Origin of the sequence: Mangrovibacter plantisponsor, assembly GCF_003182475.1 — a bacterium.
In the GTDB taxonomy this organism is placed as follows: Bacteria; Pseudomonadota; Gammaproteobacteria; order Enterobacterales; family Enterobacteriaceae; genus Mangrovibacter; species Mangrovibacter plantisponsor.
On record NZ_QGTS01000011.1, the window covers coordinates 1 to 57,120 of the forward strand.

A 57,120-nucleotide genomic window follows, 5' to 3' on the forward strand; every position below is an offset into this window, starting at 1 on the left:
ATTATATCGAGTGCGATTACAATCGGTGGCGTCGTCACAGTGCCTGTGGCGGTCTCAGCCCGGAACAATTTGAAAACGAAAACCTCGCTTAGGGCTGTGTCCACATTTCATGGGTAGGATCATTACACCCTGTTCGGCATGTTGTTCTTCATGATTTTCTATGCACTTTCCTGGGGGGTTGGCGCCTGGGTATTGATTTCCGAAATCTTCCCTAACCACATGCGTTCACAGGGGATGAGTATTTCGGTTGCCTTTATGTGGATGGCAAACTTTGCCGTGTCACAGTCATTCCCAATGATTAATGAAAACCCCTACCTGCTGTCACATTTCCACGGTGCATTCCCCATGTGGATATTCGCCGGATGCTGCCTCTTAAGCTACTTCTTTATCTGCCGCTATTTGCCAGAAACCAAAGGTGTTTCACTGGAAAAAATGGAAGCAGTGGTTCTGGCGAAACGAGGTGGGAAAGACGCCAGTATTCAGGCTGAAAGCTACTCGAAATAAGCAACACTGGTGGTCAGTAACATCTGGCCATCTTGCACATCTGCTTGCCAATAAAGGGAAAATAACGATACTCCATTTTTCCCTTTATTTATTTTTCTCTGTCGACTGTGTTTTCCCTTCTGAATAAAGCTCAGAACCGGACGGGAAAACATACGCGCCTGAACAAGCTATAAAAAAAGGAAAACCATTGTTTTCCTTTTTTGTCTGCCATAAAACCATGGAGATGCCAGCAGGCTTCAGTCAGAAGATAAAGCCAGGGACACAGCCAACGTTTGTGCCAGACACATTGATGCAACCTGAGAACGAAAACCATCAACCTGCGCCTCGCGCACAACAAAGCAGACATCACTGAACGCAGCCAGGGGGCTTACCTGACTATCAGTAATCGCAATATGATGGGCACCACGCCTGGCCCCCAACTCCACCAATTCTACAACTTCCTGTGCATAGGGCGAATAACTGATAGCAATCACTACGTCATTCGGGCTTATCAAACTTAATTGTTCAGAAAACATTCCCCCCAAACCGTCAATAAGAAATGCCCGGCGTTCGAGGTGACGCAATGCATAGGTTAGATAACTGGCAACACTGAATGAACGCCTCAGGCCAATAATATAAATGTTCTCCGCTTTTGCCAGCATAGCGATAGCGGTTTCCAATTGCTCATTTTTGATTTGCACAGGCAATTGCTGAAGGACTTGTGCATTTACCATAGTAAATAGTTTCAGGACCTCACCTGGTTTTTCAGGTGAAGGCGCGTTTTCATCCGCATTTTTTTGGCGAAACAGACGAGCCCGCTCGGTGTAGCTCACTGTTTCCTCCATAAGATGCTGGCGAAACACCTGTTTCATTTCATTAAAACCACTAAAACCGAATGCATTGGCAAAGCGGATCAATGTAGAGGGTGGAACATCGGCGTGTTTGGCAATAGAAGCCACAGTGTCAAACGCAACGCTATTGCTATTATCAAGCATATACTGCGCAACTTGCTTAAGCCGTTTACTTAATGAATCATAGCGACTGCGTATTTCATCCTGAAGTAAGGAAAGCTGTGTTTGATGTTTTGACATTTTTGAAACTCAAAGTAGAACGAAAATTTCGTTAATGATTAAGTTAGCATATTGACATAGAATATTCATTCAACCGTTTGTAAAACTTGATACTGATCCCGGTACGAAAATCCATCAGCATAATTAAACGCAACGCCCCCCATCACAAGCCAGAGCCCAGAAACTCGCGCTAAAATCCCGCGTTAACCGAAGTTGAAAAAGTAGCATCAATCTGGCGGGGATGTGAAATTTCCAGAAAAGCACATAAAAAATCAACACATGGAGGCATGGCAACCACGGAAAGGAGACTATATTTTTCGAAAAACCAGTTTGAAGAATGGTGAAATAAAAACTGAGAAAGGAATAAGAAGTAAGGAATAACGAAACTGTGCCCGGGCTACATTTGTTAGAGGAAGCATGGTGTTTATGTACAACCGGGAGCATTACATGTAAAACAGGCAACGGTAATCAGCTTACCGTTGCAAAGCGTATACTGATTTACTTCCCAGGCGCCACACCCTCTTTCGGCGGCTTGCATCCGTCTGGTGGTGGAAGTGGCTTACCATCTTTGCCCATGGGTGGTTGTTTACCCTCAGGCGGAGGAAGTGGTTTACCGTCACTGCCTTTTGGTGGTTCAGGTGGCTTTTTGCAATCTACCTGGTGAGTGGTGGATACCGTTTCAGCAGCCTGAACACTGGCAAAAGTAAACATGGCACTTGCCGCGGCCAGTAACGCTATCGCAAATTTGCGCATATTATTGTCCCAGAAGTTTTTTGCGTATTCTGGCCCCATACCCACCAAAAATTGTGAGTAATTTGCGGCACAAATCAGGATAAATGTGTCAAATCATGTCAAAAAAACCACAAACATTTTAAAGTCTTCTCATCATCGATTCACGCCTTGAGCTCAGCCCACCATTGGCGCAGTATAAAACCCGGACAGATAAAAAAACCAATAACCCCATCGATTACACGTTGCCGTACCCCAGGCTACGCCTTTTCATCCGCATCCAACGGACAGTGGAGCCTTGTGCGTGCAACGTGAGCGACAAGGGGCACGCAAGAGGATGAACACAACGTGAAAACAGGAATACGCATACAAGCGCAACACCTTCATCAGTTTATTGAAGCGCTCTTTCGCCATGCGGGAAGTGAAGCCGAAGAAGCCAGCCGGGTGGCTGATCACCTGGTCGCGGCGAACTTATCCGGGCACGACTCCCACGGTGTCGGCATGATCCCAAGCTATATCAACTCCCTGAAACTGGGATATTTACAACTGAACCAGCACGCAAAAATCGTGCGTGATGCCGGTGCCATCGTCACGGTCGATGGCAATGCCGCCTTTGGTCAGGTCGCGGCACTGGAAGCTATCAATATGGGGATTGAAAAGGCGCGCCAGTTTGGTATTGCCGCCGTGGCATTACATAACGCACACCACATTGGCCGTATTGGCTACTGGGCTGAACAGTGCGCCGCTGCCGGGTTTATCTCTATCCATTTTGTGAATGTCCCGGGCGACCCAATGGTCGCCCCTTTCCGCGGCACCGACAGCCGTTTTGGCACCAACCCTTTCTGCGTGGTATTCCCACGCAAAGATAAAGACCCGCTCTTGCTGGATTTCGCCACCAGCGCCATTGCGTTCGGTAAAACCCGGGTTGCCTGGCATAAAGGTCAGCAAGTACCGGAAGGTTGCCTGATTGATTCACAAGGCGTTCCCACCACCGACCCGGCAGTGATGCAAACACCGCCTTTAGGTGCGCTGCTCACCTTCGCACAACACAAAGGGTATGCGCTGGCAACCATGTGTGAAATTCTGGGCGGCGCTTTATCTGGCGGGAAAACAACCCATAAAGAAACACTGCACGACAGCGTTGACGCAATTTTTAATGGTATGACAACTATTATCCTAAACCCGGAAATGTTTGGTGCGCCCGAAATGGAAGAAGAAGCGGATGCGTTTATCAATTGGGTGAAGGCCTCACCGCAGGCAACAGATGAACCCATTCTGGTTCCCGGTGAATGGGAAGCAACCAACCGTGCAATACGCAGAGCAGAAGGGGTTCCTCTGGATAACGGCAGTTGGCAGGCTATTTGTGAAGCCGCACTGGAAGCAGGTATGCCACAGGAAGAACTGGAGCAGTTTCGCCAGCTCGTTCATTAAGTAGCGCTGCAGACCAGGGTGAGTCATACCCTGGTCATCACCGGAACCTCACAATATAAAGCGCACTAACCGACAAAAAAATATGCATAACTAACTGATAAATATAATTTTCACCAAAAAATCTTATTCAAATTTTTTGAACCCTTGTTGCAATTTTTTAGATTTCTCTCCAGTAAATAGGCGGTTATGCTGCGCGAGTGACAATCACTCTTAGTACATATTCAGGGATATATTATGTTAACCAGCCTTTATTCTCGTTTTTCCAGCGCGGTAGATCACCCGGACTTCGCCCGCCTGTTGCTGCGCCTTGTATTTGGCATCCTGATGTTATTTCACGGTGCTGCAAAAATGCAAAATGGTGTCGAGTGGGTAAAACCCATGCTCGCAGCCCATGGTGTTCCCGGTTTTGTCGCCTATGGCGCTTATATTGGCGAGGTCATTGCGCCAGTGCTGATCATCGTTGGCCTGTTTACCCGCGTTGCTGGCCTGGTTTATGCCTTTAACCTGGTTGTCGCGGTGCTGCTGGTTGGGATGGGTAATTTCTTTGTGCGCACCCAGGTTGGCGCATGGGCACTGGAAACAGAAGCGCTGTATTTCTTCGGCGGCATTTTCATTATGTTGCTGGGCGCAGGCAAATACTCATTGTTTAAAGGCAAACTAAGCTAAGTATATTTCAGTCCGGCAGAACCAAATCTGCCGGATATTTTCCACACACGCAGCACAACCGCAAAAAACGGCAATACTGTATTAACCTTTATTGTGTCCTTTCCTTACAGGTTAACCAGGAGCCAGCTCATGCCCCGTCTCAGCGCTAAAGATTTTCCTCAGGAATTACTGGATTACTACGATTACTATGCCCATGGGCGTATCACCAAGCGAGAGTTTCTCGCTAAAGCAGCACGATACGCAGTAGGTGGGGCGACAGCGCTCAGCCTGCTTAATGCACTGAGCCCCAACTATGCACTGGCAACTCAAGTCGAATTTACAGACCCGGATATTCTGCCTGAATACATACACTATCCTTCGCCACAAGGCCATGGAGACGTTCGGGCCTATTTCGTTCGCCCGGCGAAAATGGATGGCAAACGCCCGGCCGTCGTTGTCGTACATGAAAACCGTGGGTTAAATCCGTATATAGAAGATGTGGCGCGGCGAGTGGCAAAAGCCGGTTACCTGGCACTGGCACCTGATGGCCTGAGTTCTGTGGGCGGCTACCCGGGCAATGACGATAAAGGGCGCGAATTACAGACACAGGTAGACCCAACAAAGCTAATGAACGATTTTTTTGCTGCCGTGAGTTTTATGCTGTCACACCCACAAAGTACCGGAAAAGTGGGCATAACGGGGTTTTGTTATGGTGGAGGGGTTGCTAATGCTGCGGCTGTTGCCTTCCCCGAACTGGCTGCAGCTGTGCCTTTTTATGGCAAGCAGCCGCCGGCAGAGAGCGTACCCGGCATCCGGGCTCCACTGTTGTTACATTACGCCGGGCGGGATACGCGCATAAATGAAGGCTGGCCCGCTTATGAAGCGGCCCTGAAAGCTAACAATAAAATCTATGAAGCCTGGGTGTACCCGGATGTGAACCATGGTTTTCACAATGATTCCACACCCCGTTATGACCAGGCAGCCGCAGACCTTGCCTGGCAGCGCACATTAGCCTGGTTTGAACGCTACCTGAGTTAACGCCACATACGAGCGGGGCTTTATACTTTATCGTGCCAGTAAGCAACCGTGCGAACCAGTTGCCCGTCCCGCCCTTCACTTAACTGATCCCCGAGTTGCCTGGCAACCTTACCTTCACCCGTCACCCAAATGAAATAATCCTCTTCAGGAATGGTCAGAGCCAGTGCATGGCGCGCCACAGTTTCAGGGCTTTCGCCAACAAACCATTCGATATTCACACCCGGTTCAGCGGTTAAATATTCACAAGCTTGCTGGCTGTGCACAGCAACCAGCGCTGTAACCTGCCCCTGAAACTGGCGGGCGCTGAGTTCGGCCAGGCGGCGGCGTAATGCCGGCATGCCAGACTCATCACAAACATAGAGTTGCCAGTGATACTCAGTAGGAACAATCAGTGAACCCCGTGGCCCGCCCATATACAGCGTATCGCCAGGCTTGGCCTGCACAGCCCAGTCACTTGCCACACCGCCATCATGGATATAAAAATCCACTGTCAGTTCTTGCGTGGACGGGTCATAAATTGGCGTGTAATCACGTGCAGGAGGGCGAACGTCATTCTGCCAGACAATGCCATCTTCACCTGCAACAGGCGGCACAAAACCACTATCAGGCTCAGGGAAAAAGAGTTTGATATGGTCGTCAAAACCTTTTGATTCAAAACCTTCCAGTTCAGCGCCACCGGCCACAATACGCTGAAAGTGGCCAGCAACCTGTTCAGTGCGCACCACTGTCAGTTTTCGAAAGCGTAATGCATTACGGGCACGGCGAGGATAGTGTGTTGTTGCAGAGCGAGGTTGTGTCATAGGGGCTCCAGTATAGTCTGCTGTAGTTTAATTTTAGATATATCTAATCACAGTTAATGATAATGATTGTTATCTGTAATTTATGCAAGTAAAAATTTTGATATATCAGTTGGCGTTATCAATCCAGGTCACACATGAAATTTAAATGATTAAAAATCAATAAATTAAAATACATACAAAAAAAATATCAGATCTAAAATTTGCCAAAAGACAAAATCAGATATAGTTTAGATATATCTATACAGCACCTGTCATTAAGAAACTGAATGCAATAGCAGGTGCGCAAATTACACACAACAATGAGGTTATACCCTATGAGAGATTTTTTCCGTTTACAGATGCGCCACGATGACGGGCGCGGAGAAGAAGGCGAAGGGCGCCGCCATGGCAGAGGCCGCCACAGCCGTATGGAAGGTGAGGAACAAAACCGTGAAATGCGTGGCCGTACAGAACGTGGGCACGGAGAACAGAGCCGTGGTGGGCGTGGTGAGTGCGGTGGGCGTGGTGAGTGCGACACGAATGAACGGGGCGGGCATCGCCGTAAACGTTTCTTTGGCCATGGCGAACTGCGGATCGTAGTGCTCGATATCCTGTCCCAGGATGCCAGCCACGGTTATGAGCTCATCAAGTCCATCGAAAACATGACGGAAGGCCATTATGTTCCGAGTGCGGGCGTTATCTACCCCACGCTGGATTTTCTTGAGTCCAACAAACTGATTCACCTGGAAGATGAAGAAAACGGGCGCAAAAAAATCACCATTACTGAACTGGGGCAGCAATGGTTAGCAGCACACAACGAGGAACGAACCCAAATAAAAGAACGCATTGCAGCTAAAGCAGTAGGCCGTAAACTGCGGGCAAACCCGGAGATGAAACGGGCGCTGGACAACATCAAAGCAGTGCTGGATTTGAAAGTGAATCAACAAGGTGCCGAGCCTGCCACGCTCAAACAAATTATCGGTATCATTGATAAAGCCGCACTGGATATTTCACAACTGGATTAAAAAGCAAGCAACCAGCCCGCAGGCTGGCCGCTTACCTGGGGAGTGGTTAACGGACCAGGCCGCTGAACTGGCCCAGTACCCGGTCAATGATTGCCAGGCCTTGTTTCACTTCGTCGGCAGTAACTGTGCAGGGGGGAACCACATGAATGCGGTTTTCCACCACAAAGCTCAGTAACCCGGCTTCGGTCAACGCCAGCTTGATAGCCGCCATATCGGCTGCAGCGACGGGTGTTTTGGTTTCAGGGTTGGTCACCAGTTCCAGTGCCTGGAATACGCCAACCCCACGCACTTCACCCACCAGCGCATATTTTTCTGAAAGCGCATTCAGGCCGGCACGCAATACGCCATCGCCCACCTGTGCGGCATTTTCCACAACGTTCTCTTCTTTCATTGCGTCCAGCGTGGCGACAATCGCCGCCATCGCCAGCGGGTGCCCGGAATAAGTCAGGCCACCGGCAAAAAAGTGGTCATCAAAGTAATGGGAAATGGCTTCAGAAATCAGTACACCACCTGCCGGTACATAACCTGCGTTCACGCCTTTCGCGAAGGTGATAAGGTCAGGCACCACGTCATCATGTTCAAACGCAAACCAGCGGCCGGTGCGGCCAAAACCGGCCATCACTTCGTCCAGAATCAGGACAATGCCAAATTCGTCGGCCAAAGCACGCACACCTTTCATATACCCTGCTGGCGGCACCAGAATGCCTGCGGTACCTGGAATACTTTCCAGTAAAATAGCGGCAATAGAAGCCGGGCCTTCGCATTCAATAATACGGCGCAAATGCTGTAACGCACGCGCGCACTCTTCTTGCTCGTTCGTGGCATTGAACTCAGAGCGGTACAAATACGGGTTGAAGAAATGCACATGGCCGCGAGAATATTCGTTTGGTACACGGCGCCAGTCACCGGTCGCAGCAATCGCACTACCGGTATTACCGTGATAAGAGCGGTAGGCTGACAGCACTTTATCGCGCCCGGTGTATAAACGCGCCATACGAATCGCGTTTTCGTTGGCATCGGCCCCGGCGTTAGTAAAAAAGACTTTATGGAAACCCGCGGGTGCCAGTTCCACAATGCGTTTTGCGGCTTCACCACGCGCCAGGTTAGCTGTTGCCGGGGCAATCGTCACCAGCTCTTCAAGCTGTGCTTTCATGGCTGCCAGCACTTTAGGGTGCTGATAACCAATATTGACGTTAACTAACTGGCTGCTGAAATCGAGGTAATTTTTACCGTCGTAATCCCATAACTGGCAGCCTTTTGCGCCAGCAATAACTAATGGGTTCAGGTTGCCCTGCGCAGACCATGAGTGAAATACATAAGAACGGTCCAGCTGACGCACATCGTTATTTGTTAGAAAATTCTCGCCCTGTAATGCCAGTTTCATACCTGCCCTCCTGAATCTTACGCTCAACATTTCGGTCAAAACCCTTGAATTCATCCTGACCCCGTAGCAACCAGACCAGGTAGAGCCAGAAGCAGATTTTTACTGTGACAAGAGGTGTCACAAGCCAGTCAGCCATCTGGCTCTGTCTCATGCCTTCACCGCTTCTTATAGTGCGGACTGACCCTTGCGTTATTCAGTCTTCTTTAAAGGAGTGGAAAATGTCCGAAAAGCAGGTTGCCTTTATTACTGGAGCAACATCAGGTTTTGGTGAAGCAGCTGCTCATTATTTTGCAGAACATGGCTGGTCACTGGTGCTCAGCGGACGCCGCTTATCCCGGCTCGAAGCATTAAAAGATGCCCTTGTGGGAAAAGTACCTGTCCATATTATTGAGCTTGATGTGCGTGATTCAGACGCAGTGAAAAGTGCAGTAGCCAGCCTGCCTGAAGAATTTGCCGATGTGAAAGCGCTCATTAATAACGCCGGGCTGGCGCTCTCACCCATGCCGTCTCAGAAAGTTGACCTCGAAGACTGGCAAACCATGATTGATACCAATGTGAAAGGACTGGTGAGCGTCACCCATGCATTACTGCCAACGCTGATTAAACACGGTGCTGGTGCCAGTATTATTAACATTGGCTCTATTGCGGGCCAGTGGCCGTACCCAGGTAGCCATGTATATGGCGCAACCAAAGCGTTTGTAAAACAGTTCAGCTATAACCTGCGGTGCGATTTACTGGGAACCGGAGTGCGTGTAACCGACCTCGCACCAGGCATTGCGGAAACAGAATTTACCCTGGTGCGTACTAAAGGTGACCAGGCGGCATCAGATAACCTCTACCGTGGCACCACTCCGCTCAGTGCGCAGGATATTGCAGAGCAGATGTATTACATCGCTACACTGCCGGATCACATGAATATCAACCGTATTGAGGTGATGCCGGTTCGCCAGGCGTGGAACCCGTTTGCTATCGACCGGGATTAACAATCACCACCTCCTTATGAGGTGGTTTACGGCTGACAATAAAATAATGCCCGCACAACTGCGGACATTATTATTGCTGGCTACATGGGAATAACACACATCTCAGCGCGTGGTCGCCAAAAAGCGCTGCACACGTTCAGAATCTGGGTTGGTGAAGAATTTTTCAGGTGCGGCTTTCTCAATCAACACCCCTTTTTCCAAAAATACCACCTGGTCTGACACCTGGCGGGCAAAATCCATTTCGTGGGTGACAACAACCATGGTGTAGCCTTCCGCTGCCAGCGCTTTCATAACGGCCAGAACTTCGCCAACCAGTTCCGGATCCAGTGCAGACGTTGGTTCATCAAACAGAATCACTTCCGGCGACATGGCTAACGAACGGGCAATGGCCACACGCTGCTTCTGCCCACCAGAGAGCGTAATGGGGTAGCTGTCAGCCTTGTGGTTCATGCCCACTTTTTCCAGTTGTTTATGGGCAATTTCGTTGGCTTCGGCACGTTTGAGGCCTTTAACGTGCAGCAATGCCTCTGTCACGTTTTGCAGCACGGTCAGGTGCGGCCACAAATTAAAGCTCTGGAACACCATGCCTACACGCTCACGTACTTTCGACAGCTCACGGTGAGACATATGTTTGCCACTGTCATCCACCCCAATACGGCTACCAGAAATACGAATTTCTCCACGATCAGGCTGTTCCAGCCAGTTCATGCAACGCAGCAGCGTGGATTTACCAGAACCCGATGAACCCAGGATACTCACCACTTCCCCTTTTTGCACATCCAGGTTGATATCACGTAACACTTCCACATTATCGAATTGCTTCGAGACATTTTTAATACTGACCGCCGCATTCTCAGGCATGGGTAATTCCTCGTTTCGCGCCATAGCTATTCAGGCGTTTAATCAACAACTCAAGCAGCACACTGACACCCCAATACAGGCCAATGGCAACAATAAATGCATTAAATGGAATGAAATAAGTCGCCTGGACACTGTTTGCTGCAGCAGTAATTTCCTGCACAGTAATAATGCACAAGAAAGCAGTATCTTTCAGGCAGATAATCAACTGGTTACCCATCAGTGGCAATGCGCCGGAAAAAATATTCGGTGTAATAATCCGGGTGAAGGTTTTATAACGGGAAAAACCTTGCGCAGTCGCTGCTTCGATGTAGCCAGTCGAAAAAATACGCCGTTGGCTACGCAAAATCTCATAAAAATACGCACTGTGATAAATAATCAGTGAGACCAGCCCGGCTGTCCAGGCATCCATACTAATGCCAACTTCAGGTAATCCGTAATAAAGTAAATAAGCCAGAATCAGGAAGGGTACTGCCCGCATCAGGCTTACAAAGTAGTGAATAATGTTATTCAGCACTTTTGATTGCAGCTCGGTTAAGTACAACACTGTAGTACCGATGATAATTCCCGCAATCGCAGTAATAACGAACAATTCAAGAGTTGAAATAAACCCCTGCAGAAACAAATCTCGTGCTGACCAGACTATCGCCCATTGGTTCATAGCGCCTCCAAATACTCTGCTTTACCGCGCCAGGCGTTTCGCTTTACGTTCTGCTAAATTTTGTAATTTAAGCAGCACGCCAATAATTACTATATACAGTAAACCCGCTGCCAAAATAGGTGATAACGGCTCATAAGTTACTGCAGAAATACGGTTTGTTACCCGAGTTAAATCCACCACGCCGATCACGGCAATCGCCGGGCTGCCCTTAATTAAAAAGGACATTTCATTGACCAGCGCAGGCAGGCTTTCAATCCACATTTGTGGCAGCATGATATAACGGAAATAAGTCCAGCGTTGCATCCCTACCGCTTCCGCGGCTTCTTTTTGCTCTTTGGGGAAATGGGTGAAGGCATTACGCCAAATTTCTGCATTGAATGCAGATGTATTCAGTGTCAGAGCCACAATGGCGGCAATGCTTTTATCCAGATTAATACCGACCACTGGCAATGAAAGAAACAAAAATAAGACCAACGTCACCAACGGTGTGGCACGTGCCAGGCTGATGTACAGCACCAGAATGGTGTCCACAACGGGGATCTTCATCATTCGAATAAACGCGATGACCAGACCAATAGACACCCCGAACAGGATAGCGATGCCGGAAATCCACAACGTCGCCCAGGCGCCTTCAAATAATAACTGCCAAGATATCGCGTCCATTTAACGCTCCTTGATACCAAACAAGGCGCAGCCCATCAGGCTGCGCCCATTTATTACAGACCTGCTAATTTATGGAACTGTTCAGCACTGGTGATTGGTACAGTTGGCAGATCCGGGTAGGTTTCACCAAACCATTTTTTCTGCAATTCAGCCAGACGACCGGTTTCACGCATGTGATCCATGAATTTGGTCATATATTTCATCAGCTCTGGTGAGTCTTTCGGAATTGGCCAGGCCATATAACCCGGGCCAGAAACTGCCAGACCTTTGGCAAAAACTTTCGGTTTTGTTTTCACCAGATCATTCACAGCAATAACCACGTCAATCACGTAATCCAGACGTTTGTTCGCCAAATCAGCAAAGGCCTCCGGATAGGACTGATATTGAACAACCGGGCCCAATTCACCACCCTGTTTTTCCAGCATGGCTTTCAGTTCTGGTAAGCGTGCTAATAATGCACTGCCAGCCTGAACACCCACTTTTTTACCAGACAAATCTTTAATGGTATTCAGTGAAGTATCCCCTGCGCGCTTCACAAAATAATGCTGGGCTGAAGCAAATGGCGGGGTGAAATTAAAGACATTCAGGCGTTCATCGGTAACTACCGCCCCGGTCAGAGCCATGTCATATTGCCCGGTAGAAACAGATGCCAATAAGCCAGTCCAGGGTAAAATACTTTGGTCTACATGGAATTTGGCGTATTTACGTAATTCATCCAGCATATCCTTGTTAAAGCCTTCCGCTTTACCATCTTTGATAAAGTTAAACGGCGCGTAGTCATCTTCCGTAACCACTTTCAATGCGCCTGCCTTTTCAATTTCTGGTAAATCACGAGCAGCCACCTGCCAGCTAAAAGCCATTGCCAGCACTGCGGATAAAGTCAAAATGCCCAACTTACTCTTCATAGCGCCACCTTTTTATTTTCTGAAGCCAGATGCATTACGGGAAAGCGTTACCCGAATACGAAGCAAAATATGTGCCGGAAAAGAAATATTCCGTTAAGAATATTCACACCGGGTTGCGTTTTACTCTAGAAAGGTTGTTTGTCACCTGAACAGTGACAGTTTCGCTATGTCGATGTGTCAGATAACCAGAACATGGTACGAAGATTGCTTATGTAGTTACCTATTAAGCCACCGGAGGACCATCACGATGAATCGTCATTATCTGCACATAGAATTTGACCGGTCACGTGGGTTGCAGGAACAAGTCAGAGAAACACTGGTTAACGCTATTTTGAGCGGTATTTTTCCAGTCGACCAACCTCTGCCTTCCTGCCGCCAGCTTGCCAGCCAGCTCCAGGTGTCACGCAATACCACCGCTCTGGTTTTTGAAGGGCTGGTGAACGATGGCTACCTGATTAGCCGCCCACGCAGTGGTTATTTTCTGCACCCGGATTACCAGGCATGCCAGTACAAAACCACAGAGACTGCACTTCCCGCCGATAACACCGCACCACTTTGGAGCAACCGGTTTAAAGTCGCCCCCAGCCAGCAAGAATCCATCATGAAACCCTCCGGCTGGATGCACTATCGCTACCCGTTTATCTATGGGCAGCCTAATACCGCTCAGTTCCCGTTAAGCCAGTGGCGGGCAGCTTCACGCTGGCTCAACAGCGGTGTGGCAGACCAGCGCTGGATAATCGATCATATCGATCAGGATGTCCCCATGCTGATTGAGCAGATTCGCACCCGGGTACTGCCAAAACGCGGAATACTGGCGGCTCCGGATGAAATTCTGATAACCATTGGCTCGCAAAACGCGCTCTATTTACTGACCCGTTTGTTGATGTCGTCGTCAACCCGCGTGGCAGTGGAAAACCCGGGTTACCGTGAAGCTATCAACACCTTTTTGCTCGGTGATGCGCAGATAATTCCCCACGATGTTGACGAAGAAGGTATTACTCTGAGCCAGCCGCCTTGTGATTACTACTATGTTACCCCCGGGCACCAGGTGCCGACAGGTGTGACACTGAGTAGCCAGCGCCGCAAGGCATTGCTTGAGCATGTGACTCGCCATGACGCAGTAATTATCGAAGATGATTACGATTCAGAAAGTAATTTCACACTCAACCCACCACCCGCGCTGAAAGCCAGCGATAAACATGGCCGCGTGGTTTATGTCAGCAGTCTGTCCAAAGCGCTTTCGCCAGGGCTACGCCTGGGATTTATGGTGGCCGACCCTGAATTGATTGATGAAGCCCGGGCACTACGCCGCCTGGTGGTTCGCCATGCGCCAACCAATATCCAGTACCAGATGGCACATTTTCTGGCACAAGGGTATTACGAAACACATCTGCGCCGTTACCATGAAGATTCTGCACGCCGTTGGGAGTTACTGAACCGGTCGCTGGAAACCTGGTTGCCGGAATGCCGCCCCATTCCCGGGAGTGAGCATGCGAATGCTTTCTGGTTAAAAACCCCTGGCGGTATTAATACCCAGCAACTTACCTGGCGCGCAGCTCACGCCGGTGTATTAATTGAACCCGGGGCCCGGCATTTTCTGGATACCAACCCGCCTGAAACCTTTTTCCGTATGGGCTTTCACGCTATTTCACCGGAAAAAATTGCGCCCGGAGTGGAAGTACTGCGCGAACAGCTCGCGCAGCTATAAACAGCAACCAATACACATCACTACTCTTTGACCGCTTTTATCTGCCCGTTCTGGCTAACGAATATATTTCCCCGGCGAGCCGGATAAGCTGCCGGTCACTGCCGCAAGGCCCCATTAACGAAAGCCCCAGAGGTGCGCCCTGCAAAGTCGCCAGCGGTATAGTGACCTGTGGCCGGCGAGTCAATACTGCAATGCTGAGTAAATCATGAGAAATACGGCGGATATGCTCGATTTCACTGTCACTGGTTGTCAGTAAAGGCGCTACATCCGGGACAGTCGGCATAATAAGTATCCGGTTGCCCAGTTGTTCATTCCACCACTGCGTCACCTGCTCACGTACGGTGATAGCTTCGCTGACCTGGCTGTCGGTAACCTGTTTCCCCCAGGCAAAACGCGCGGCCACATCAGGGCCAAGAACCAACCCTTCACGCTCAATGGTTTCCCCCTGCGCTTGCCAGGATTCCCGCCCCTGAATAACCCGAAAAGCAAGATATGCACTGTCAACATCAGGTAATTCCGCACTAATTTGGTGCACTCCACCCCAGGTGGAACTGATTGCATCAATAAAGGGCAACAGACATTGCTGGCTGGAGGCCGGCAGGCGCGAAAATAAAGCAGGGTGAATAGCCAGGGATGGTGAAGCTGAATCAACCGTATCTTCAGGCAACAGCACATCACCTACCGCCGCGAATACTGTTGCGTCCCGGGCAAACCACCCGCAGGTATCCATTGATTCAGCCAGCGGCTGGCAGCCATCCAGAGAAATGCGCCCGTGTGTCGGGCGAATGCCAAACAAGCCGCAGTAGCTCGCCGGTGTACGCACCGAACCGCCAGTATCTGTACCTAAGGCGAAATCACAGCACTGGTTAGAAACAGCAGAAGCCGAACCAGAAGATGACCCGCCGGGAATACGCTCCGGCGCTGCGCCATTAACCGGTGTGCCATAGTGATAATTGTGGCCGCTCATTGAGAACGCCATCTCGTTGGTATGGGTTTTACCAATAAATTGCGCGCCGTTATCCAGCAATTGTTGCACGACTGGCGAATTGTTCCTGCGAATACCAGACATAGCCAGAATATGGGGGTTCCCCCCACCAGTGGGGTAACCGGCAACATCAAACAAATCTTTCACCGCAAAAGTTAACCCCGCCAGCGTGCCAACGGGTGCTGATTTAACCGGGGCAAACGGGTAAGGCATAAAAGCCCGAATACTTTTTTCCAACATGTTTTAATCACCTCGTTTTTCAGGTTCAGGCCAACTGGGTTGCCGCTTCTGTTGCGGCCTCTTGCTCCAGTGAGCGCCAACGGTGGCAACTGACCCGATGGCGTTGCGCGACATATTCAGTTTCCGGCACCGTTTGTGAACAGGTGGCACTGGCATGAGGGCAACGGCTGGCGAATGCGCAACCTTCAGGTAAATGCGCTAAATCAGGTGGCGCGCCCGGGATGCAATACAACGCGTCGCCTTTTTTCAGGCCAGCTCGTGGGCGGCTGCCAAGCAACACCTGGGTATACGGGTGGCGGGGATGCGCGAGGATTTCCGCCAGCGATGCTTCCTCAACAATGCGCCCGGCATACATCACGGCAACCCGGTCAGCAATTTCTACTGCCGCGCCCATGTCATGGGTGACAAAAATAATCGACAGCCCTTTCGCTTTTTGCAGCTCGCGCAACAAAATCAGGATCTGAATCTGTACCGTGGCATCCAGTGCCGTAGTGGGTTCATCTGCCAGTAACAGGCCAGGGTTGCAGGACAGAGCCAGTGCAATCATGGCACGCTGGCGCATGCCGCCAGACATCTCATGGGGCCAGGCATCAAGGCGGCTTTCCGGGCTGGGGATCTTCACCTGTTGCAAAGCAGACAGCGCCCTTTCCCTGGCTTGTGCGCGTGACAACCCTTCGTGACGGCGCAGCCCCTCAATAATTTGTTGCCCCACGGTATACACCGGGTCGAAGGCCAGCAGCGGCTCCTGGAAAATCATCGCCGTTTTGGCACCACGAAACTGGCGCAGAGCCGCCGAAGACATAGCCAGTACATCTTCGCCCCCGACATGAATCTTGCCGGTTATGCGTGTGCTGTCGGGTGGGTGCAGGCGCATTAGCGCGCGTAATGTCACGCTTTTCCCCGAGCCAGATTCGCCAATCAGCGCCATCACCTCGCCCTTTTGCACATCAAAAGAGACACCATTTACGGCCTGAATGGTCTGCCCGCCGCGGGTAAAGGTGACGTGTAAGTCATTCACTTCAACAAAAGCATCATGCGGCACTGTGCACCTCCCGAACTGAAATCTCGCCATACCAGGGTGAACCCGGCTGAGCCATCAGGCAGGCGGCCTGGTGCCCTTCACTCACCGTACTCAACTGAGGTTTCACTTGCTGGCAAACCGGTTTTGCCTGCGGGCAACGGGTATGAAACCGGCAACCCGCCGGGGGTGAAATGGGGCTGGGGGGATCCCCCGACAAAGGTGAGGCCAGGGTTCTGTGATTTGGGTCCATCGATGGCATAGAGCTCAGCAGCGCCTGGGTATAGGGGTGCGCCGCACCAGTAAACAGCGCTTCAGCAGGCCCCACTTCCACCACTTCGCCCAGGTACATCACCAGAATACGGTCAGATAGCCAGCGAACAACATGTAAGTCATGGCTGATAAACACATAGGTCAAATCCAGGGTGCGTTTTAAATCCTGCAATAGTGTGAGCACCTGAGCTTCCACTGATTTATCCAGCGCGGACACAGCTTCATCCAGAATCACCATGCGGGGTTTCATGGCAAGAGCACGGGCAATGTTCACACGCTGGCGCTGGCCACCAGATAACTCATGGGGATAACGCCCGGCAAAGCGAGCCGGATCCAGCCCAACATGAGCCAGCAAATAATGGGCGTACTCCCGGGCTTCACGAGCAGAAACACCATGTACCCGCTGCCCAAACGCAATGCTCTCTTCCATAGTCATACGGGGGTTGAGCGAAGCGTAGCTGTCCTGAAACACCATCTGTACCTGGCGGCGGTAAGCTTTCATGGACAGCGCCGCAGAGCCAACACTCTGCCCGTCAAATACCAGTTCGCCTTTATCCTGGGTGAGTAACTGCATTAATAACCGTGCCGTGGTGGATTTGCCGCAACCGGACTCCCCCACCACACCCAGAGTTTCCCCTTTTTTTACTTCAAAATTAACGTTATCTACAGCCTGAACCTGTACCCGCCCTTGCGCGCTACGCACCGGGAAATACTTCACCAGCCCGGAAACACGTAACAAAGGCTGCGCAGGCCCGCCAATATCCTGATTATGAAAAGGTTGCATCCGTTACTCCTTAATGGCCATGGCTGCGCGCAGGCGATCAGCAAGAATATTGAAGGAGATAGACGTGATGAAAATCATCATGCCTGGTAAAGCCGCTACCCAGGGTTGGGTATAAATAGCCGTGCGCAACGTGTTGAGCATCAGCCCCCATTCGGGTTCAGGTGGCCGTACTCCGAGCCCCAGAAAAGAGAGGCCGGAAGCCAGAATCATGCAGACAGAAATTAACCCGGTAGAGAACACAAATACCGGCCCGAGAACATTGCCCAGCACCTGAACGCGAATAATGGTAAAGGCACTCGCTCCCGTGGCTCTGGCCGCATCGATATAATCCATATTGCGCACTTGAGCGGTAACACTTTCAGCGATACGGGCAACCTGGGGCACAAACACCAGAGTCAGGGATAACAACGCATTCCCGATCCCGGCCCCCAACGCGCCAGATAACGCAATGGCCAGCAGAACAGAAGGAAAGGCATAAAACACATCCACAGTGCGCATAATCGCACTGTTTACCCAGCCTCCGGCGTACCCGGCCACGATACCTATCGTCCCGCCGATAAAAAACGCCAGGATTACCGGCATAATCCCCATAAATAGCGATAAACGCGTGCCCAGAATCAACCGCGACAGCATGTCGCGCCCCAGTTCATCAGAACCCAGTGGAAAACCATCAGTCCCAATGGGTTTGAGGCGCAAAAACATGGATGTCTGGTAGGGGTCTTTGGTTATCAGCCAGGGGCCAGCCACGGCTAAAAACAGCAGAGCGACAATGATGGCAGCGACAAACATGCCGCCGGGGTCTTTTGCCAGCCTCAGTGCGACGCCAGACCAGTAGCCATCTGAAGCCGGAACAACAGGCAATGTGTCAGGTGCTTTTGGTGTCACAGAATCAACCATCCTCAGCTCCTTTTAATTCGCGGATCAAGCGCAGACTGGAGCATGTCTACCAGCAAATTCAGTAGCACAAAAAACAGCGCCAGAACCCAGATAGTTCCCTGTAACAGCGGCAAGTCTCGCTGGAAAATTGCCGTGTTGAGCAACATCCCCGTACCCGGCCAGGAAAATACTGTCTCAACCAGGATTGAACCGCCCATCAGGTAACCCACCTGCAGCCCCATCACAGCCAGGGCGGTTGGCGCGGCATTTTTCACCACATGGCCAAAAATACTCGCTTCACTCAGCCCTCTGGCCCGTAACCCGGTAATAAATTCCTGGCTCAATAAGTCTGCGACCTGAGAACGCACGGTACGGGCAATAATGCCTGTGGGAATGACAGATAACGTAATGGCCGGGAGCAACATAAATTGCATATGCTCCCAGTTCCACGCCCAGCCCACTTCGCCTATCGGCCCGCCGCCTGTAGCGGGTAGCACCGACAGTTTTACGCTGAAAATAATGACCAGCAGCATACCCAGCCAGTAGTGCGGCACACTCACGCCAAACACCGATAACACCGATGCCAGGCGGTCCACCAGGCTGTTGCGGTAATAACCGGCAACAAACCCGAACAGGCTTCCCAGCAAGAAACCCACCAGTGTTGCCAGCACAGCCAGGCGCAGCGAATAGGTCACCGCCGTCATTACCTCGCTGAATACCGGCCGCCCGGTGGCGACCGACATCCCCAAATCGCCATGCACTGCCCGCCACAGCCAGTGAACAAACTGAACCGGTAGCGGTTTATCGAAGCCATAAGCCTGCATCAGACTGCGGCGTAGTTCTTCTGAAGCATCTGGCGGCATAACGGAAACCAGCGGGTCGCCGGGGGCTATCTGTACCAACAGGAAACAGATAATCGCTACCCCCAGCATGGTGGGAACCGCCAGCAATACTCGGTAAAAGACAGACCGAAACATGCTTCCCTCCTGAGTTCTCAGTTACTCTTTTTTGCTCACCAGCGCGAGATCGATAAACCAGCTTTGCGGCTGTACCACCCCAGTGACAGCAGGTGAAATTGCCCGGGGACCAACATCATGGGCAACAAACAGGAACGGAACCTGGTCCACCAGCTCGGTGTGCAATGCAGCAGCGGCTTTGTTCATCTCATCCGTGCTGAAGGCATTTTTCACCGCCGTTGCCAGTTTTTCGGTTTCAGGTGTTGCGAAATACCCCCAGTTAGTGGCAACAGGCGGGAAGGCTTTCGCCGTTGAGAAACGGATCATGCCAAAGTAGGGATCGAGCGCGGCGGCACTGACGTTGATCGCATCAATACCTTTGGCTGCCGGATCTTTTGCCCCCAAACGCCAGTTGGTAAACAAGGTATTCCATTCCTGGACCTTGATATCTACGTTGAAATAGCAACTTTTCAGGCTTTGCTGGATGTATTCGTTCATGGGTAACGGCTGCATCTGCCCGGAGCCGGATGCCGAGGTCGCCACAGTCACACGCAGTGGTTTGCTGGCGCTGTAACCGGCTTCTTCCATCAACTTACGTGCGGTATCGGGATCATATTTAATTTTGAAGGTGGGGTTGCCATGCCAGGGGTTACCGGGTTCATACACGCCGGTGGCCGCCTCCATGTAGCCGCCAAGGTAATTTTTCAGCTCTGCACGGTTGATACACAGGTTAGCCGCCTTACGCACCCGGATATCCAGCCAGGGCGACCCTTTCAGGAATGAGAACTGCCAGGGCCAGACATGAGGCTGAATATTGGCGTAGATCTTGTAGCCCTGGGCTTTTATTTGATCGAGCGCGTCCGGCGCTGGCGCTTCTATCCAGTCCACTTGTTTTGAGAGCAATGCAGCAGTGCGCGCATTGGCTTCCGGCAGCGGGATCAGCACCACTTTGTCCACTTTTGGAATACGTGCTTTATTCCAGTAATTAGGGTTCTTTTTCAGGATCAACTGCTGGCGGGGAACTAACTTTTCCAGTTCAAACGGGCCGCTTCCTACAGCATGTGCCGCGAACTCAGTCCACGCCGTTTTGCTGCGTGTGGCGTCATCGCCATCTGAAGCCGGGATAGCCGCAAAAATTTTCTGCCAGGCCGTGGGCGAAACAATAAACAGATTCGTGAGGTTATAAGGCAGGAGCGCATCCGGTTCTGATGTGGTCAGGGCAACGGTGTAATCATCAATTTTCGTGGCTCCGCGCAGTGTTGGCATACGCGATAAGGTATTGCCAATCTGCCCTGGTGCGTATTGTACAGCGGTTTTATCCAGAACTTTGTTAACGTTCCAGACAATGGCATCGGCATTGACTGGCGTACCATCATGGAAGGTGGCGTCGTGGCGCAAAGTAAAGATCCAGCGCGTGTGATCATCCGGGTCAACATGCCATTCGGTGGCAAGCCCTGGCACCAAACCACTGGGTTTTTCGCCTTGTGAAAGATCCCACTCAACCAGTGAATCGTACAAAGGGATCCCGGTGAAACGGTTACCTTCATAGCCCTGATCTGGCTGGCCCAGAGTCAGGGGAATATCCGCTGCAGTCATAGCAATACGCAGCGTTGACGCATTTACCAGTGAACTACTCAAAAGCGCCAGAGAACCCAGCGCCAGTGCGAACTTACTTTTACGGCCCGGAAAAGATAATTTCAGCATGTTGATGTCCCTGTTAAATAAATGACAGGAAACATCGAGCAAAATATGTACCAAATGGTGAAAAATCGAGAAATAACTCATAAAACAATGAAATAAGATCATTGTCTTATGTTTACAAATCATTAACGACTGCAACAGATAACCGGAGCTTATAGCAGGGCTGTGCAGGCGCACTATCACAGTGAGTGCGTTGCACCAACATCCTGTATTATCAAAAATAACTTTGAGTTATTTATAGAAATAATATAGTTACAAGAAACAATCAATTATCATCAAGCCCGTTTGCCACAGGCTCAATGGTAGTGATGTATTCGGGGAGTTGCAGAAGCTAACATTTCACCGATTTCAGGTACGGTGGTTTTACCCCACCTGAGAAAGCACGCCAACGGCATCCTGAAGACGTTCCGCCCGGTATTTCACCATGTCGGCAATTTGTGCATTGCTTTCTACCAGTTGTGCATTACTGGCAGTAATACCATCCAGAGCCGCCACCACTTCGGTCAACCCGGATAACCCTGATGCCTGTTCACGGGTCGCCTGGCTGATGCGGGTAATCAGTTGCGTGACATTTTGTACCCGGTCCACAATGTCCTGAATGGTTTGCCCTGCCTGGTGAACCTGTACAGAACCTGATTCAACTTTACTGGCACTTTCTTCAATCAACTGGCGAATCTCATTCGCTGCAGATGCACTGCGCTGTGCCAGATGGCGTACTTCCTGCGCTACCACCGCAAACCCTTTCCCCTGTTCGCCCGCCCGTGCGGCTTCTACGGCCGCATTCAGTGCCAGAATATTGGTCTGAAACGCGATGTCGTTAATTAATGAGGTGATAGTACCGATTTGCTGGGTGCTGGCGGCGATGTCATCCATAGTCGTGACCACGGTTTTCATTGCCTGCCCACCGCTTTGTGCCACCTGGCTGGCATCTGAAGAGAGTTGGTTAGCCTGCTCGGCGGTTTGGGAGTTTGACTGCACTGTTTCGGCCATCTGGTTCATTGTCGTGACTGTAGTCTGGACATTGTCTACCGACTGCTGTGTACGGTGGTTAAGGTCTTCATTGCTCTTTGCAAGATCTTCGCTACCCTGACGCACGGTGTTGATTTGTTGGGTAACATCATTCATTAACCAGCGGCACATCAGCCCAAGCTGGCCAATGGACCGCAAGGTACGGCCAATTTCATCTGCGCGGTGCATATGGCGTATTGACTGACGCTCGCCGGTCGCAACCTCCAGCGCCTGGGTAGCCACATCCTCTACTGGCCGGGCTACCTGCCAGACCATCATTCCAGTCCCCACCAGCATGACCAGTGCTGCCGTTACTAATTCAGCCAGCAATATCATGCCCCGTTCACCTTGCACAATTGCCAGCACTGCGAATAAGGCCCACAACAAAGCAAACACACCACCTATGCGCTGGCGGAGTGAAAGACGGGGCAATATCCCCGACAAACCGTTACCCAGCACCAGGCCTTTGAAAATTCGCTTTGTACTGCGCCCTTCATTAAGCGAACTATACAGCGATTGCGCACCGGCGATTTCATCGCGATTCGCCGCAACTCTTATCGACATATAGCCAGTCACTTTGCCCTCTCTTTTCATTGGGCAAACATTAGCGCGCACCCAATAGTGGTCGCCATCTTTACACCGGTTCTTCACTATTCCGGTCCAGGGTTCGCCATTACGCAGCGTAGCCCACATGTCTGCAAATGCGGCTTTAGGCATGTCCGGGTGGCGTAAAATATTGTGCGGGCTGCCCGTGAGCTCGTCCAGGCTGTAACCACTGATATGCACAAAGTCATCATTAGCGTGAGTAATGTAGCTATTGAGGTCTGTGGTCGACATCAGAGTGGCTGAGTTTTCGAGTTTTTTTTCTGTTTGGGTTACAGGTGGGCGAGAAGTCATGTGCAGCTCCGAAAAAAACAGTTGCCTGTTTGTTAAAAACATTCCAATGAATTGTTATTTCGGCGCTAAAAAATTTATCTTTAGGGTTATTGTGTGATCACAATCCCATTTATCCACTAATAAGATCAGGTTATTCGCACAGGCATGCCAGCCACTGGTAAAACCGCCTGCTATTTGATGAAAACAATAATTTCATTAAGTTACTATGTAGCTATAGTGACAATTGACTATATGGATATTACTTATTTTCATAGGTTACTTGCTCATTATTACTTTATCTCAGGGGCTAAAAGCCCTAACGTTATGTGAACAATAATGTCGAAACGTTAATTGGGATGATTATGCGCAAGAAATACCTTCCTGCTGTATTACTGACAGCGCTTTCTGCCAGTATTTTTTCTGTTCAGGCTGCCACACCACCCAATACCCTGGTTGTAGCCCAGGGGCTTGATGACCTGGTCAGCCTTGACCCGGCTGAAGCCAATGAATTATCGAGCATTCAAACTATTCCTTCTTTATACCAACGCCTGGTACAGGCTGACCGGGATAACCCGGAAAAAGTCATTCCAGTACTGGCTGAAAGCTGGAAAGCTGATGCGGCCAGCAAAACACTGACAATAACACTGCGTAACGGCGCAGCATTTGCTTCCGGAAACCCGGTACGCCCCGAAGATGTTATTTGGTCATATACCCGGGCGATTACCCTGAATAAATCCCCGGCTTTTATTCTGAATGTTCTGGGCTGGTCGCCGGAAAATATCGCCAAACAATTCAAGAAAGTTGACGACCACTCGTTACAGATCCACTGGACTGCCGATGTCAGCCCGGCGGTTGCTTTAAATATTCTGTCCACGCCGATTGCTTCTATTGTGGATGAGAAACAAGTGGCCTCTCATGCCAAAAACAATGATTTTGGTAATGCATGGCTGAAAATGCATTCGGCAGGAAGTGGCCCTTACAGCATGCGGGTTTACCAGCCCCACCAGGCAATAGTGCTGGATGCCAATGCTTCCTCGCCTGGCGATAAAGCCAAAATGGCACACATTATTATCAAGAATGTGCCCGACCCGGCCGCGCGTCGCCTGTTAATCCAGCAGGGGGATGCCGATATAGCCCGTGACCTGGGCGCAGACCAGACCAGTGCGCTGCAAGGCAAACCGGGTGTAAAAGTGCTGAGCATTCCTTCAGCTGAACAGAACTACCTGGTGTTTAACACCGGTAACAGTGCTAATCCGCTCCTGAAGAACCCGGCATTCTGGGAGGCTGCCCGCTGGCTGGTTGATTACAAAGGCATTACCCAGGATCTGCTGAAAGGCCAGTATTTTATTCACCAGAGCTTCCTGCCTGTGGGCTTACCGGGTGCCATCGAAAGTAACCCCTTCCACTTTGATCCTGAAAAAGCCAAAGAGATTTTAAGCAAAGCAGGGATTAAAGACGCGCACTTTACGCTGGATGTGGAAAACAAGCCGCCATTCATCACTATTGCTCAGTCTATGCAGGCCAGTTTTGCACAGGGTGGCGTAAAAGTAGATTTGCTGCCTGCCGCAGGTAGCCAGGTATATGCGCGGGTGCGGGCCAAACAGCACCAGGCCGCTATTCGCCTGTGGATCCCGGATTATTTTGATGCGCACTCAAATGCCAGCGCATTTGCTTACAATGATGGTAAATCCAGCACAGTTGCAGGTTTGAATGGCTGGATGAACCCTGAAATGAATAAGCAAACACTGGCCGCTGTCGCTGAGGCCGACCCGGCCAAACGCCTGTCTATGTACCAACAGATGCAGGAGAAGTTACAGCACAACTCGCCTTATGTATTTGTTGACCAGGGGAAAACCCAGGTAGTGGTACGCGATAACGTGAAGGGCTACCAACAAGGGCTGAATGCCGATATGGTGTACTATGACCGCGTAACAAAATAGTACCGGTCTCTTTACCGGCGCGGGCGATATTCCGCCCTGTGCCGGTTTACCCCCTGGTTCTGGCTTACCCAAATAGAGTTTTTTTCATGTCTGCGACACCGTTCTCTCCCGGCGCGAAACGCCTGCGCCAGATGCTGGTAACCCTCGCATAAAGCGGGTTCACACTGGCTTTAACCTTACTGGGCCTGCTGGTTATTACTTTTTCACTTTCCGCCCTTTCTCCGGTTGACCCTGTGCTACAGATAGTGGGCGATCACGCCAGTGTTTCTACCTATCAACAAGTGCGCCACCAGTTGGGGTTGGACCAACCGTTATTCATGCAATTCTGGCACTATTTTGTGAATCTCCTCCACGGGGATCTGGGTACTGCCAGTGCCACCGGGCAGCCTGTTTTGCAGGATTTATTATCGGCGTTTCCGGCTACGCTGGAACTGGCTACGCTGTCGCTGATTGTTGGCGCAGTGGCCGGTATCCTGTGCGGGGTATTGTGTGCCCGCTATGCGGGGTCGTTTTTTGACACCGTCATTCGTACCCTCACGTTACTGGGCAACTCTGTCCCCATTTTTTGGCTGGGGTTGCTGATGTTGTCACTGTTTTACGCCCGCCTGCAATGGAGCGCAGGCCCTGGCCGGTTAGATGATATTTACCAGTACAGCGTTGAACCACGTACCGGCTTCGCCTTAATTGACACCTGGCTTTCAGGTGACCCGGAAGCTTTCCGCAATGCCCTGAGCCACCTGGTGTTACCCGTCAGTCTGTTAGGGTATTACGCACTGGCAAGCATTACCCGGCTGACCCGCGCGGCCTGTTTAAGTGAGCTGGGAAAAGAATACATTACCCTTGCCCGGGCAAAAGGTGCCAGCGAAATGACGATTCTGTGGCGCCACGTACTCCCCAATATTCGCGGTACATTGCTCACCGTTCTTGCTCTGGTATGGACCAGCCAGCTTGAAGGGGCGGTTCTGACCGAAACTGTCTTTTCCTGGCCAGGTATTGGCCGCTACCTGACTACAGCACTGTTTGCCGGAGACACCAAAGCCATTATGGGTGGCACGCTGGTTATCGGGATTTGCTTTGTCCTTATCAATAATCTGACTGACGTGCTGGTTCGCGTCACTGACCCGAGGACACACTGATGCCTGCCTCGCTATTCTGGCGCCGTTTATTGCGCTCCCCTTCTGCGATTGCCGGGCTGGTGGTTGTTGTGCTACTGGTGGCTATTGCTCTCCTTGCTCCCTGGCTGGCACCGACAGACCCTAACTGGCAAAATGCCGCCGACCGCCTTGCAGCGCCCAATTCACACCACTGGCTGGGTACCGACAGCTATGGGCGCGATATGCTTTCCCGCCTGCTGTATGGTGCCCGCCCGGCACTGGGTCTGGTGATGCTGGTCAGTGTCATCACTCTGCCTCTTGGCCTGATAGTCGGTATTGTTTCTGGCTACTATGGTGGCTGGCTGGAACGTGTGCTGATGCGGATTACCGATATCGTTATGTCCATGCCACGCCTTATTCTGGCGTTTGCTTTTGTTGCCATGCTCGGGCCTGGCCTGGTCAATGGCGCACTGGCTCTGGCGCTCACCACCTGGCCTGCCTATGCACGCCAGGCCCGCAGTGAAATACAACGCTTGCGTAACAGTGATTACCTTGCCGCCGCAGAGATGCTGGGCGTGCGGGGAACACGCCTGCTGGCAGGCCATATTCTCCCTTTGTGTCTGCCTTCAGCCATTGTGCGCCTGGCACTGGATCTGGCCGGGATCATTCTGGCTGCCGCCGGGCTGGGTTTTTTGGGGCTGGGTGCCCGCCCGCCGATGGCTGAGTGGGGAGCCATGATAGCAGATGGTATGCAGGTGATTTTCGACCAATGGTGGATAGCCGCAGCCCCGGGGGCCATCATTCTTCTTGCCAGCCTGGCATTTAACTTACTGGGCGATGGCTTACGTGACGTTCTGGAGCCACAACATGACTGACAAGTTTATCCATGTCGATGGGCTGAATATTGATTACCCTGGAGCGCGGGTGGTCAGTTCCCTGTCATTTTCTCTCGGCCAGGAGCGGCTGGCGCTGGTTGGGGAATCTGGCTCGGGGAAATCCATGACGGCAAGAGCGCTGATGGGGCTGGTGCGTAAACCTGGCCTGGTCAGCGCCAGGTCATTGCAAGTGCTCGGCCAGGACGCACTGTCGCTCTCGCCACGCGCCTGGCAACGCCTGCGTGGTAACCAGGTCGCGATGGTATTGCAAGACCCACGTTACGCGCTCAATCCGGTGCAAACGGTATTACAGCAAACGCAGGAAGCCCTGACGCTGCATCAAAAATTGCCACGTAAAGCCCGCCTGGAGCATATCAAAGCACTGATTGATGCGGTTGGTTTGCCCCAGACAGTTTTGTCACGCTACCCGGCGGAATTGTCTGGCGGGATGGGGCAACGCGTTATGATTGCCATTGCGCTGATGAACTCGCCGCGGGTACTTATCGCGGATGAACCCACTTCTGCGCTGGATGCCCGCATGCGGGATCAAATCCTTACCCTGTTGGTTGAGCAATGTGAGCAACGTAAAATGGGAATGCTACTGATAAGCCACGATTTGCCACTGGTTGCAGCGCACTGCCACCGGGTGATGGTGATGTTTCAGGGCCACCTGACAGACACAATGCCTGCTGCTGAACTCCCGAATGCCACTCATCCTTATACCCGGACCCTCTGGACTTGCCGCCCCAGTGCAGCAAGCTGGGGGCATCCGCTACCCACTCTGGATCGCAACCAAATCTGGCAAGGAATTCCTCATGGCAATGATTAATGTTAGCGAGCTCAAGGTTGTGTTTCCGGTAAAAGGCGGGGTTAAAACTGCTGTATCAGGTGCGACATTTGCCATTGAAGAAGGTGAAACCTTTTCTTTGATTGGCGCTTCAGGCTGTGGCAAATCGACAATTTTGCGTGTTCTGGCGGGTCTACTACGTGAATGGCAGGGTTCAGTTTCCTTAATGGGGAATACGCTTGCACCGGGGCAGGTATTTCGCGGCGACCTGCGGCGTAATGTCCAAATGGTGTTCCAGGACCCGTATGCCTCGCTTCACCCAAACCATACGCTGTGGCGCACGCTGTCTGAACCTTTAATTATTCATGGCGAGCAAACCAGCCGTAAACAAGTAGCCGCCATGCTGGAAGAGGTTGGCCTGCCTGCCAGTGCGCTGGACCGTTACCCGCACCAGTTATCTGGTGGACAGCGCCAGCGTGTGGCAATTGCCCGGGCATTACTGTTGCGGCCGCGTATTTTGCTGCTTGATGAGCCCACATCAGCACTGGATATGTCTGTTCAGGCAGAAATCCTCAATTTGCTGAACCGGTTGAAAGCAGAACACGGTATGACTTACGTCCTGGTCAGCCATGACGCTGACGTTATTGCCCATATGTCAGACCGTGCAGCTTTTATGGATGGTGGGAAAATTCAGCGTTTGTATTCGCGCCAGGATCTAAACCAGGGGATTCACCAGGAACCTGGTGCGTAAGAGTCATCAATTGCCCCGTCTCTGACATATAAATACAGCGGTTACGCCCGGTATTTTTCCCGTGGTACATTGCTTTATCTGCACGGCCGATTGCGTCGTGCAGTGATTCGCCCTCTTTAAGGCCCACGATGCCGCCCGTCACCGTCACCGTTAGTAACTCTGCTCCCAGTTCAACAGGGTTGCTTTCCAGATGATGGCACAGCCTGGCTGCGCACTGGCAGGCCTCTTTACCCGATGACGCTTCGATAAGCATAATAAATTCTTCGCCGCCAAAACGGTAAACAGGTTCATGCCGCCGTGCTCCGCTGCAGAGAATATCCGCCACCCGGCGTAACACCTCATCCCCGGCGTTATGCCCCCAGCAGTCATTAATAGATTTAAACCTGTCGATATCCATTAATAAGACAAATATTCTTTTTCCGGCACGCTGATTCCGGGCCTGCATTAATGCGAAGTTGCTGTAGAGTAAATGCCGCAATGGAAGGCCAGTCAGCGTATCCATATGGTTACGGCTTTCAAACAAATATTCTTTATATTTATCGATACTATTGATAAACAATTGCTGAGCATGATGGTAATTGCTTAATATTACCGGGCTAACAGCTGTATTCATTATTGCCTGCATCAGGTCTCGTGCTCTGTCATGCATAATCACATGGGCATAATAAATACGTGATACCAGTTCAGCGCCAGGATGGCCTTCTTCCAGATTATGGCTAATCCACCGGCTGAACTGGCAACGCTGGTGAGCTAACGGGTGCAAAATGGCCTCATCAGTTTTTCCGCCCAACAAAGCCAGCTCAAGCAGCTTACCCGCCCACTCATAATGGTTTTTTATCGCCTGATTCAACGCAATTAAATCATTATCTATGTTGAGAATCATCTGCATAAGCATTTCCTTAAATTTAATATTGCCAGTCCTGGGCAAAAAAAGCAGAGTAAAGATACACCAGTTATTTCTACTCTCGATGAGACTTTGTAATAAAATAACATCAATTACAAAAGTTGATATTCATTGAAGTTAAATGAATATCAGTTGTAACCTTTTCCCACTCAATTTATTGATAACCGTCAGATTATATACTTTTTTCATGTTATTGCACCAAAGCAGAGCAAAGCGCCCCATAACGGTGAAAAAAACACATCAGAAAAGCTTTTTACCATTTTTTATTTTATAGATACCGTTTGTAACACAGCATTAACACCAGGCGATGCCATAGGCACAACGATTAAAATCCATCCTTTCTAAGTTTATCAGTTCAAAATCGTGATTTTCACGACTTCCGACGATATGGCGTAAACCCTGCAATACTTAATTCAGTATCGTGTGATACGCCGCACCAAAGGAGCACATTTTGAACAGGTTACCTTCCAGCGCGTCAGCACTTGCTTGCTCAGCGCACGCACTGAACATCATTGAAAAAACCACCCTCGACCACGAGGAAATGAAAGCACTTAACCGAGAGGTAAGAGAATACTTTAAAGAGCATGTAAACCCCGGTTTTCTGGAGTATCGCAAATCAGTTACAGCCGGCGGGGATTACGGGGCCGTAGAATGGCAGGCGGGAAGTTTGAATACGCTTGTCGACACCCAGGGACAGGAATTTATCGACTGTCTTGGCGGGTTCGGAATCTTTAATGTAGGGCACCGTAATCCAGTCGTTGTCTCCGCCGTTGAGCAACAGCTCGCAAAACAGCCACTGCACAGCCAGGAATTGCTTGACCCCCTGCGTGCATTACTGGCAAAAACTCTTGCTGCACTGACCCCCGGAAAACTCAAATACAGCTTTTTCTCCAATAGTGGAACGGAATCCGTTGAAGCCGCACTGAAGCTGGCAAAAGCGTATCAGGGGAAACGTGGCAAATATACGTTTGTAGCAACCAGTGGTGCCTTTCATGGCAAATCTCTGGGCGCACTCTCTGCCACGGCAAAATCCACTTTCCGTAAGCCATTTATGCCATTAGTACCGGGTTTCCGCCATGTGCCTTTTGGTGACATTGACGCCATGCGTACTTTACTGAGCGAATGCCAGAAAACCGGTGACGATGTTGCTGCCGTGATTCTGGAGCCGATTCAGGGCGAAGGCGGCGTTATTCTGCCACCCGAAGGATATCTGAGCGCAGTGCGTAAGCTGTGTGATGAATTCGGTGCACTGATGATTCTGGATGAAGTGCAAACGGGTATGGGCCGGACAGGTAAAATGTTCGCCTGCGAGCATGAAAATGTGCAACCTGACATTTTATGCCTTGCCAAAGCACTTGGCGGTGGGGTGATGCCGATTGGGGCAACCGTTGCCACGGAAGAAGTGTTCTCTGTTCTGTTTGAAAACCCCTTCCTGCATACCACAACATTTGGTGGCAACCCGCTGGCCTGTGCTGCGGCGTTAGCAACCATCAATGTGCTGCTGGAAGAAAACCTGCCTCGTCAGTCTGCTGAAAAAGGTGCGCTATTACTGGAAGGCTTCCAGGCACTGGCAGCAGACTACCCGGAGCTCATCACAGCGGTCCGCGGTAAAGGGATGTTGATGGCCATTGAGTTTACCCATAACGATATTGGCTATAACTTCGCCAGTGAAATGTTCCGCCAGCACATTCTGGTCGCTGGTACGCTTAACAATGCGAAAACCATTCGTATTGAGCCGCCACTGACGCTGGAACTGTCACAGTGTGAACAAGTGCTCAAGGCCGCGAAAGTGGCACTGGAGCAGTTGTCGGAGTTACAAGAGCCAGAAGACGACGCAGCGTAATATGCCTCCGGGCACACACATGATGTGCCCGGACCTTTTTTCCCCACCAGTTATTTGAATCCCATCACAATCGGTTTACCTGCACACTGTGCATCAGGCATTTGCCAGCTAAATTAATAACTCATCCGACCACATAACAAAAACGGAAAAAATGATGAGCTATCCATCGCTGCTGTCCCCCCTTAATTTGGGTTTCACTACTCTGAAAAACCGGGTACTTATGGGGTCCATGCATACGGGGCTGGAAGAGCACCCCAATGGCCCTGAGCGCCTGGCCGCTTTTTATGCTGAGCGGGCAAAGCACGGCGTAGCTCTGATTGTGACAGGTGGCGTCGCCCCTTGCCCTTCCGGAGTTGCGATGGCACAAGGTGCGACACTGGATACAGAGCAGCATCTCAGGGCGCACCAGGTCATTACTGATGCGGTCCACCAGCAAGGCGGGAAAATTGCCTTACAAATCCTGCATACTGGTCGCTATAGCTACCAGCCACATCCGGTGGCACCCTCTGCCATTCAGGCTCCAATTAACCGTTTCAAACCCCATGCGCTAACCCATGAAGAGATTCTGGCGCTGATTGATGATTTTGCCCGCTGCGCTGTTCTGGCACAAAAAGCAGGCTATGACGGCGTGGAAATCATGGGGTCTGAAGGGTATTTAATTAACGAGTTTCTCGCAGCGCGCACTAATCAGCGTGATGATGCATGGGGAGGTGACTGGCCCCGCCGCATGCGTTTTGCAACAGAAGTTGTGTCTGCCGTTCGCAAGGCAGCGGGTGAGCAATTTATTATTATCTACCGCTTGTCGATGCTCGATCTGGTGGAAGGTGGCAGCACCTTTGCTGAAACCTGCATGCTTGCACGCGCCATTGAACAGGCAGGCGCAACGCTGATAAACACAGGCATTGGCTGGCATGAGGCACGTATTCCCACGATTGCCACGTCGGTCCCTCGCGCAGCGTTTAGCTGGGTGACGCGCAAACTCAAAGGCAAAGTCGCCATTCCATTGATAACCACCAACCGTATCAATGACCCGGATGTTGCGGAAGCAATTATACATGACGGTGATGCAGATATGGTTTCCATGGCACGCCCATTCCTCGCTGATGCCGAGTTTATTTCAAAAGCGGAAAGCGGGCGAAGTGATGAAATCAATACCTGCATCGCCTGTAACCAGGCCTGCCTTGACCAAATTTTTATCGGGAAGATCACTTCCTGCCTGGTCAACCCACGGGCCTGCCATGAAACCGAGTTGCCCCTGCGCCCGGCAGCCGGGAAGCGCAGGCTTGCCGTGGTAGGCGCAGGCCCCGCAGGCCTGGCTTTCGCAGTCAATGCCGCCATGCGTGGCCACCACGTTACCTTGTTTGACCAGGCCAGTACGATTGGCGGGCAGTTCAATATAGCTAAAGAGATCCCCGGTAAAGAAGAATTCAGGGAGACATTACGTTACTACCAACGCATGCTGGAACTACACCATGTCGATGTACGCCTTGGCGAGCGGGTAGCGCCAGAGCAGTTAACCGAATGGCAAGAGGTGGTTCTGGCAACCGGTGTAGCACCACGTACACCAGACATCGACGGCATTCATCACCCCAGTGTGCTGAGCTACCTTGAAGTACTGCGCGATAAGCACCCCGTTGGCAAGCGTGTGGCAATTATTGGTTGCGGCGGTATTGGCTTTGATACCGCCATGTACTTAAGCCAGAACGGCGCAGCCACCAGCCTTGATGTGGCGCGTTTTTGCCAGGAGTGGGGAATCGATACGTCACTCCAGCATGCCGGCGGCCTGATTCCGGGAGGGGTTCATACGCCAGATAACCCACGCGAAATCATTATGCTGCAACGCAAAAACAGCAAACCCGGTGAAGGTTTGGGGAAAACAACCGGCTGGATCCACAGGACCACCCTGCTACAGCGCGGTGTAAAAATGCTGGCCGGTGTGCAATATCTGCGTATTAACGATGCTGGCCTGCACATCCGTTGTGGGGAAGAAGAGCAAATCCTGGCAGTGGATAATGTGATTATTTGCGCAGGCCAGGAGCCACTGCGGACATTATCCCGGCCACTGGAGGAATTGGGTAAGCAAGTACACCTGATTGGCGGCTGTGATGTGGCAACCGAGCTTGATGCCCGCAGAGCCATAGCGCAAGGCACCCGCCTCGCGCTGAGCCTGTGATCAGTATTGTTTGCGGGTTTTCACTGCCCGCAATACAACAAATTTTTTGTTGGTTGCCAGAGTGGTGCAATTACCAAAGACACGCTTGAGTTTGGCGTAATAATCCAGGTGGCGGTTGCCAACAATGCGCAACTCGCCGCCATATTTCAGGCAACGGCGGGCATCATTAAACATCTGCCAGGCAATGTTATCTGTGACGGCATTTTGTTGGTGAAACGGAGGATTACACAGTACGGCATCGAACTGATTCGCTTCCAGCCCCGCCAGCGAGTTATTCACCAGGTAAACAGAGCGCTCCACATCACCGGGCAGGTTTTCCTCGACATTCAGGCGGCTGGAGGCCACAGCCATTGAGGACTCATCAATAAATGTCACCTGAGCCTGTGGGTTTTGGCTCAACAAAGACAGGCCAATAACACCATTACCACACCCTAAATCCACCAGGCTGCCTTCCAGGTTTTCTGGCAGGTGCTGCATAAAGAAACGCGCGCCGATATCCAGTGAACTACGGGAAAATACATTGGCGTGGTTATGAATAGTCCAGCCGGTTTCCGGCACAGGCCATTGCTCAGTCTGGCTGGCAGGCTGGTATGCAGGCGCAGTAAAAGTGCAGTGGATCAGGCGGGCTTTTTTCCAGGCCAGGGATGTTGTGGTTGGCCCGAGAATACGCTCAAACAATGCAAGGGTGGAGTTATGGATTTCTTTTGCTTTACCCGCAGCAATAATACGCGTTTGCGGTGAGGCAACCTGGCGAATTTGCTCCAGTTGATGTGCCAGTAACGCCAGCTGTTTGGGTACCTTAATCAGCACCAGTGCAGGTTTTTCAGGCAGGCCAGCAAGGCTGTCCTGGAATGTAACCGCATTATCATCAAGCCCGTTATTTTGCAGGTTGCGTTCTGTGGCAATTTGCGCGAGTAAGGAATCGCTGGCAAAAACCGGGTTATGCTCAGCCAAAGCGCAGGTTAATGCGCCGAAATTGTCGTTGAGAATGACCAGAGGCCCGTCGATATCCCCGCCAACCTGTTGCAGTAAATATTCATCTGCCGCATCCCACGCCTGCAGCGGGTTGATGTCGTCAGTAACAGGGAAACGTTCCAGCGCGAATACGCGCCCGGCTAACTCTACCTGGCTCATTGGTTCTCCACAGTGCTAAAATCTGCGCGTTTTATCCCTTAATTTGCTCTCAGAGTAAACCTTTTTCCTGACTCGCGGAGAGAATATGACAACACGCCCGTTTTTACAGGGTTACCCGGCATCATTGCTGACTCAGGTTGAAACGTTAATTGCACAGGGGAAGCTTGGAAAGCTTATTGAAAAACGCTACCCGGCCCGCCACGAAATTGTGACGGATAAAGCGCTGTGGTCTTATGTTCAGGAGATGAAAAGCCAGTATTTGCGCAGTGCTCCACCCATTAATAAAGTATTGTGGGATAACAAAATTCATGTGGTCAAACACGCGTTGGGCCTGCATACCGCTATTTCCCGGGTTCAGGGGAATAAACTCAAGGCAAAAGCAGAGATTCGGGTAGCGACATTGTTTCGCGAGGCCCCGGAAGCCTTCTTACGCATGATAGTTGTCCATGAACTGGCCCACCTTAAAGAGAAAGAGCACAACAAAGCCTTTTACCAGTTGTGCTGCCATATGGCACCCGATTACCACCAGTTAGAATTCGATACCCGCCTGTGGCTTACGCACCTTTCGCTACAAAAAACGGCTTCCTGATGCGTTTTACCCACAAAAAAACGTGCTAACCTGAGATGACAACCCCTACTGGAGACAGTGCCTGTCTATGATACGTTTCGCTGTTGTTGGAACTAACTGGATAACCCGCCAGTTTGTTGATGCGGCCCATGAAAGCGGTAAATATCAACTCGTTGCCGTTTACTCACGTACACTTGAGCAGGCCGAAGCCTTTGCCCGCGATTACCCGGTATCCCATTTGTTTACCTCCCTTGAGCAAATGGCCTGCCACGCTGAAATTGATGCCGTATATATCGCCAGCCCAAACGCCATGCACTTTTCCCAGACACAGTTGTTTCTCAGCCACAAAAAGCATGTTATTTGCGAGAAACCACTGGCATCCAACTTTGATGAAGCACAAGCGGCCATTGCCTGCGCCAGAGAAAACCGGGTAGTGCTGTTTGAAGCCTTCAAAACCCCAGCTCTGCCTAATTTTCAGGTATTGCAAAATGCGCTGCCTAAAGTGGGTAAGTTGCGCAAAGTGCTGCTCAATTATTGCCAGTACTCTTCCCGTTACCAGCGCTACCTGGATGGTGAAAACCCCAATACGTTTAACCCGGCATTTTCTAATGGCTCCATTATGGATATTGGGTTCTATTGCCTGGGGTCAGCCATCGCGTTGTTCGGTGAGCCGCTTGAGGTAAAAGCGCATGCCAGTTTGCTGGATAGCGGTGTGGATGCCCATGGCACAGTCATCATGAACTACGGTGATTTCGATGTGACGCTGCAGCACTCTAAGGTGAGTGATTCATCGCTGCCCAGTGAAATTCAGGGCGAATCAGGGTCATTGCTCATAGAGAAATTATCTGAATGCCAGGCGGTAACATTCATGCCGCGCGGGGGTTCAGCGCAAACGCTGACCGTCCCCCAGCATATTAATACTATGCTGTATGAAGCACTGCTGTTTGCCGACTATGTGGAACAGAACCTTGTTGAGCACCCTCACCTGGCCTGTAGCCTGGGTATTGCACGCTGGCAGACAGAAATTCGCCAGCAAACAGGTGTGGTGTTCCCGGCGGACGCTACCACGGAACCACTTATTGCGTAAATTTAGGTAAATCACCGGTGCCGGTACCTTGTTTATACCGGGCTGCTGACATATTTTGTTACGCGCAAAGGGGAGTAACTTCATTGCCGGCTGGTCGTCATTACGAAGCGCAAGCTTCCGGTCACCGGGCAATGTGGATGGGTTCCAGAACATGGGTTCCATAACGCATTGTAAGTGAGACCTTGCCGGAAGGCGAGGTGCACGCAATGTAGCGATACGGCTGGCGTCTTCCGACACTGGCCGTTTTTGTTTTGTAAGGAATCTCTCCATGAATAGTGTTGGCACTCCCTTGCTGTGGGGCAGTTTTGCTGTTGTCGTTGCCATTATGCTGGCAATTGATCTGCTGTTGCAGGGCCGTCGTGGTGCCCATGCCATGTCAATGAAGCAAGCCGCCGTCTGGTCGGTTATCTGGGTTTCGCTTTCTCTGCTTTTCAACCTCGCCTTCTGGTGGTATCTCACCGAAACACAGGGCCGTGCAATCGCCGATACGCAGGCGCTGGCTTTTTTGACCGGTTACCTGATTGAAAAAGCACTGGCGGTGGATAACGTTTTTGTCTGGCTGATGCTGTTCAGCTATTTTGCTGTACCGGCAGCATTACAACGCAGGGTGCTTATTTATGGTGTTCTGGGAGCGATTGTCCTGAGAACTATCATGATTTTTACCGGCAGCTGGCTCATTACGCAGTTCTCCTGGGTGCTGTACCTGTTTGGCGCATTTCTGCTGTTCACCGGGATTAAAATGGCCGTCGCTAAAGAAGATGACTGTAGCCTGGAAAATAAACCTCTGGTGCGCTGGCTGAAAAGCCATTTACGTATGACGGACACCATTGAGAATGAACACTTTGTAGTACGTAAAAATGGTCTGTTGTTCGCCACCCCGCTGCTGCTGGTGCTGATTCTGGTAGAGCTCAGCGATGTGATTTTTGCCGTTGACAGTATCCCGGCCATTTTTGCTGTTACTACCGACCCGTTTATTGTGCTCACTTCGAACTTGTTTGCCATTCTGGGGCTGCGTGCCATGTATTTCCTGCTGGCTGGGGTTGCTGAACGCTTCTCTATGCTGAAGTACGGGCTGGCAGTCATTCTGGTATTCATTGGCGTGAAGATGCTCATTGTGGACTTTTTCCATATCCCGGTTGGCATCTCTCTGGGCGTAGTTGGCGCCATTCTGGCCCTGACATTACTGCTCAATAGCTGGGTAAACTGGCGAAATGACAAACAAAACAAGGTGAAATAATCATCTGAATAAAGGGGCGTTTGCCCCTTTATTATTTGGTAAAGCCACAGGCTGCACATTTGCTGCAATTATCACAAAAATGTTACAGCTTAGTTATTAATTCTGGATGGACTCAAAAGAATTAGAGCATATCGCTTCCACCGCGACAGAATATCCTTATACTCATCCATGCAAACACATTGTTACATCCCGCTATAAATGTCACAAATAATACGGCAGCCGGGATGTTTCGCATCATCTCAGACAGGAAATATCAATGGCTACACACTCTTCTCCTGGCCTGTTCCAGCGTATTGCGCAGGGCAGTCTGGTTAAACAAATCCTCGTAGGTTTGATTCTGGGTATTCTGCTGGCGTGGGCATCAAAACCCGCAGCCCTGGCAGTCGGCCTGCTCGGCACATTATTTGTCGGCGCATTGAAAGCCGTTGCACCAGTACTGGTGCTGATGCTGGTTATGTCTTCCATTGCCAGCCATACCAAAGGGCGTAAAACCAACATCCGTCCTATTCTGGTGCTCTATTTATTGGGGACATTCAGCGCGGCACTGTGTGCAGTGGTGGTCAGTTTTGTCTTCCCCTCCACCCTGCACCTGACTGCAGCCGCCACTGATGTCACCCCACCTTCTGGTATTGTTGAAGTATTGAAAGGCCTGCTAATGAGCATGGTATCCAACCCGGTCGATGCCCTGCTGAAAGGCAACTATATTGGTATCCTCGTGTGGGCTGTGGGTTTAGGTTTCGCTCTGCGTCATGCAAACGAAGGAACCAAAAACCTGGTTACCGACTTCTCACATGCCGTAACATTTATGGTGCGTGTTGTTATCCGTTTTGCACCGCTGGGTATTTTTGGCCTGGTTTCTTCCACGCTGGCAGAAACAGGGTTCAGTACTTTGCTGAGCTACGGCCAGTTACTGATAGCGCTGGTTGGTTGCATGATACTGGTTGCCCTGGTGGTTAACCCATTACTGGTGTTTTGGAAAATTCGCCGCAACCCCTACCCTCTGGTATTTACCTGCCTGCGCGAAAGTGGTGTAACAGCATTCTTCACCCGCAGCTCTGCAGCAAATATCCCGGTGAATATGGCGCTGTGTGAGAAGCTGAACCTGGATAAAGACACCTACTCGGTATCTATCCCCCTGGGTGCAACCATTAATATGGCCGGTGCCGCTATCACTGTTACCGTGCTGACACTGGCGGCAGTACATACTCTGGGTATCGCAGTTGATTTGCCCACAGCCTTGTTGCTGAGCGTTGTGGCATCGCTGTGTGCCTGTGGCGCATCTGGAGTTGCCGGTGGCTCTCTGCTGCTGATTCCGCTGGCTTGCGGGATGTTTGGTATTCAGAATGATGTCGCCATGCAGGTTGTTGCTGTTGGCTTCATTATTGGTGTACTGCAAGATTCCTGTGAAACGGCTCTGAACTCATCTACCGATGCCCTGTTCACCGCCGCAGCATGCCAGGCTGAAGATGCCCGGCTGGCCGACAGTAACCCATTACGCGGCTAAGCTTACTCAGTCTGTCCCTCCGGCCTGGCCGGGGGGAAGATTAGCGTGTTTTCTCTACTAAAAATGGGTCGATCCCACGTTTCTGCATCTTCCAGAAGCGAATAATTGTCACGCCGTTGACGATTAAAAAACTCCCTTCTATCAGCGTACCGCCAATCGAACCCAGTAAGGCGTTGTGTGTCACCCAGCATGCTGTTGAACACCACATAACACAGCGTGTGGTCAGGCCTTTGCAACGAAATAACGCCCAGGTACTGGCAATGGTCCCAATCACTGGCAGCACTTCAAACCAGTGCTCAACATGGATGGTGCCAGACAACAATGTCAGGACGATAAAGATCCCCATCACCCATAAACTACGGGTACGCAGAGTGATTAAGGTCCGGATGGCATTTAGTTCCGCGCTGGCACCCGCCGGGAATGCCCCCATCAGGAAAAAATGAATACCGATAACAGCACTGTATATTGAAAGCTGTACCTTAAAACGCCGTTCATCACGATTGAGAAAAGTAGTTATACCAATCAAAAACGCAATGACCCCGATGCCCTGAGCAAGCCAATAGACTGACATGGGAAACCCTTAACAGTAGAAAGAGATGATGCAAAAAGAAACGGCGCTTCACCAAGTGAAACGCCGTTTTATTTTACGCCAGTGACGACATTTTACAATGTGACACCACTCTTGAAGATAGCCAGTTCACGGAAATCATTTTTCTCATTGCAGGTTTGTTTGCCGTCGGCAATATCCACAATAAGATCGATGAATTTTTCCAGTAATTGCGGCATCAGAGTTCCGTGCAGCAACTGACCGGCATCGAAATCTATCCAGTGTGGTTTTTTCGCAGCCAGTTCACTGTTCGTGGCAATCTTAACGGTGGGCACAAACCCGCCATAAGGTGTACCACGCCCGGTGCTGAACAGCACCATATGGCAACCCGCACCAGCCAGCGCACTGGTAGCTACGGCATCGTTGCCTGGTGCGCTTAACAGGTTAACACCGTGGTTTTTCAGGCGCTCACCATAACGCAGCACATCCACAACCTGGCTGGAGCCCGCTTTCTGCGTGCATCCCAGTGATTTCTCTTCCAGTGTGGTAATCCCGCCAGCTTTGTTACCTGGTGATGGGTTTTCGTAGATAGGCTGGTTATGGGCAATGAAATATTGTTTGAAGTCATTCACCATAGTGACTGTCTTTTCAAACGTACTTTCATCACGGCAATGGCTCATCAGAATACGTTCGGCACCAAACATTTCTGGCACTTCCGTTAATACTGTGGTGCCGCCATTGGCAACCATAAAGTCAGAGAAACGCCCAAGCATTGGGTTAGCCGTAATACCAGACAACCCGTCAGAACCACCACATTCAAGGCCAAACTTCAGTTCACTGAGTTTACCTGGCTGGCGTTTATCATGACGCATCGTTTCATATAATGCCTGGAGGTGTTCAACCCCGGCTTCCACTTCATCGTCTTGCTGCTGGCAAATCATAAAGTGAACGCGTTCTTCATCGAACTCGCCCAGGGTTTCACGAAACGCGCTGATCTGGTTGTTTTCACAACCCAGACCAATAACCAGTACTGCCCCGGCATTCGGGTGGCGAACCATATTTTGCAGCATCGTACGCGTATTGATGTGATCATCGCCCAGCTGAGAACAACCGTAGTTATGGCCGAACAGGAAAACCCCGTCAATATCAGAGGCGTCATCATTCTCTTTCAGAAAACGCTGCTGAATTTGGCGAGCGATCCCGTTTACGCACCCAACTGTAGGCAGGATCCATAACTCATTACGCACACCCACTTCGCCATTGGAACGGCGGTAGATCTGAACATCGCGATCCCCCGCCTGCACCATGGATCCCAGTGCTTCAGGTTGATAGCTGTACTCGTCCAGATCGCTCAGATTGGTACGCATATTATGCGAGTGAAGGTGCTCACCTGGCCGGATATCAACCAGTGCATGACCAATAGGCAGACCATACTTAACGACGTTCTCATCCTTCGCGATTGCCCGGATGGCGAACTTGTGCCCACGCGCAACAGGTTGAAGCAGGGTGATATCCTGCCCATCGACATTGACGATGGCCCCTTCGGCCTGGTCCACTAGCGCAACAGCGACATTATCTTGCGAATGGATCTTAATGTATTGCATATCAACCTCAGTTGAGACTTAGTTCAGTTCAATAGCAAAATAATCACGCGCATTGTTAAAGCAGATGTTTTTCACCATCTGGCCTAACAACTCGATATCTGCTGGTGCTTCACCCGCTTCGACCCAACGGCCAATCATCTGGCACAGGATACGACGGAAATATTCATGACGGGTGTATGACAGGAAGCTACGGCTGTCGGTCAGCATCCCAACAAAGCGGCTTAACAGGCCCAACTGCGCCAGTTGAGTCATTTGGCGTTCCATACCGTCTTTCTGGTCGTTAAACCACCAGCCAGAGCCAAACTGCATTTTCCCAGCGATACCTTCGCCCTGATAGTTACCAATCATGGTACCCAGGACTTCGTTATCGCGTGGATTCAGGCAATAAAGAATGGTTTTCGGCAGTTGATTATTTTCGTTCTGTTTATCCAACAGACGAGCAAGCTCTTCAGCCAGCGGGCGGTCATTGATGGAGTCGAAACCAACATCCGGCCCCAGCAGTTTAAACTGGCGGGTGTTGTTGTTGCGCAGTGCACCAATGTGGTATTGCTGAACCCAACCACGACGGGCATATTCCGCACCCAGCCACACCAGTACGGCAGTTTTAAACTGCGCAACTTCAAGCGCAGACGGTGTTGCACCAGTCAGGCGGCGAGCAAGGATGCCATCCAGCGTAGTTTCATCTGCATCGGCATACATTACGACATCCAGCGCGTGGTCAGACACCTTACAACCATGGGCTTCGAAGTGGTCCAGGCGTTTTTTCAGCGCAGTTTGCAAATCGCTGAAACGACGAATATCGGTGTCAGAAACTTCTGCCAGTTTGCCGATGTAATCAACAAAAGTAGCCAGTTCGATGTTAAAAGCTTTGTCCGGACGCCAGCTCGGCAACACTTTGATGTCAAAACTGGAATCAGCGGCAATGGCGCTGTGGTGATTCAGGGCATCGATTGGGTCATCAGTTGTCCCAACCATTTTCACGTTCATCTGCTTCATGATACCGCGAGCAGAGAAAGCATCTTCAGCGAGCAGTGCATTGCACTGCTCCCAAATTTCATCTGCAGTTTTCGGTGACAGCAGTTTACCTGTAATACCAAACGGGCGACGCAGTTCCAGGTGCGTCCAGTGGTAAAGCGGGTTACCAATGGTGTGCGGCACGGTTTCCGCCCAGGCGTTGAATTTTTCGCGGTCAGTCGCATCGCCGGTGCAAAGACGTTCAGCAACACCATTAGAGCGCATAGCACGCCATTTGTAGTGATCACCTTTCAACCAGATGTCATACAAGTTTTTAAAACGATAGTTTTCTGCGACTTGCTGCGGGGGAAGGTGGCAGTGGAAGTCAAAAATTGGCTCATCCGCTGCGTAGTCATGGTACAAGCGACGGGCAAATTCAGTATCAAGCAGAAAGTCTTCAGTCATAAACCGAGTCATTATCGTTGTTCCTCTGGACACGTTATCGGATACCTAATCAGTATGGCTATAAAGTTATCACACCAATTCATTGCATCCGAGCAGAATTTTGTGTCCCCGATCACATAAACCATACAAATTATGTTTATTTAAAGTTAAAAAAAGGACCGCAGGCCGCGCCAGATGTGGCGTAGCTTATCTTCGTTTAATAACCCTGCCTTTAATGCACTTTTGTGATGGCTCTCAACTTTTAAAGCTGTATGACAAGTTATCTTTTGCCTCGTCAAGAACAGTAAATATTACGGAATATTTGGCGATGCGCTTTTATCGCTTCTGTGGGTATGGATGCCAGATGCTTTACACATTCTAACTAGCAAGGCATGGGCCATACCTTAGAGTCACTCTGGTAGAACCCTCCTGAATAAAACTCATCTGCAGGCCTGGTCCTGCAATGCAACCGTGTGGCGCGGTTGAAAACAAATACTGAGGTTTGAAATGCGAAAGATCAAAGGCTTACGCTGGTACATGATTGCACTGGTCACGCTGGGGACAGTGTTGGGGTATTTAACCCGTAACACTGTCGCAGTGGCTGCGCCGACTCTGCAAGAACAGCTTCATATTACTACTCAGCAATACTCTTATATTATTGCCGCTTATTCTGCATGCTACACAGTTATGCAGCCTGTTGCTGGCTATATCCTTGATATTCTTGGTACAAAAGTTGGCTACGCCGTATTTGCTATCTTCTGGGCTGTCTTCTGTGGTGCAACCGCGCTGGCAGGCAGCTGGGGGGGCCTGGCTATTGCCCGTGGTGCAGTCGGTGCCGCAGAAGCAGCAATGATCCCTGCCGGCCTGAAAGCCAGTAGTGAATGGTTCCCGGCAAAAGAACGTTCTATTGCCGTGGGCTACTTCAACGTAGGTTCCTCTATTGGTGCCATGATCGCTCCGCCTCTGGTTGTGTGGGCAATTATGATCCACAGCTGGGAAATGGCGTTTGTTATCACCGGGGTACTGAGTTTTGGCTGGGCGATGCTGTGGTTGTTCTTCTATAAGCACCCGAAAGATCAGAAAAAACTGTCTGATGAAGAACGTGATTACATCATCGGTGGTCAGGAAGCTCAGCACCAAACCAATAACAGCAAGAAATTATCTGCCTGGCAGATCCTGCGTAACCGTCAATTCTGGGGCATCGCATTACCGCGTTTCCTTGCAGAACCGGCCTGGGGTACCTTTAACGCATGGATTCCGCTGTTCATGTTCAAAGCTTATGGCTTTAACCTGAAAGAAATTGCCATGTTTGCCTGGATGCCAATGCTGTTTGCCGACCTGGGTTGCGTAATTGGTGGGTATTTACCTCCGCTGTTCCAGCGCTGGTTCGGTGTTAATCTGATTGTTTCCCGTAAACTGGTTGTCACCATGGGTGCATTCCTGATGATTGGCCCGGGTACCATTGGCCTGTTCACCAGCCCGTATGTTGCTATCGCTCTGCTGTGTGTGGGTGGCTTTGCTCACCAGGCTCTGTCCGGTGCTCTGATTACGTTGTCTTCTGACGTATTTGGGCGCAACGAAGTGGCTACCGCTAACGGGATGACCGGTATGGCAGCCTGGACCGCCAGTACTCTGTTTGCCCTGGTTGTTGGTGCGCTGGCAGACAAAATTGGCTTCAGCCCGCTGTTTGCCGTACTGGCAGTGTTCGACTTGCTCGGTGCACTGGTTATCTGGACGGTACTGAAAAATAAATCCGCTGAAGATATTGTGGATGAAGGTGGCGTCGGTCACACTGCGGCGCAAAGTTAAACCTGGTTCTCAAAAAGCCGCCTTCAGGCGGCTTTTTGTTAGCATCAAGTAGAGCCGGGAAGAGATAAGTGGTATAACAAATTAGTTTCATTATGTATCAGCCCCCATCCTGGAGCCGCTTATGGAGATATCGGATTCTCGTCGCTTATATCAGCAACTGGCCGCTGAGCTAAAACACCGAATAGAAAGCGGCGTTTATCTTGTCGGAGACAAATTACCGGCGGAACGTTTTATTGCTGATGAGAAAAATGTCAGCCGTACAGTAGTACGCGAAGCCATCATCATGCTTGAAGTGGAAGGGTATGTTGAAGTTCGTAAAGGCTCAGGCATTCACGTTATTGCCAACCAGGCCCGCTACAGTACCCAACCCGATGAGCGGTTTGAATTTGCCAATTACGGCCCTTTCGAATTACTCCAGGCCCGCCAGTTGATTGAAAGCAATATTGCAGAATTCGCAGCCACGCAAGTTACCAAGCAAGACATCATGAAGTTGATGGAAATCCAGGAACAGGCGCGGCATGAGAAATGTTTCAGGGATTCACAATGGGATTTACAGTTCCATGTGCAGGTTGCTCTGGCCACCCAAAACAGTGCGTTAGCTGCAATTGTCGAAAGAATGTGGACACAGCGTGTTCATAACCCTTACTGGAAAAAGTTACACGATCATATCGATCTCAGAACTGTCGATCACTGGTGTGAAGACCACGATCAGATTATGCGAGCTCTGGTCAGAAAAGATCCCCATGCCGCTAAACTGGCAATGTGGCAGCATTTGGAAAATACCAAACAGATGCTGTTTAATGAAACCAGCGATGACTTTGAGTTCAATGCAGACCGCTACTTGTTTGCTGAAAACCCGGTTGTTCACCTTGAAGCCCCCGGTATCCCACACAAATAATCCGGCAATGAGCGAGAGATATTCAGGGCGTTAGTGTCAGCCTTTGTAAATACTCTCGCCAGCCTGCATTTTACCGCGCAAAATCAGCCCGACTGCTGCTAAATATTGTGACGCACAACATCTATATTTGTTACAATTGTACGCATTTTTCGTGGCCAGCCTGGCTTTTTGCTGCCTTTTGCCACGTATGTGATACGCCAGAGAAGGCTGTTTTTTATACGGTGGTATAGTTTGTACGGTGGTAAATAGTTTGCACGCTGAAAAAGTTGTTACAGCGGCATCCGCGCGACAAACCCATCCCTCCATTTGCCTCCTTCTGACGTTATTGGTTTTGACTGATGTGCCAGGACCCCTGAATGGAACTTTTTACACAACTCCTTAATGCACTCTGGAGTCAGGATTTTGAAACCCTTGCCAATCCTTCAATGATTGGCATGTTGTATTTCGTTTTATTTACGATTTTGTTCCTGGAAAATGGCTTACTCCCGGCAGCATTCCTTCCTGGAGACAGTTTGTTGATTTTAATCGGCGTACTGATTGCTAAAGGCGCACTTGCAGCCGTCCCCACATTGATTTTGCTGACCGCAGCAGCAAGCCTGGGTTCCTGGGTAGGCTTTGTTCAGGGCCGCTGGCTTGGCAACGCTCGCCTTGTGCAGAAATGGCTGTCACATCTGCCCACCCATTATCATCAACGTGCCCACCACTTGTTCCATAAACATGGTCTTTCCGCGCTGCTTGTGGGCAGGTTTATCGCATTTGTTCGTACTCTTCTCCCAACCATTGCTGGCCTTTCTGGCCTGAGCAGCTCTCGTTTTCAGTTTTTCAACTGGATGAGCGGGTTGTTGTGGGTGCTGATTTTGACTGCACTGGGTTATCTGCTGGGTAAAACCCCTGTGTTTGCCAAATATGAAGATGCGTTGATGTCCTGTCTGATGCTTATCCCGGTGGTACTGCTGGTCTTCGGTCTGCTGGGGTCCCTGGTGATGTTGTGGAAAAAACGCAACGGGAGCAAAGGATGAAACTGTTCCGTCATTTAACCAACAACCGTGCCCACCTCGCTATAGTGGCCTTGTTACTGATTTGTGCCAGTACCGTATTCTGGGCTGCGACCCGCAAACCAGACACCACACTGGAAATTCGCCCGGCACGGGCTGGCGCAACAATTCCCGATGGTTTCTTCGTCTGGCACCACCTTGATGCCAATGGCATTCGGGTAAAAAGCATTACACCAGATAACAATAAGCTCGTGATTAAGTTTGATTCCAACGTGCAAAGCGAAGCCGCTGCCCGGGTTCTTTCCGCAACGCTTCCCCATGGGTATGTCATTACGCCACGCCAGGAACCTACTCCGTTTGATCACTGGCTGGCCCGCCTCGGTGTTTCACCCTCCAGAATTGGCTGACCTGCTTTACCGAATATTCTGAATATTTTCACTTACTTTGCCGTTTAGCTTCATCCTGACTATGCTTACCAGGCGATTTAAAAATACAAAATCGCTAAACTGACAGCATCTTCAACGGACTGGTGCCCCCTTGTTGCTGCTACCAGAAACGAACGGACGTGTTAACAATGAATTATCGCACCTTGCTGGTTTGTACGTTTACCTTGCTGTTTTTCTCCCCTCTGATACAGGCATCCACCGCCTGTCAGGACAAACAGCAAGATATATTGCGTGAGATAAGTTATGCGAAAAAGCACCACAATCAGCGCCGTATTGATGGCCTGAATAAGGCTCTGGCGGAGGTCAGATCCCGGTGCAGGGAAGAATCCCATCGCAACAACTTATCGGGTGAAAAACATAAAACCACTCATGCGCGATAAAGGCCCACTCTAACGGCAGATCAGCGTTACAGCAGGCACCTCAACATGTGTACAGGTGCCTGATTCATGGAACTGTGAATTAACTGGAGAAGCCTGTATGTCCAAAGATACTGAACAACTGCGTGATGAACTGAAATCCCTGGCTGATACCCTCGAAGAAGTACTGAATTCTTCAGGCGAGAAATCTAAAGAGGAAGTTGAGAAAGTACGCGCCAAAGCTGAACGTATGCTGAAACAGAGCCGGGTGCGGGTGACTGAAACCAGCGAAGCGGTACTACGCCAGACCAAAGAGGCTGCCTGCAAAGCAGATAACTATGTTCATGAAAACCCCTGGGCAGGAATCGGCATCGGCGCCGCTGCGGGCCTGGTATTAGGTATGCTGCTGGCGCGTCGTTAATGATGGGCGATTCTCCGACACAAGGGCCGGGAGGGCGTATTCTTGGTTCGGGAAAGCGTATTCTGTCGCTGCTGGTCTCCATGGTGGAGACCAGGCTTCAGTTAGCCGTAGTCGAACTGGAAGAGGAAAAAGCACGCCTGTTTCAGTTGCTTCTCCTGCTGTCACTGACACTGCTTTTCGCTCTGTTTGGCCTTGCCAGCCTGTTAGTGCTTATTGTTTGGGTTATTGACCCCCAATACCGGCTCTATGCCCTGACTGCAGCCACAGTGGTATTGCTACTCCTCGCACTCTGCTGTGGCCTTGTGGCAGTGCATAAATCACGCGCTTCCACTCTGCTGCGCCAGACTCGGAAAGAATTATCAAAAGACAGGCAGGCGCTGGAGGATACTCACCATGAGTGAATCACTTGCCGAGCGAAAGGCGCGGCTGACATTGCGTATTCAGCAACAACGCCTTGACTTGCTCAGTGCAGAGCGCGAGTGGCTTTCTGCCATGGCTCCGGTAGATGCTGGCTGGCGGCATCTGGCCCGCTACAAATGGGTAGCCATAGCCGGAAGTGGTGTACTGGCAACCTGGCAATTGCGCCACCCAGGAAGGCTGGTACGCCTGCTAAGGCGTGGGCCACTGGTCTGGAGCACCTGGCGTTTAGTCCGTAACTTGCTGCGCTGACGGATAAAATCCCGCGGTTTGCCCGTGGGATTCACCGCCGCCCAACACCGTCAATTTTTTTGAATTTTTCTGACAATTTTACTTGCTAACAATCTCCCTTCACTCTCTTTATTATTCAGCCATGGACAGCAAGGCACACTAATTACCTGCTGCTACTCAATAAAAACAAACTGGTTTTCTGGAGAGAGTAAGATGAAAAAATTCGAAAATATTGGTTTTCTGGTTGCACGCATCCTGATGCCAATTCTGTTTATCTATGCCGGCTGGGGAAAAATCAACGCTTACGGTGCAACTCAACAATATATGCAGGCAATGGGTGTACCGGGGGCTTTACTGCCGCTGACCATCTTACTGGAGTTCGGCGGTGGCCTGGCTATCCTGTTTGGTTTCCTGACTCGCACAACAGCTATTATTACTGCAGTCTTCACATTAATTACTGCGTTTATCTTCCACAGTAATTTTGCAGAAGGCGTGAACTCACTGATGTTCATGAAAAACCTGACAATTGCTGGCGGTTATCTGCTGCTGTTCATCACCGGCCCTGGTGCAATCAGCCTGGATCGTATCCTGAAAAAGAGCTGGTAATGGTTCAAAGCAAAAAGCGGAGAATGTCTCCGCTTTTGCTGTATCACGGCAACTGAAAGTCAGCCCTTCACTTGTTTCTCGCTATGACAGTTTATGTTGGGAAGCCGGGTTAAAGACACAGAACAGAGGAAACAGACATGGGACAACTTATTGACGGAGTGTGGCACGATACCTGGTATGATACGAAATCAACTGGCGGGCGATTCAAACGCTCTGTCTCCGCTTTTCGCAACTGGATAACGCCAGATGGCACACCAGGCCCAACCGGAACCGGTGGGTTTGAAGCATCAACATCCCGCTACCATTTATATGTCTCTCTTGCCTGCCCCTGGGCCCACCGAACGCTGATTATGCGGCAACTGAAAGGGCTTTCTGATTTCATTCCCGTTTCGGTGGTCCACCCGTTGATGTTTGAACACGGCTGGACACTGGCACAGGATTTCCCGGGCGCTACGGGGGATAGCCTGTACCAGCATGAGTATTTATACCAACTCTACTTACATGCCGATGAACAATACTCTGGCCGTGTTACCGTCCCCGTGCTGTGGGATAAGCAAAACCAGACGATTGTCAGCAACGAATCGGCTGAGATTATCCGTATGTTTAACAGTGCATTTGATGCACTGGGTGCAACAGCGGGAGATTACTATCCCGAATATTTACGTGCACAAATAGATGAGGCTAACGCCTGGATCTATGACTCCGTGAATAATGGCGTGTACAAGGCAGGGTTTGCGACGTCTCAGGAAGCGTATGATGAAGCGGTAGCCGGTGTGTTTACTGCGCTGGATAAACTGGAAGACCTGCTGGGGCAACAACGCTGGCTGGTTGGTAACCAAATGACAGAAGCAGATATCCGCCTGTGGACCACGCTTATCCGTTTTGACCCGGTGTATGTCACCCACTTCAAATGCGACCGCAAGCGAATCAGTGATTACCCCAACCTGTTTGCGTACTTACGGGATATTTACCAGATCCCCGGAATTGCCAATACCGTAAACTTTGACCATATTCGCCACCACTATTTTTGCAGCCATAAAACCATTAACCCAACAGGCATTATTTCCACAGGCCCGGTTCAGAATTTAATGGAGCCCCACGGGCGCGAACTGCAGTTTCCAGGTTAAATGGCAGGTTAAGTCGCGCGACAAAAACCGGGCCCGCGCCCGGTTCTTGCATTGATTCCACAAACTCCCCACCATTCATGTTTAAAAAGGTGAGAACTCAGCCATTCTCTGTGCCTGCAATTTGCCAGTTTTATTTTCAGTCCTATGCTTTATCTGGTGATTAAAAAGATCTTCTGACTGGAAAGGAGAGTGCAAATGGACTGGTATTTAAGCGCGCTGCGCAATTACGTTGGTTTTCAGGGGCGGGCTCGCCGCAAAGAATTTTGGATGTTTACCCTGGTTAATATCATTTTTGCTGCAGTTCTGGCAGTGCTGGACAATATGTTACACCTGCGTATTCATGAGCAGGGTGTATTATCGTCCTTGTATAGCCTGTTTGTGTTAGTTCCCTCACTGGCGCTGCAATTCCGACGCCTGCACGATACTGACCGTTCAGCCTGGTGGCTGCTACTGATGCTCATACCACTTATTGGCGCGCTGATTTTGCTGGTGTTCTATTGCCAGGAAGGTAACCGTGGTGCCAACCGTTTTGGCAATGACCCTAAAATAGCGATTAACTGACAACACAGAACCCGGTGTAACTCCCCGGGTTCTGATGCAAAAGCGTGGGTTATTTCATATGCGCGAACAACTTCGGTATTTCACGCAGGCACCATGACTTGGCCTCACCCATGCTGTCGCGCCGCCAGGCCATAATAATGTCAACTTCGCTGGTCGATTCAGGGCTCACAACCCGTAAACGCCCTTCCTCAATATCCTGTTTCACCAGCGGCCATGGCATGGTTGCCACCCCCATGCCATCCAGCAAGGCCCGGTGCTTATCATGAATGGTACTTACCGTAAGGCGCGGCTGTTTATCCAGCAGTTGGACGGTTAATACCGGGCGCTCGCGTGCGGTGTCAGCCACCGCTATGCCCCGGTATTTCACCCGCGTTACCTCTGAAAGCGGTTCTGCCTCGTTATGGATAGGATGGTCTGCCGCTGCAACATAGACATTCTTCATGGAGTACAGCTTCCGGGAGTTAATCTCTGTTGAAGAGCGAAAATGCATGTCTGGTGCAATAACGATATCGGCACGCCCTTGCTCCAGGCGCTCCCAGGCACCAGCCAGTACCTCAGTCAGCAGAGAAAGCTGTGTATTGGCTTTTTCTGCCAGCCTCTCCACTAAAGGAAATAACGCAAAAGTAGGCACCAGCGCTTCAGTTACAATCGTCAGGTGAGTTTCCCACCCCCTGGCCAGTGCTTCGGCATCTGTTGTGAGTTTATCGGCCGCTTCCAGCAACACCCTGCCCCGTTCCAGCAGCATTCTGCCGACATTAGTGAATTTTGTACGGTGGCCTGAGCGGTCGAAGAGCACCACATCCAACTCTTCCTCAAGCTTTTGCATGGTGTAACTCAGTGCGGAAGGTACTCTGCCTAATTCATCTGCCGCTGCTGCAAAACTTCCCCGCCGGTCAATAGCATCCATCACTCTTAATGACTCCAGCGTGAGTGCGCGTTCTTTTGCCATCCTCTTCTCTTTCAGGAAATTTGAACATACCCAGCAGATTAACTGGCTAACAATGCAGCGTCCAGTTACTTAACATGGAGAGAGCAAAAAGAGGTTAAAACATGATTACGACAAGAACAGCAAAACAGTGTGGCCAGGCAGATTTCGGCTGGTTACAGGCACGCTACACTTTCTCATTTGGGCATTACTTTGACCCGGACTTACTCGGCTACGCATCGTTACGTGTACTGAACCAGGAAGTTCTGGCGCCTGGAGCTGCATTCCAGCCGCGCACATACCCTAAAGTAGATATCCTGAATTTAATTCTGGATGGTGAAGCAGAATACCGCGACAGCGAAGGTAACCATATTCGGGTTAAAGCAGGTGAAGCGTTGCTTTTATCCACTCAGCAGGGTTGTAGTTACAGCGAGCATAATGCCAGTAAAGATAAATCCCTTACCAGGATGCAACTGTGGCTTGATGCCTGCCCGGAACGCGAAAATCCGTTAGTCCAGAAAATAACCCTGGCAGGAGACAAGCGGCAGTTAATTGCCTCACCAGATGGCAAACAAAACAGCCTGGTGCTGCGCCAGCAAGTGTGGCTCCATTATGTGAACCTGAAAGCAGGCGAACAGGCAGAGTTCCAGTTACATGGTCCACGGGCATATTTACAGTCTATTCATGGTACTTTTCACGCACAAACAGGCGCTCAGGAAAAGGCCCATATGACTTGTGGTGACGGCGCATTTATTAAGGATGAGGCACATCTAACCCTTGTGGCGGATACCGACCTGGAAGGGTTGCTGGTAGACTTGCCTGTATAACAACGCCATGAGAGAGACTGTTATGCAACACGAACAAACATCTGCAAACAGCGCAACAATACCGGTGACGCAGCCCGCTTCGCTCGACGATATTTTTGCCCAAACGCTGGATGAGCTCGAAGCTATTGTGGCGGAAGCACAAGTTCGCCTGGCTGAAGAGCTTTATGCCTGACACCACACTTTTTCTGCCAGGCCTGGGGCATCAGGCCTTCAGGCTATAGACAAAAGCACAAATTTTTTGTCCCTGTTGCGTAGTCACTTCCACGGTTACCCGCTGGTAGTCAGTACCTTCAAAATCATCCAGCATTGCCCAGTTTTCATCCAGCCCTGGGGATGAAAAAAGATATCCGTCAACCATTTCGCCCTGTGAGCTCAGTACCAGTGCCGGGTAACCACCGAGTGTGCGCCAGCCCGCATTGACAACATGCCCCATTACCTGGGCCGGTTCCCAAAGGCCTTCCATTTGCATCAACAACCCGGCGTTTTCCTCCCCCGGGCAGAGAGATCCATAGACAAACAAATGTGCCATAGCTGCTCCTGGTACCAGTAACACTAAACGAAGAATGGATAAAATAGCTTACTGTATGAAGTTGGCAAGGCAAGCCTGCAATAGTGCCACTGTCGCCTCCCGGTCTTCTTCCCGCTGCGCCTGAACAATAGCGCCATCTACTAACAAAGCACATTTTTGCGCCGTCTGAATGCGCTGCGGGGTATCTGGCAGGCATTGCGCGATGGTATCAGCCATATCCTGCTTATGTTCCCGGATTACGGGCAACGCCTGCGGTAATACACCAGTAATTTCACTGGTGGCATTAATAAAAGCACAGCCGTGAAATTCAGGTGACAGAAACCAACGGGAAAGCACCTGGGGCAGTGCCAGGTAAAGCTTGCCACTCTGCGCCATTTCCTCTTTCAAAGCCGTGGCAAACCAGGTTATCCATAAATCATGACGGTAATGCAGAAAAGCCAAAATAAGGTCGTTCTTGGCCGGGAAATGGCGGTAGAACGTTACTTTCGTTACGCCTGCTTCTTTGATTATCCGGTCTACGCCGGTAGCCCTGATACCGTCTTTATAAAACAACTCATGGGCAGTGCGAATAATGCGCTCTTTGGCGCTGACTTTTTTAGTTGCAGTCACTTCAGGTTTCCTGATTCCAGCCAATAAGTAGACAGAACTGTCTACTTCAGATAAGTTAAGTAGACAAATCTGTCTACATACTACAGGAGACATCATGGAAACACGACCACCCGTGCCACCTTTTACTTATGAAAGTGCCACACTAAAAGTGCGAATGGCAGAAGATGCCTGGAATAGCCGTGATCCTGAAACAGTATCGCGGGTGTATGCGCCTGATACTGTATGGCGCAACCGGGCGGAGTTTGTTACCGGGCGTGAGGCTGTGGTGAGATTTTTACAACGCAAATGGCAAAAGGAACTGGATTATCGGTTAATTAAAGAGTTATGGGCAGTAAATCAAAACAGGATTGCTGTCCGATTTGCCTATGAATGGCACGATGATTCCGGGAACTGGTTTCGTAGTTATGGTAACGAAAACTGGGAATTTAATGAGCAGGGCCTTATGGTAAGGCGTTTTGCCTGTATCAACGATCTCCCCATTTCGCACACTGAACGCCTGTTCTTCTGGCCTTTGGGCAAGCGCCCGGACAGTCACCCCGGACTGAGTGAATGTGGTTGTTGAGTGCCAGAGCGTTTCACAAAAAGAAAAGCCCCGCCATTGCTGGCGGGGCCTGAAAGTGTGAAGCTGACCGGTAAGCCGCATTCTTTGTTATATAGCGTCTTGGGCAGTCATTCATCTCTGTTGATAAAAAGAAAAGCCCCGCCATTACTGGCGGGGCCTGAAAGTGTGAAGCTGACCGGTAAGCCGCATTCTTTGTTATATAGCGTCTTGGGCAGTCATTCATCTCTGTTGATAAAAAGAAAAGCCCCGCCATTGCTGGCGGGGCCTGAAAGTGTGAAGCTGACCGGTAAGCCGGGTTCTGTCTTGGACAGTCATTCATCTAGGCCAGCAATCGCTCACTGGCTCAAGCAGCCTACCCGGGTTCAGTACGGGCCGTACCTTATGAACCCCTATTTGGCCTTGCTCCGGGTGGAGTTTACCGTGCCACGAACTGTTGCCAGCCGCGCGGTGCGCTCTTACCGCACCCTTTCACCCTTACCTGATCCTGCTTGCGCAGGCCATCGGCGGTTTACTCTCTGTTGCACTGGTCGTGGGTTTGCACCCCCCAGGCGTTACCTGGCACCCTGCCCTATGGAGCCCGGACTTTCCTCTCCTCCGCCCGTCTCCTTCGAAAAGGACGACGACGAAGCAGCGACTGTCTGGTCAGCTTCGGCGCGCAGTATAGAGGGTTTCGCGCCGTCTGTCACCTTGCGGTGCACATACCTACCATTAACGTGGCCGCAATATTACGCGATTCACGGTAGATATTATCAAACGCGCCCCGAAACGCCTCTTCCAGCGAGCTGATACTGCTTAATACGCTGAATACGGCATCAATACCATATTGATGCACAACAGCAACATCCTTCGTTAAAGAGCCAGCTATACCAATTACGGGCTTATGGTATTTTTTCGCAACACTGGCAACACCAACCGGTACCTTACCATGAATACTTTGGCTATCCAGCCTGCCTTCACCTGTGACAACCAAAGTGCAATCGTGAATATGTTCTTCCAGATTCAGTGCTTCAGTAACAATCTCAATACCACTACGTAATTCAGCGCCCAGAAACGACATTAATGCCGCGCCCATACCACCAGCAGCACCGGCTCCCGGAACATTCTTCACATCTACATTCAGCGTGTCTTTAATGACGTCTGCAAAATGGTCAAGATTACAATCCAGCGTGCGAATCATGCTTTCCGTTGCCCCTTTCTGAGGGCCAAAAATTCGGGATGCGCCGTATTCACCCAATAATGGGTTAGTTACATCGCAAGCCACATTGATGACGCAATGTGCAAGGCGAGGATCCAGATTGCTGATATCAATATTACGCAGTTGTAAAAGACTGCCTCCACCGAAGCCAATTTCATCACCGGCTTCGTCAGTAAGGCGGGCACCCAATGCCTGGACCATACCCGCACCACCATCATTGGTTGCACTGCCACCAATACCAATAATGATGTTTTGAGCACCTTTCTCCAGAGCATGGAGAATCAATTCCCCCGTACCACGGGATGTTGTCAGTAACGGGTTACGCTGTTCCGGTGGAACCAGTGCGAGTCCACTGGCCTGAGCCATTTCAATAAATGCGGTTTTCCCGTCACCTGAAATGCCCCATTCCGCCATAACCTGTTGCCCTAAAGGCCCGGTAACCGGGGAATTCATTCTGATTCCCTGAGTGGCCGTAATCATGGCATCAACGGTTCCTTCGCCGCCATCGGCAACCGGTACGGAGACATATTCGGCATCAGGGAAAATTTCACGAAATCCTTTTTCGATTGCCTGAGCTACCTGAGTGGCAGAAAGGCTCTCTTTGTATGAGTCGGGTGCAATTACGATTTTCATAAGGTTGTTGCCTGGTCATGCCACTCAGGGCGAAAACATCCGGGCGCTGTCTCGCGCCCTTTCCTTATCGGCTGACTTCAGTCTTAGCCAGTTTTTCGTAGTAGCATGCCAGCGCACTGTGGTCGGCAGAGCCAAGACCATCAGCACGTAATGCCTGCATCATTTCCATTACCGCTGCAGTCAGAGGTAACTGGGCACCTACGCCATGGGAAGTATCCAGCGCATTCGCAAGGTCTTTAATATGCAGTTCAATACGAAAACCTGGTTTGAAGTTGCGATCCATAACCATTGGGGCTTTGGCATCCAGCACAGTACTACCTGCCAACCCACCGCGGATTGCCTGATAAACCAGATCCGGGTTAACACCCGCTTTCGTTGCCAGTACCAGGGCTTCAGACATCGCTGCAATATTCAGGGCAACAATGACCTGGTTTGCCAGTTTAGTTACGTTCCCTGCACCAACATCACCGGTATGAACAACTGAACCTGCCATTGACTTCATCAGGTCGTAGTATTTATCGAATACCGCTTTGTCACCGCCGACCATTACAGACAATGTGCCATCTACAGCTTTAGGTTCGCCACCGCTTACCGGTGCATCAAGCATGGAGACGCCTTTCGCTTTCAGTGCTTCACTGATTTCGCGGCTGGCAAGTGGCGCAATGGAACTCATATCAATTAACACCAGCCCCTGGCGGGCGCCTTCGATGATGCCGTTTTCACCTAATGCCACTTCTTTCACATGTGGGGAGTTAGGCAGCATCGTAATAATGACATCACACTGTTCAGCAATGGCTTTCGGTGTTGCTGCAGTTTCTGCACCTGCGGCAATAACATCTGCAATGGCTTCAGGATTACGGTCTGAAACCACCAGGGAATAACCGGCCTTAATGAGGTTTTTACTCATTGGTTTACCCATGATACCCAGGCCAATAAAACCAACTTTCATCGTCATAATTTGCTCTCTCTCGCTATTTACAGGTGGTCGTTACTTTTTGAATGCATCACACAGTTTTTGAGTGGCACCACGGAAAACCCCAAGGTCACTGCCCACAGCAACAAAGGTTGCGCCCCATTCCAGGTAACGGCGGGCATCAGCTTCAACGGGTGCCAGAATACCGGCGGGTTTGCCATGCGCTTTTGCGCGTTCAAAAACATGCGCGATTGCGCGCTGTACTTCAGGGTGAGAAGGGTTGCCGAGATAACCCAATGCGGCAGACAAATCGCCCGGTCCCACAAAGATGCCATCCACACCTTCTGTTGCAGCAATCGCATCCAGGTTATCCAGCCCTTCCTGGCTTTCGATTTGCACCAGAATCGTGATGTTGTCGTTTACTGTTTTGAAATAATCTTTCACCGTGCCGTAGCCGTTACTGCGGTGAGAAACGGAGACACCACGAATACCTTGCGGCGGATAGCGTGTTGAGGCTACCGCCCGCACTGCATCT

General features: G+C 50.7%; 58 protein-coding genes, 1 other RNA gene and 1 pseudogene (1 of these 60 only partly in view). 33 read left to right on the top strand and 27 right to left on the bottom strand.

The features are described 5' to 3' along the window. Both DES37_RS17405 and DES37_RS17410 read left to right on the top strand, forming a co-directional pair. Positions 1-92, top strand: a 92-nt coding sequence (locus tag DES37_RS17405) for an IS3 family transposase (RefSeq protein ID WP_146211534.1), incomplete at its 5' end; no start/stop codon positions are given. A 28-nt stretch (positions 93-120) separates the two neighbouring features. Next, positions 121-504: pseudogene (locus DES37_RS17410) on the top strand (MFS transporter); the annotation flags it as partial. Positions 505-740: 236 nt separating this feature from the next. On the opposite strand, the gene iolR reads toward DES37_RS17410, so the two are convergent. Together iolR and DES37_RS17420 are read right to left on the bottom strand one after the other, a co-directional pair. After that, positions 741-1,574: a myo-inositol utilization transcriptional regulator IolR gene (iolR, locus tag DES37_RS17415; protein ID WP_036104622.1), complete on the bottom strand. Its 834-nt coding sequence runs from the start codon at positions 1,572-1,574 to the stop codon at positions 741-743. A 477-nt stretch (positions 1,575-2,051) separates the two neighbouring features. After that, the gene (locus tag DES37_RS17420) at positions 2,052-2,306 is read right to left on the bottom strand and encodes a hypothetical protein (protein WP_110027057.1); all 255 of its coding nucleotides are present in this window, start codon (positions 2,304-2,306) and stop codon (positions 2,052-2,054) included. A gap of 324 nt (positions 2,307-2,630) precedes the next feature. Here DES37_RS17420 and DES37_RS17425 point away from each other — a divergent pair, with 324 nt between their 5' ends. The 3 genes from DES37_RS17425 (at position 2,631) to yghX (ending at position 5,396) form a co-directional block, all read left to right on the top strand. Beyond that, positions 2,631-3,713 carry a malate/lactate/ureidoglycolate dehydrogenase gene (locus tag DES37_RS17425; protein WP_110027059.1) on the top strand — a complete coding sequence of 361 codons (1,083 nt, stop codon included), beginning with the start codon at positions 2,631-2,633 and terminating at the stop codon, positions 3,711-3,713. Positions 3,714-3,947: 234 nt separating this feature from the next. Beyond that, positions 3,948-4,379 carry a DoxX family protein gene (locus tag DES37_RS17430; RefSeq protein WP_110027060.1) on the top strand — a complete coding sequence of 144 codons (432 nt, stop codon included), beginning with the start codon at positions 3,948-3,950 and terminating at the stop codon, positions 4,377-4,379. A gap of 129 nt (positions 4,380-4,508) precedes the next feature. Then, entirely contained in the window at positions 4,509-5,396 is an 888-nt protein-coding gene (yghX, locus tag DES37_RS17435; RefSeq protein ID WP_110027062.1) for a YghX family hydrolase, read from the top strand. Positions 5,397-5,416: 20 nt separating this feature from the next. On the opposite strand, the gene DES37_RS17440 is transcribed toward yghX, so the two are convergent. Further along, positions 5,417-6,196, bottom strand: a complete 780-nt coding sequence (locus DES37_RS17440) for a siderophore-interacting protein (RefSeq protein WP_110027064.1) — start codon at positions 6,194-6,196, stop codon at positions 5,417-5,419. A 314-nt stretch (positions 6,197-6,510) separates the two neighbouring features. On the opposite strand from DES37_RS17440, the gene DES37_RS17445 reads away from it, so the two are divergent. Then, on the top strand, positions 6,511-7,200 hold the full coding sequence (locus DES37_RS17445; RefSeq protein ID WP_425451724.1) for a PadR family transcriptional regulator: 690 nt from the start codon (positions 6,511-6,513) through the stop codon (positions 7,198-7,200). A 46-nt stretch (positions 7,201-7,246) separates the two neighbouring features. On the opposite strand, the gene DES37_RS17450 is transcribed toward DES37_RS17445, so the two are convergent. Then, positions 7,247-8,584: an aspartate aminotransferase family protein gene (locus DES37_RS17450; RefSeq protein ID WP_110027065.1), complete on the bottom strand. Its 1,338-nt coding sequence runs from the start codon at positions 8,582-8,584 to the stop codon at positions 7,247-7,249. 218 nt (positions 8,585-8,802) lie between these two features. Here DES37_RS17450 and DES37_RS17455 point away from each other — a divergent pair, with 218 nt between their 5' ends. After that, entirely contained in the window at positions 8,803-9,567 is a 765-nt protein-coding gene (locus DES37_RS17455) for an SDR family NAD(P)-dependent oxidoreductase (protein ID WP_110027067.1), read from the top strand. Positions 9,568-9,669: 102 nt separating this feature from the next. On the opposite strand, the gene DES37_RS17460 is transcribed toward DES37_RS17455, so the two are convergent. Genes DES37_RS17460 through DES37_RS17475 form a run of 4 tightly spaced genes read right to left on the bottom strand, consistent with a single transcriptional unit; the run spans position 9,670 to position 12,654 of the window. After that, positions 9,670-10,428: an amino acid ABC transporter ATP-binding protein gene (locus DES37_RS17460; RefSeq protein WP_110027069.1), complete on the bottom strand. Its 759-nt coding sequence runs from the start codon at positions 10,426-10,428 to the stop codon at positions 9,670-9,672. Then, complete coding sequence (locus tag DES37_RS17465) at positions 10,421-11,086, bottom strand: amino acid ABC transporter permease (RefSeq protein ID WP_036104651.1); 666 nt, start codon at positions 11,084-11,086, stop codon at positions 10,421-10,423. The genes DES37_RS17460 and DES37_RS17465 overlap by 8 nt, the downstream gene beginning before the upstream one ends. Before the next feature lie 21 nt (positions 11,087-11,107). Further along, on the bottom strand, positions 11,108-11,749 hold the full coding sequence (locus tag DES37_RS17470; protein ID WP_110027070.1) for an amino acid ABC transporter permease: 642 nt from the start codon (positions 11,747-11,749) through the stop codon (positions 11,108-11,110). A 53-nt stretch (positions 11,750-11,802) separates the two neighbouring features. Continuing rightward, complete coding sequence (locus DES37_RS17475; protein WP_110027072.1) at positions 11,803-12,654, bottom strand: transporter substrate-binding domain-containing protein; 852 nt, start codon at positions 12,652-12,654, stop codon at positions 11,803-11,805. A gap of 247 nt (positions 12,655-12,901) precedes the next feature. Here DES37_RS17475 and pdxR point away from each other — a divergent pair, with 247 nt between their 5' ends. Next, positions 12,902-14,362, top strand: a complete 1,461-nt coding sequence (pdxR, locus tag DES37_RS17480; protein ID WP_110027073.1) for a MocR-like pyridoxine biosynthesis transcription factor PdxR — start codon at positions 12,902-12,904, stop codon at positions 14,360-14,362. A gap of 37 nt (positions 14,363-14,399) precedes the next feature. On the opposite strand, the gene DES37_RS17485 is transcribed toward pdxR, so the two are convergent. The 7 genes from DES37_RS17485 to DES37_RS17515 all read right to left on the bottom strand — a co-directional run bounded on the left by DES37_RS17485 (position 14,400) and on the right by DES37_RS17515 (position 23,100). Further along, positions 14,400-15,587, bottom strand: a complete 1,188-nt coding sequence (locus DES37_RS17485) for an amidase (protein WP_170123790.1) — start codon at positions 15,585-15,587, stop codon at positions 14,400-14,402. 25 nt (positions 15,588-15,612) lie between these two features. After that, positions 15,613-16,629, bottom strand: a complete 1,017-nt coding sequence (locus DES37_RS17490; protein ID WP_036104661.1) for an ABC transporter ATP-binding protein — start codon at positions 16,627-16,629, stop codon at positions 15,613-15,615. Continuing rightward, positions 16,619-17,662: an ABC transporter ATP-binding protein gene (locus DES37_RS17495; RefSeq protein ID WP_036104664.1), complete on the bottom strand. Its 1,044-nt coding sequence runs from the start codon at positions 17,660-17,662 to the stop codon at positions 16,619-16,621. Before DES37_RS17495 ends, DES37_RS17490 begins: the two co-directional genes overlap by 11 nt. A 3-nt stretch (positions 17,663-17,665) precedes the next feature. Further along, a complete protein-coding gene (locus DES37_RS17500) occupies positions 17,666-18,559 on the bottom strand; it encodes an ABC transporter permease (protein WP_036104672.1) in 894 nt (297 codons plus the stop codon). Positions 18,560-18,561: 2 nt separating this feature from the next. Further along, complete coding sequence (locus DES37_RS17505; RefSeq protein WP_110027075.1) at positions 18,562-19,515, bottom strand: ABC transporter permease; 954 nt, start codon at positions 19,513-19,515, stop codon at positions 18,562-18,564. A gap of 21 nt (positions 19,516-19,536) precedes the next feature. Further along, on the bottom strand, positions 19,537-21,198 hold the full coding sequence (locus DES37_RS17510; RefSeq protein ID WP_110027077.1) for an ABC transporter substrate-binding protein: 1,662 nt from the start codon (positions 21,196-21,198) through the stop codon (positions 19,537-19,539). A gap of 360 nt (positions 21,199-21,558) precedes the next feature. Then, positions 21,559-23,100: a methyl-accepting chemotaxis protein gene (locus DES37_RS17515; protein ID WP_110027178.1), complete on the bottom strand. Its 1,542-nt coding sequence runs from the start codon at positions 23,098-23,100 to the stop codon at positions 21,559-21,561. 341 nt (positions 23,101-23,441) lie between these two features. On the opposite strand from DES37_RS17515, the gene DES37_RS17520 reads away from it, so the two are divergent. The 5 genes from DES37_RS17520 (at position 23,442) to DES37_RS17540 (ending at position 28,526) form a co-directional block, all read left to right on the top strand. After that, a complete protein-coding gene (locus tag DES37_RS17520; RefSeq protein WP_036105115.1) occupies positions 23,442-25,019 on the top strand; it encodes an ABC transporter substrate-binding protein in 1,578 nt (525 codons plus the stop codon). Between the two features lie 164 nt (positions 25,020-25,183). Beyond that, positions 25,184-26,155, top strand: coding sequence for an ABC transporter permease (locus DES37_RS17525; protein WP_110027079.1), 972 nt, complete (start codon positions 25,184-25,186; stop codon positions 26,153-26,155). Beyond that, positions 26,155-26,988 carry an ABC transporter permease gene (locus DES37_RS17530; RefSeq protein WP_110027080.1) on the top strand — a complete coding sequence of 278 codons (834 nt, stop codon included), beginning with the start codon at positions 26,155-26,157 and terminating at the stop codon, positions 26,986-26,988. Before DES37_RS17525 ends, DES37_RS17530 begins: the two co-directional genes overlap by 1 nt. Continuing rightward, entirely contained in the window at positions 26,981-27,817 is an 837-nt protein-coding gene (locus tag DES37_RS17535) for an ABC transporter ATP-binding protein (RefSeq protein WP_036104705.1), read from the top strand. The genes DES37_RS17530 and DES37_RS17535 overlap by 8 nt, the downstream gene beginning before the upstream one ends. Further along, positions 27,804-28,526 (top strand): ABC transporter ATP-binding protein, encoded by a 723-nt coding sequence (locus DES37_RS17540; protein ID WP_110027179.1) that lies wholly within the window; start codon positions 27,804-27,806, stop codon positions 28,524-28,526. The genes DES37_RS17535 and DES37_RS17540 overlap by 14 nt, the downstream gene beginning before the upstream one ends. Here DES37_RS17540 and DES37_RS17545 read toward each other — a convergent pair. After that, complete coding sequence (locus DES37_RS17545) at positions 28,447-29,415, bottom strand: diguanylate cyclase (protein ID WP_110027082.1); 969 nt, start codon at positions 29,413-29,415, stop codon at positions 28,447-28,449. The two genes, DES37_RS17540 and DES37_RS17545, sit on opposite strands and share 80 nt — an antisense overlap. A gap of 466 nt (positions 29,416-29,881) precedes the next feature. Between DES37_RS17545 and ygjG the strand changes: the two genes are divergently transcribed. Then, positions 29,882-31,273, top strand: a complete 1,392-nt coding sequence (ygjG, locus tag DES37_RS17550) for a putrescine aminotransferase (protein ID WP_110027084.1) — start codon at positions 29,882-29,884, stop codon at positions 31,271-31,273. 151 nt (positions 31,274-31,424) lie between these two features. Next, positions 31,425-33,446: an NADPH-dependent 2,4-dienoyl-CoA reductase gene (locus DES37_RS17555; protein ID WP_110027086.1), complete on the top strand. Its 2,022-nt coding sequence runs from the start codon at positions 31,425-31,427 to the stop codon at positions 33,444-33,446. Here the strand turns inward: DES37_RS17555 and rlmG are convergent, their stop codons facing one another. Then, positions 33,447-34,580: a 23S rRNA (guanine(1835)-N(2))-methyltransferase RlmG gene (gene rlmG, locus DES37_RS17560; protein WP_036104710.1), complete on the bottom strand. Its 1,134-nt coding sequence runs from the start codon at positions 34,578-34,580 to the stop codon at positions 33,447-33,449. It abuts the gene before it with no gap. An 85-nt stretch (positions 34,581-34,665) separates the two neighbouring features. Between rlmG and DES37_RS17565 the strand changes: the two genes are divergently transcribed. From DES37_RS17565 to sstT, 4 genes are all read left to right on the top strand, one after another. After that, positions 34,666-35,169: a M48 metallopeptidase family protein gene (locus DES37_RS17565; protein ID WP_036104721.1), complete on the top strand. Its 504-nt coding sequence runs from the start codon at positions 34,666-34,668 to the stop codon at positions 35,167-35,169. A gap of 67 nt (positions 35,170-35,236) precedes the next feature. Continuing rightward, complete coding sequence (locus DES37_RS17570) at positions 35,237-36,235, top strand: Gfo/Idh/MocA family protein (protein WP_110027088.1); 999 nt, start codon at positions 35,237-35,239, stop codon at positions 36,233-36,235. A 268-nt stretch (positions 36,236-36,503) separates the two neighbouring features. Further along, positions 36,504-37,472 (top strand): TerC family protein, encoded by a 969-nt coding sequence (locus DES37_RS17575; RefSeq protein ID WP_110027089.1) that lies wholly within the window; start codon positions 36,504-36,506, stop codon positions 37,470-37,472. Between the two features lie 256 nt (positions 37,473-37,728). Then, positions 37,729-38,976, top strand: coding sequence for a serine/threonine transporter SstT (sstT, locus tag DES37_RS17580; RefSeq protein ID WP_110027091.1), 1,248 nt, complete (start codon positions 37,729-37,731; stop codon positions 38,974-38,976). Positions 38,977-39,016: 40 nt separating this feature from the next. Here the strand turns inward: sstT and DES37_RS17585 are convergent, their stop codons facing one another. From DES37_RS17585 to uxaC, 3 genes are all read right to left on the bottom strand, one after another. Next, entirely contained in the window at positions 39,017-39,547 is a 531-nt protein-coding gene (locus tag DES37_RS17585; RefSeq protein ID WP_036104732.1) for a YgjV family protein, read from the bottom strand. A gap of 92 nt (positions 39,548-39,639) precedes the next feature. Then, a complete protein-coding gene (locus DES37_RS17590; protein WP_036104737.1) occupies positions 39,640-41,127 on the bottom strand; it encodes a UxaA family hydrolase in 1,488 nt (495 codons plus the stop codon). 18 nt (positions 41,128-41,145) lie between these two features. Beyond that, a complete protein-coding gene (uxaC, locus tag DES37_RS17595) occupies positions 41,146-42,558 on the bottom strand; it encodes a glucuronate isomerase (protein ID WP_110027093.1) in 1,413 nt (470 codons plus the stop codon). Positions 42,559-43,032: 474 nt separating this feature from the next. Here uxaC and DES37_RS17600 point away from each other — a divergent pair, with 474 nt between their 5' ends. The 11 genes from DES37_RS17600 (at position 43,033) to DES37_RS17655 (ending at position 50,392) form a co-directional block, all read left to right on the top strand. Beyond that, on the top strand, positions 43,033-44,334 hold the full coding sequence (locus tag DES37_RS17600) for an MFS transporter (protein WP_036104750.1): 1,302 nt from the start codon (positions 43,033-43,035) through the stop codon (positions 44,332-44,334). Positions 44,335-44,455: 121 nt separating this feature from the next. After that, positions 44,456-45,232, top strand: a complete 777-nt coding sequence (exuR, locus tag DES37_RS17605; RefSeq protein WP_110027095.1) for a transcriptional regulator ExuR — start codon at positions 44,456-44,458, stop codon at positions 45,230-45,232. Between the two features lie 356 nt (positions 45,233-45,588). Next, positions 45,589-46,251, top strand: a complete 663-nt coding sequence (locus DES37_RS17615) for a DedA family protein (RefSeq protein WP_110027097.1) — start codon at positions 45,589-45,591, stop codon at positions 46,249-46,251. Continuing rightward, a complete protein-coding gene (mzrA, locus tag DES37_RS17620; protein ID WP_036104762.1) occupies positions 46,248-46,634 on the top strand; it encodes an EnvZ/OmpR regulon moderator MzrA in 387 nt (128 codons plus the stop codon). The genes DES37_RS17615 and mzrA overlap by 4 nt, the downstream gene beginning before the upstream one ends. Positions 46,635-46,801: 167 nt before the next feature. Then, the gene (locus tag DES37_RS17625; RefSeq protein ID WP_051691275.1) at positions 46,802-47,053 is read left to right on the top strand and encodes a DUF1090 family protein; all 252 of its coding nucleotides are present in this window, start codon (positions 46,802-46,804) and stop codon (positions 47,051-47,053) included. Between the two features lie 97 nt (positions 47,054-47,150). Next, positions 47,151-47,450, top strand: coding sequence for an ElaB/YgaM/YqjD family protein (locus tag DES37_RS17630; protein WP_036104765.1), 300 nt, complete (start codon positions 47,151-47,153; stop codon positions 47,448-47,450). Positions 47,451-47,452: 2 nt separating this feature from the next. Beyond that, a complete protein-coding gene (locus DES37_RS17635; RefSeq protein ID WP_425451725.1) occupies positions 47,453-47,851 on the top strand; it encodes a phage holin family protein in 399 nt (132 codons plus the stop codon). Then, positions 47,844-48,119 carry a YqjK-like family protein gene (locus DES37_RS17640; RefSeq protein ID WP_110027100.1) on the top strand — a complete coding sequence of 92 codons (276 nt, stop codon included), beginning with the start codon at positions 47,844-47,846 and terminating at the stop codon, positions 48,117-48,119. Before DES37_RS17635 ends, DES37_RS17640 begins: the two co-directional genes overlap by 8 nt. A 192-nt stretch (positions 48,120-48,311) precedes the next feature. Then, positions 48,312-48,704 (top strand): DoxX family protein, encoded by a 393-nt coding sequence (locus tag DES37_RS17645; protein ID WP_036104770.1) that lies wholly within the window; start codon positions 48,312-48,314, stop codon positions 48,702-48,704. Positions 48,705-48,841: 137 nt separating this feature from the next. Next, on the top strand, positions 48,842-49,831 hold the full coding sequence (locus DES37_RS17650) for a glutathione S-transferase family protein (protein ID WP_036104773.1): 990 nt from the start codon (positions 48,842-48,844) through the stop codon (positions 49,829-49,831). Positions 49,832-50,026: 195 nt separating this feature from the next. Beyond that, positions 50,027-50,392 carry a DUF805 domain-containing protein gene (locus DES37_RS17655; RefSeq protein WP_036104776.1) on the top strand — a complete coding sequence of 122 codons (366 nt, stop codon included), beginning with the start codon at positions 50,027-50,029 and terminating at the stop codon, positions 50,390-50,392. Between the two features lie 49 nt (positions 50,393-50,441). On the opposite strand, the gene DES37_RS17660 is transcribed toward DES37_RS17655, so the two are convergent. Continuing rightward, positions 50,442-51,341 carry a LysR family transcriptional regulator gene (locus DES37_RS17660; protein ID WP_036104778.1) on the bottom strand — a complete coding sequence of 300 codons (900 nt, stop codon included), beginning with the start codon at positions 51,339-51,341 and terminating at the stop codon, positions 50,442-50,444. A gap of 101 nt (positions 51,342-51,442) precedes the next feature. Here DES37_RS17660 and DES37_RS17665 point away from each other — a divergent pair, with 101 nt between their 5' ends. Together DES37_RS17665 and DES37_RS25670 are read left to right on the top strand one after the other, a co-directional pair. Further along, positions 51,443-52,144: a pirin family protein gene (locus tag DES37_RS17665; protein ID WP_110027102.1), complete on the top strand. Its 702-nt coding sequence runs from the start codon at positions 51,443-51,445 to the stop codon at positions 52,142-52,144. Positions 52,145-52,166: 22 nt separating this feature from the next. After that, positions 52,167-52,316 carry a hypothetical protein gene (locus tag DES37_RS25670; RefSeq protein ID WP_160173958.1) on the top strand — a complete coding sequence of 50 codons (150 nt, stop codon included), beginning with the start codon at positions 52,167-52,169 and terminating at the stop codon, positions 52,314-52,316. A 30-nt stretch (positions 52,317-52,346) separates the two neighbouring features. Here DES37_RS25670 and DES37_RS17670 read toward each other — a convergent pair whose 3' ends face one another. Both DES37_RS17670 and DES37_RS17675 read right to left on the bottom strand, forming a co-directional pair. After that, complete coding sequence (locus DES37_RS17670) at positions 52,347-52,673, bottom strand: gamma-glutamylcyclotransferase family protein (RefSeq protein WP_036104785.1); 327 nt, start codon at positions 52,671-52,673, stop codon at positions 52,347-52,349. A gap of 48 nt (positions 52,674-52,721) precedes the next feature. Next, positions 52,722-53,282 carry a TetR/AcrR family transcriptional regulator gene (locus DES37_RS17675; RefSeq protein WP_036104787.1) on the bottom strand — a complete coding sequence of 187 codons (561 nt, stop codon included), beginning with the start codon at positions 53,280-53,282 and terminating at the stop codon, positions 52,722-52,724. 94 nt (positions 53,283-53,376) lie between these two features. Here DES37_RS17675 and DES37_RS17680 point away from each other — a divergent pair, with 94 nt between their 5' ends. Further along, positions 53,377-53,844 carry a nuclear transport factor 2 family protein gene (locus DES37_RS17680; RefSeq protein WP_036104790.1) on the top strand — a complete coding sequence of 156 codons (468 nt, stop codon included), beginning with the start codon at positions 53,377-53,379 and terminating at the stop codon, positions 53,842-53,844. Between the two features lie 271 nt (positions 53,845-54,115). Here DES37_RS17680 and rnpB read toward each other — a convergent pair. From rnpB to garL, 4 genes are all read right to left on the bottom strand, one after another. Then, an RNA gene (rnpB, locus tag DES37_RS17685) (RNase P RNA component class A) lies at positions 54,116-54,494 on the bottom strand. 32 nt (positions 54,495-54,526) lie between these two features. After that, positions 54,527-55,672: a glycerate 2-kinase gene (garK, locus tag DES37_RS17690; protein WP_036104793.1), complete on the bottom strand. Its 1,146-nt coding sequence runs from the start codon at positions 55,670-55,672 to the stop codon at positions 54,527-54,529. A gap of 64 nt (positions 55,673-55,736) precedes the next feature. Further along, the gene (garR, locus tag DES37_RS17695) at positions 55,737-56,627 is read right to left on the bottom strand and encodes a 2-hydroxy-3-oxopropionate reductase (RefSeq protein ID WP_036104796.1); all 891 of its coding nucleotides are present in this window, start codon (positions 56,625-56,627) and stop codon (positions 55,737-55,739) included. Between the two features lie 33 nt (positions 56,628-56,660). Next, positions 56,661-57,120, bottom strand: the 3' portion of a protein-coding gene (garL, locus tag DES37_RS17700) for a 2-dehydro-3-deoxyglucarate aldolase (protein WP_036104799.1). Its footprint extends 311 nt past the window's final position; only the last 460 of its 771 coding nucleotides appear in the window; the start codon falls outside the window, past its right edge; the stop codon is at positions 56,661-56,663.

Coding starts and splice junctions, on each gene's coding strand:
- DES37_RS17545 (WP_110027082.1), bottom strand. CDS start 29,415: ATGCAGATGATTCTCAACATAGATAATGATTTAATTGCGTTGAATCAG.
- DES37_RS17665 (WP_110027102.1), top strand. CDS start 51,443: ATGATTACGACAAGAACAGCAAAACAGTGTGGCCAGGCAGATTTCGGC.
- DES37_RS17575 (WP_110027089.1), top strand. CDS start 36,504: ATGAATAGTGTTGGCACTCCCTTGCTGTGGGGCAGTTTTGCTGTTGTC.
- DES37_RS17655 (WP_036104776.1), top strand. CDS start 50,027: ATGGACTGGTATTTAAGCGCGCTGCGCAATTACGTTGGTTTTCAGGGG.
- exuR (WP_110027095.1), top strand. CDS start 44,456: ATGGAGATATCGGATTCTCGTCGCTTATATCAGCAACTGGCCGCTGAG.
- DES37_RS17470 (WP_110027070.1), bottom strand. CDS start 11,749: ATGGACGCGATATCTTGGCAGTTATTATTTGAAGGCGCCTGGGCGACG.
- DES37_RS17650 (WP_036104773.1), top strand. CDS start 48,842: ATGGGACAACTTATTGACGGAGTGTGGCACGATACCTGGTATGATACG.
- DES37_RS17475 (WP_110027072.1), bottom strand. CDS start 12,654: ATGAAGAGTAAGTTGGGCATTTTGACTTTATCCGCAGTGCTGGCAATG.
- DES37_RS17535 (WP_036104705.1), top strand. CDS start 26,981: ATGACTGACAAGTTTATCCATGTCGATGGGCTGAATATTGATTACCCT.
- DES37_RS17615 (WP_110027097.1), top strand. CDS start 45,589: ATGGAACTTTTTACACAACTCCTTAATGCACTCTGGAGTCAGGATTTT.
- DES37_RS17440 (WP_110027064.1), bottom strand. CDS start 6,196: ATGACACAACCTCGCTCTGCAACAACACACTATCCTCGCCGTGCCCGT.
- DES37_RS17600 (WP_036104750.1), top strand. CDS start 43,033: ATGCGAAAGATCAAAGGCTTACGCTGGTACATGATTGCACTGGTCACG.
- DES37_RS17590 (WP_036104737.1), bottom strand. CDS start 41,127: ATGCAATACATTAAGATCCATTCGCAAGATAATGTCGCTGTTGCGCTA.
- yghX (WP_110027062.1), top strand. CDS start 4,509: ATGCCCCGTCTCAGCGCTAAAGATTTTCCTCAGGAATTACTGGATTAC.
- DES37_RS17645 (WP_036104770.1), top strand. CDS start 48,312: ATGAAAAAATTCGAAAATATTGGTTTTCTGGTTGCACGCATCCTGATG.
- DES37_RS17515 (WP_110027178.1), bottom strand. CDS start 23,100: ATGACTTCTCGCCCACCTGTAACCCAAACAGAAAAAAAACTCGAAAAC.
- DES37_RS25670 (WP_160173958.1), top strand. CDS start 52,167: ATGCAACACGAACAAACATCTGCAAACAGCGCAACAATACCGGTGACG.
- uxaC (WP_110027093.1), bottom strand. CDS start 42,558: ATGACTCGGTTTATGACTGAAGACTTTCTGCTTGATACTGAATTTGCC.
- DES37_RS17420 (WP_110027057.1), bottom strand. CDS start 2,306: ATGCGCAAATTTGCGATAGCGTTACTGGCCGCGGCAAGTGCCATGTTT.
- DES37_RS17670 (WP_036104785.1), bottom strand. CDS start 52,673: ATGGCACATTTGTTTGTCTATGGATCTCTCTGCCCGGGGGAGGAAAAC.
- garR (WP_036104796.1), bottom strand. CDS start 56,627: ATGACGATGAAAGTTGGTTTTATTGGCCTGGGTATCATGGGTAAACCA.
- DES37_RS17660 (WP_036104778.1), bottom strand. CDS start 51,341: ATGGCAAAAGAACGCGCACTCACGCTGGAGTCATTAAGAGTGATGGAT.
- DES37_RS17570 (WP_110027088.1), top strand. CDS start 35,237: ATGATACGTTTCGCTGTTGTTGGAACTAACTGGATAACCCGCCAGTTT.
- DES37_RS17630 (WP_036104765.1), top strand. CDS start 47,151: ATGTCCAAAGATACTGAACAACTGCGTGATGAACTGAAATCCCTGGCT.
- DES37_RS17635 (WP_425451725.1), top strand. CDS start 47,453: ATGGGCGATTCTCCGACACAAGGGCCGGGAGGGCGTATTCTTGGTTCG.
- mzrA (WP_036104762.1), top strand. CDS start 46,248: ATGAAACTGTTCCGTCATTTAACCAACAACCGTGCCCACCTCGCTATA.
- DES37_RS17460 (WP_110027069.1), bottom strand. CDS start 10,428: ATGCCTGAGAATGCGGCGGTCAGTATTAAAAATGTCTCGAAGCAATTC.
- DES37_RS17625 (WP_051691275.1), top strand. CDS start 46,802: ATGAATTATCGCACCTTGCTGGTTTGTACGTTTACCTTGCTGTTTTTC.
- DES37_RS17565 (WP_036104721.1), top strand. CDS start 34,666: ATGACAACACGCCCGTTTTTACAGGGTTACCCGGCATCATTGCTGACT.
- DES37_RS17540 (WP_110027179.1), top strand. CDS start 27,804: ATGGCAATGATTAATGTTAGCGAGCTCAAGGTTGTGTTTCCGGTAAAA.
- DES37_RS17465 (WP_036104651.1), bottom strand. CDS start 11,086: ATGAACCAATGGGCGATAGTCTGGTCAGCACGAGATTTGTTTCTGCAG.
- iolR (WP_036104622.1), bottom strand. CDS start 1,574: ATGTCAAAACATCAAACACAGCTTTCCTTACTTCAGGATGAAATACGC.
- DES37_RS17500 (WP_036104672.1), bottom strand. CDS start 18,559: ATGGTTGATTCTGTGACACCAAAAGCACCTGACACATTGCCTGTTGTT.
- DES37_RS17640 (WP_110027100.1), top strand. CDS start 47,844: ATGAGTGAATCACTTGCCGAGCGAAAGGCGCGGCTGACATTGCGTATT.
- DES37_RS17450 (WP_110027065.1), bottom strand. CDS start 8,584: ATGAAACTGGCATTACAGGGCGAGAATTTTCTAACAAATAACGATGTG.
- DES37_RS17510 (WP_110027077.1), bottom strand. CDS start 21,198: ATGCTGAAATTATCTTTTCCGGGCCGTAAAAGTAAGTTCGCACTGGCG.
- DES37_RS17585 (WP_036104732.1), bottom strand. CDS start 39,547: ATGTCAGTCTATTGGCTTGCTCAGGGCATCGGGGTCATTGCGTTTTTG.
- DES37_RS17430 (WP_110027060.1), top strand. CDS start 3,948: ATGTTAACCAGCCTTTATTCTCGTTTTTCCAGCGCGGTAGATCACCCG.
- DES37_RS17495 (WP_036104664.1), bottom strand. CDS start 17,662: ATGCAACCTTTTCATAATCAGGATATTGGCGGGCCTGCGCAGCCTTTG.
- sstT (WP_110027091.1), top strand. CDS start 37,729: ATGGCTACACACTCTTCTCCTGGCCTGTTCCAGCGTATTGCGCAGGGC.
- DES37_RS17520 (WP_036105115.1), top strand. CDS start 23,442: ATGCGCAAGAAATACCTTCCTGCTGTATTACTGACAGCGCTTTCTGCC.
- DES37_RS17485 (WP_170123790.1), bottom strand. CDS start 15,587: ATGTTGGAAAAAAGTATTCGGGCTTTTATGCCTTACCCGTTTGCCCCG.
- DES37_RS17455 (WP_110027067.1), top strand. CDS start 8,803: ATGTCCGAAAAGCAGGTTGCCTTTATTACTGGAGCAACATCAGGTTTT.
- rlmG (WP_036104710.1), bottom strand. CDS start 34,580: ATGAGCCAGGTAGAGTTAGCCGGGCGCGTATTCGCGCTGGAACGTTTC.
- pdxR (WP_110027073.1), top strand. CDS start 12,902: ATGAATCGTCATTATCTGCACATAGAATTTGACCGGTCACGTGGGTTG.
- DES37_RS17680 (WP_036104790.1), top strand. CDS start 53,377: ATGGAAACACGACCACCCGTGCCACCTTTTACTTATGAAAGTGCCACA.
- DES37_RS17445 (WP_425451724.1), top strand. CDS start 6,511: ATGAGAGATTTTTTCCGTTTACAGATGCGCCACGATGACGGGCGCGGA.
- garK (WP_036104793.1), bottom strand. CDS start 55,672: ATGAAAATCGTAATTGCACCCGACTCATACAAAGAGAGCCTTTCTGCC.
- DES37_RS17530 (WP_110027080.1), top strand. CDS start 26,155: ATGCCTGCCTCGCTATTCTGGCGCCGTTTATTGCGCTCCCCTTCTGCG.
- DES37_RS17555 (WP_110027086.1), top strand. CDS start 31,425: ATGATGAGCTATCCATCGCTGCTGTCCCCCCTTAATTTGGGTTTCACT.
- DES37_RS17505 (WP_110027075.1), bottom strand. CDS start 19,515: ATGTTTCGGTCTGTCTTTTACCGAGTATTGCTGGCGGTTCCCACCATG.